The sequence below is a fragment of the Pandoraea anapnoica genome, assembly GCF_902459765.1.
Lineage (GTDB): Bacteria > Pseudomonadota > Gammaproteobacteria > Burkholderiales > Burkholderiaceae > Pandoraea > Pandoraea anapnoica.
Map to the genome: position 1 here is coordinate 228,772 of NZ_CABPSP010000006.1, position 52,223 is coordinate 280,994.

General features: G+C 63.9%; 46 protein-coding genes and 1 pseudogene (1 of these 47 running past the window's edge). 18 read left to right on the forward strand and 29 right to left on the reverse strand.

Annotation, left to right across the window (positions count from 1 at the left end; translation table 11 throughout):
• On the forward strand, positions 1-602 hold the 3' portion of the coding sequence (locus tag PAN31117_RS12435) for a LysR family transcriptional regulator (RefSeq protein ID WP_150738457.1). The gene continues 325 nt to the left of window position 1, outside the view; only the last 602 of its 927 coding nucleotides appear in the window; the start codon falls outside the window, past its left edge; it ends in the stop codon at positions 600-602.
• A 128-nt stretch (positions 603-730) separates the two neighbouring features.
• Complete coding sequence (locus PAN31117_RS12440) at positions 731-1,456, forward strand: hypothetical protein (RefSeq protein ID WP_150738458.1); 726 nt, start codon at positions 731-733, stop codon at positions 1,454-1,456.
• 5 nt (positions 1,457-1,461) lie between these two features.
• Here the strand turns inward: PAN31117_RS12440 and PAN31117_RS12445 are convergent, their stop codons facing one another.
• The 3 genes from PAN31117_RS12445 to hpnC form a co-directional block, all read right to left on the reverse strand.
• Positions 1,462-2,640, reverse strand: a complete 1,179-nt coding sequence (locus PAN31117_RS12445; RefSeq protein ID WP_150738459.1) for an NAD(P)H-dependent flavin oxidoreductase — start codon at positions 2,638-2,640, stop codon at positions 1,462-1,464.
• Positions 2,641-2,754: 114 nt separating this feature from the next.
• Positions 2,755-3,705: a DMT family transporter gene (locus PAN31117_RS12450; protein ID WP_246189048.1), complete on the reverse strand. Its 951-nt coding sequence runs from the start codon at positions 3,703-3,705 to the stop codon at positions 2,755-2,757.
• A 178-nt stretch (positions 3,706-3,883) separates the two neighbouring features.
• Positions 3,884-4,738: a squalene synthase HpnC gene (hpnC, locus tag PAN31117_RS12455; protein WP_150738460.1), complete on the reverse strand. Its 855-nt coding sequence runs from the start codon at positions 4,736-4,738 to the stop codon at positions 3,884-3,886.
• 229 nt (positions 4,739-4,967) lie between these two features.
• On the opposite strand from hpnC, the gene hpnD reads away from it, so the two are divergent.
• The 6 genes from hpnD to PAN31117_RS12485 all read left to right on the forward strand — a co-directional run bounded on the left by hpnD (position 4,968) and on the right by PAN31117_RS12485 (position 10,798).
• Entirely contained in the window at positions 4,968-5,816 is an 849-nt protein-coding gene (gene hpnD, locus PAN31117_RS12460) for a presqualene diphosphate synthase HpnD (RefSeq protein ID WP_150738461.1), read from the forward strand.
• Positions 5,816-7,069, forward strand: a complete 1,254-nt coding sequence (gene hpnE / locus PAN31117_RS12465; protein ID WP_150738462.1) for a hydroxysqualene dehydroxylase HpnE — start codon at positions 5,816-5,818, stop codon at positions 7,067-7,069. The genes hpnD and hpnE overlap by 1 nt, the downstream gene beginning before the upstream one ends.
• A gap of 218 nt (positions 7,070-7,287) precedes the next feature.
• Positions 7,288-9,252 carry a squalene--hopene cyclase gene (gene shc, locus PAN31117_RS12470; protein ID WP_150738515.1) on the forward strand — a complete coding sequence of 655 codons (1,965 nt, stop codon included), beginning with the start codon at positions 7,288-7,290 and terminating at the stop codon, positions 9,250-9,252.
• Positions 9,253-9,370: 118 nt separating this feature from the next.
• Positions 9,371-10,066, forward strand: coding sequence for a phosphorylase (locus PAN31117_RS12475; protein ID WP_150738463.1), 696 nt, complete (start codon positions 9,371-9,373; stop codon positions 10,064-10,066).
• 122 nt (positions 10,067-10,188) lie between these two features.
• The gene (locus tag PAN31117_RS27810) at positions 10,189-10,515 is read left to right on the forward strand and encodes an RICIN domain-containing protein (RefSeq protein WP_150738464.1); all 327 of its coding nucleotides are present in this window, start codon (positions 10,189-10,191) and stop codon (positions 10,513-10,515) included.
• Positions 10,508-10,798 carry a hypothetical protein gene (locus tag PAN31117_RS12485; RefSeq protein WP_150738465.1) on the forward strand — a complete coding sequence of 97 codons (291 nt, stop codon included), beginning with the start codon at positions 10,508-10,510 and terminating at the stop codon, positions 10,796-10,798. Before PAN31117_RS27810 ends, PAN31117_RS12485 begins: the two co-directional genes overlap by 8 nt.
• A gap of 135 nt (positions 10,799-10,933) precedes the next feature.
• Here the strand turns inward: PAN31117_RS12485 and PAN31117_RS12490 are convergent, their stop codons facing one another.
• The 5 genes from PAN31117_RS12490 to PAN31117_RS12510 form a co-directional block, all read right to left on the reverse strand.
• Positions 10,934-12,136, reverse strand: coding sequence for a glycosyltransferase (locus PAN31117_RS12490; protein WP_150738466.1), 1,203 nt, complete (start codon positions 12,134-12,136; stop codon positions 10,934-10,936).
• Entirely contained in the window at positions 12,133-13,128 is a 996-nt protein-coding gene (gene hpnA, locus PAN31117_RS12495; RefSeq protein WP_150738467.1) for a hopanoid-associated sugar epimerase, read from the reverse strand. The genes PAN31117_RS12490 and hpnA overlap by 4 nt, the downstream gene beginning before the upstream one ends.
• Positions 13,129-14,250: an adenosyl-hopene transferase HpnH gene (gene hpnH, locus PAN31117_RS12500; protein ID WP_150738468.1), complete on the reverse strand. Its 1,122-nt coding sequence runs from the start codon at positions 14,248-14,250 to the stop codon at positions 13,129-13,131.
• 23 nt (positions 14,251-14,273) lie between these two features.
• Positions 14,274-15,233, reverse strand: coding sequence for a 4-hydroxy-3-methylbut-2-enyl diphosphate reductase (gene ispH, locus PAN31117_RS12505; protein ID WP_150665728.1), 960 nt, complete (start codon positions 15,231-15,233; stop codon positions 14,274-14,276).
• 360 nt (positions 15,234-15,593) lie between these two features.
• The gene (locus tag PAN31117_RS12510) at positions 15,594-16,244 is read right to left on the reverse strand and encodes an MlaC/ttg2D family ABC transporter substrate-binding protein (protein WP_150738469.1); all 651 of its coding nucleotides are present in this window, start codon (positions 16,242-16,244) and stop codon (positions 15,594-15,596) included.
• A 257-nt stretch (positions 16,245-16,501) separates the two neighbouring features.
• On the opposite strand from PAN31117_RS12510, the gene hpnN reads away from it, so the two are divergent.
• On the forward strand, positions 16,502-19,138 hold the full coding sequence (hpnN, locus tag PAN31117_RS12515; protein WP_150738470.1) for a hopanoid transporter HpnN: 2,637 nt from the start codon (positions 16,502-16,504) through the stop codon (positions 19,136-19,138).
• Between the two features lie 100 nt (positions 19,139-19,238).
• Here the strand turns inward: hpnN and dxs are convergent, their stop codons facing one another.
• The 8 genes and pseudogenes from dxs to PAN31117_RS27920 all read right to left on the reverse strand — a co-directional run.
• On the reverse strand, positions 19,239-21,143 hold the full coding sequence (dxs, locus tag PAN31117_RS12520) for a 1-deoxy-D-xylulose-5-phosphate synthase (protein WP_150738471.1): 1,905 nt from the start codon (positions 21,141-21,143) through the stop codon (positions 19,239-19,241).
• Positions 21,144-21,164: 21 nt separating this feature from the next.
• On the reverse strand, positions 21,165-22,238 hold the full coding sequence (locus PAN31117_RS12525) for a 2-aminoethylphosphonate aminotransferase (protein ID WP_150738472.1): 1,074 nt from the start codon (positions 22,236-22,238) through the stop codon (positions 21,165-21,167).
• Positions 22,239-22,276: 38 nt separating this feature from the next.
• On the reverse strand, positions 22,277-23,464 hold the full coding sequence (gene aepY, locus PAN31117_RS12530) for a phosphonopyruvate decarboxylase (RefSeq protein ID WP_150738473.1): 1,188 nt from the start codon (positions 23,462-23,464) through the stop codon (positions 22,277-22,279).
• Positions 23,457-25,166, reverse strand: coding sequence for a phosphoenolpyruvate mutase (gene aepX / locus PAN31117_RS12535; RefSeq protein WP_150738474.1), 1,710 nt, complete (start codon positions 25,164-25,166; stop codon positions 23,457-23,459). Before aepX ends, aepY begins: the two co-directional genes overlap by 8 nt.
• The gene (locus tag PAN31117_RS12540) at positions 25,163-25,927 is read right to left on the reverse strand and encodes a phosphocholine cytidylyltransferase family protein (protein ID WP_039399729.1); all 765 of its coding nucleotides are present in this window, start codon (positions 25,925-25,927) and stop codon (positions 25,163-25,165) included. The genes aepX and PAN31117_RS12540 overlap by 4 nt, the downstream gene beginning before the upstream one ends.
• A gap of 15 nt (positions 25,928-25,942) precedes the next feature.
• A complete protein-coding gene (locus PAN31117_RS12545) occupies positions 25,943-26,965 on the reverse strand; it encodes a flippase-like domain-containing protein (protein WP_039399728.1) in 1,023 nt (340 codons plus the stop codon).
• The gene (locus PAN31117_RS27490) at positions 26,966-27,715 is read right to left on the reverse strand and encodes a HalD/BesD family halogenase (protein ID WP_442417692.1); all 750 of its coding nucleotides are present in this window, start codon (positions 27,713-27,715) and stop codon (positions 26,966-26,968) included.
• 39 nt (positions 27,716-27,754) lie between these two features.
• Positions 27,755-28,471: pseudogene (locus PAN31117_RS27920) on the reverse strand (CDP-alcohol phosphatidyltransferase family protein); the annotation flags it as partial.
• Positions 28,472-28,861: 390 nt separating this feature from the next.
• Between PAN31117_RS27920 and PAN31117_RS12555 the strand changes: the two are divergent.
• Positions 28,862-29,617: an SDR family oxidoreductase gene (locus PAN31117_RS12555; RefSeq protein ID WP_150738476.1), complete on the forward strand. Its 756-nt coding sequence runs from the start codon at positions 28,862-28,864 to the stop codon at positions 29,615-29,617.
• A 132-nt stretch (positions 29,618-29,749) separates the two neighbouring features.
• Here PAN31117_RS12555 and PAN31117_RS12560 read toward each other — a convergent pair whose 3' ends face one another.
• The 6 genes from PAN31117_RS12560 to PAN31117_RS12585 all read right to left on the reverse strand — a co-directional run bounded on the left by PAN31117_RS12560 (position 29,750) and on the right by PAN31117_RS12585 (position 35,229).
• A complete protein-coding gene (locus PAN31117_RS12560) occupies positions 29,750-30,097 on the reverse strand; it encodes a hypothetical protein (protein WP_150738477.1) in 348 nt (115 codons plus the stop codon).
• A 191-nt stretch (positions 30,098-30,288) separates the two neighbouring features.
• Positions 30,289-31,128: a siderophore-interacting protein gene (locus tag PAN31117_RS12565; protein ID WP_150738478.1), complete on the reverse strand. Its 840-nt coding sequence runs from the start codon at positions 31,126-31,128 to the stop codon at positions 30,289-30,291.
• Positions 31,128-31,733, reverse strand: a complete 606-nt coding sequence (locus PAN31117_RS12570) for a PadR family transcriptional regulator (RefSeq protein ID WP_246189049.1) — start codon at positions 31,731-31,733, stop codon at positions 31,128-31,130. The genes PAN31117_RS12565 and PAN31117_RS12570 overlap by 1 nt, the downstream gene beginning before the upstream one ends.
• A gap of 327 nt (positions 31,734-32,060) precedes the next feature.
• The gene (locus tag PAN31117_RS12575) at positions 32,061-32,858 is read right to left on the reverse strand and encodes a transporter substrate-binding domain-containing protein (protein ID WP_150738516.1); all 798 of its coding nucleotides are present in this window, start codon (positions 32,856-32,858) and stop codon (positions 32,061-32,063) included.
• 492 nt (positions 32,859-33,350) lie between these two features.
• Positions 33,351-33,806 (reverse strand): HU family DNA-binding protein, encoded by a 456-nt coding sequence (locus PAN31117_RS12580; protein WP_039403847.1) that lies wholly within the window; start codon positions 33,804-33,806, stop codon positions 33,351-33,353.
• A gap of 346 nt (positions 33,807-34,152) precedes the next feature.
• Complete coding sequence (locus PAN31117_RS12585; protein WP_150738480.1) at positions 34,153-35,229, reverse strand: hypothetical protein; 1,077 nt, start codon at positions 35,227-35,229, stop codon at positions 34,153-34,155.
• A gap of 391 nt (positions 35,230-35,620) precedes the next feature.
• On the opposite strand from PAN31117_RS12585, the gene PAN31117_RS12590 reads away from it, so the two are divergent.
• Positions 35,621-36,877 (forward strand): sugar MFS transporter, encoded by a 1,257-nt coding sequence (locus tag PAN31117_RS12590; RefSeq protein ID WP_150738481.1) that lies wholly within the window; start codon positions 35,621-35,623, stop codon positions 36,875-36,877.
• On the opposite strand, the gene pagP is transcribed toward PAN31117_RS12590, so the two are convergent.
• The gene (gene pagP / locus PAN31117_RS12595; protein WP_150738482.1) at positions 36,853-37,605 is read right to left on the reverse strand and encodes a lipid IV(A) palmitoyltransferase PagP; all 753 of its coding nucleotides are present in this window, start codon (positions 37,603-37,605) and stop codon (positions 36,853-36,855) included. The two genes, PAN31117_RS12590 and pagP, sit on opposite strands and share 25 nt — an antisense overlap.
• A 693-nt stretch (positions 37,606-38,298) precedes the next feature.
• On the opposite strand from pagP, the gene PAN31117_RS12600 reads away from it, so the two are divergent.
• Both PAN31117_RS12600 and dmpG read left to right on the forward strand, forming a co-directional pair.
• On the forward strand, positions 38,299-39,285 hold the full coding sequence (locus PAN31117_RS12600; RefSeq protein ID WP_170836280.1) for an acetaldehyde dehydrogenase (acetylating): 987 nt from the start codon (positions 38,299-38,301) through the stop codon (positions 39,283-39,285).
• A 34-nt stretch (positions 39,286-39,319) separates the two neighbouring features.
• Positions 39,320-40,339, forward strand: coding sequence for a 4-hydroxy-2-oxovalerate aldolase (dmpG, locus tag PAN31117_RS12605; protein WP_150577325.1), 1,020 nt, complete (start codon positions 39,320-39,322; stop codon positions 40,337-40,339).
• A gap of 81 nt (positions 40,340-40,420) precedes the next feature.
• Here dmpG and PAN31117_RS12610 read toward each other — a convergent pair whose 3' ends face one another.
• The gene (locus PAN31117_RS12610) at positions 40,421-41,215 is read right to left on the reverse strand and encodes an IclR family transcriptional regulator (RefSeq protein WP_150738483.1); all 795 of its coding nucleotides are present in this window, start codon (positions 41,213-41,215) and stop codon (positions 40,421-40,423) included.
• Entirely contained in the window at positions 41,215-42,201 is a 987-nt protein-coding gene (locus tag PAN31117_RS12615; RefSeq protein WP_150738484.1) for a flagellar brake protein, read from the reverse strand. The genes PAN31117_RS12610 and PAN31117_RS12615 overlap by 1 nt, the downstream gene beginning before the upstream one ends.
• Before the next feature lie 312 nt (positions 42,202-42,513).
• On the opposite strand from PAN31117_RS12615, the gene PAN31117_RS12620 reads away from it, so the two are divergent.
• Complete coding sequence (locus PAN31117_RS12620) at positions 42,514-44,118, forward strand: hypothetical protein (protein ID WP_150738485.1); 1,605 nt, start codon at positions 42,514-42,516, stop codon at positions 44,116-44,118.
• 57 nt (positions 44,119-44,175) lie between these two features.
• On the opposite strand, the gene PAN31117_RS12625 is transcribed toward PAN31117_RS12620, so the two are convergent.
• From PAN31117_RS12625 to PAN31117_RS12640, 4 genes are all read right to left on the reverse strand, one after another.
• Complete coding sequence (locus PAN31117_RS12625) at positions 44,176-45,138, reverse strand: Csu type fimbrial protein (protein WP_174990937.1); 963 nt, start codon at positions 45,136-45,138, stop codon at positions 44,176-44,178.
• A complete protein-coding gene (locus PAN31117_RS12630; protein ID WP_174990938.1) occupies positions 45,135-47,441 on the reverse strand; it encodes a fimbria/pilus outer membrane usher protein in 2,307 nt (768 codons plus the stop codon). The genes PAN31117_RS12625 and PAN31117_RS12630 overlap by 4 nt, the downstream gene beginning before the upstream one ends.
• 127 nt (positions 47,442-47,568) lie before the next feature.
• Positions 47,569-48,363, reverse strand: coding sequence for a fimbrial biogenesis chaperone (locus PAN31117_RS12635; protein WP_150738488.1), 795 nt, complete (start codon positions 48,361-48,363; stop codon positions 47,569-47,571).
• A gap of 13 nt (positions 48,364-48,376) precedes the next feature.
• Positions 48,377-48,904, reverse strand: coding sequence for a Csu type fimbrial protein (locus PAN31117_RS12640; protein WP_150738489.1), 528 nt, complete (start codon positions 48,902-48,904; stop codon positions 48,377-48,379).
• Between the two features lie 366 nt (positions 48,905-49,270).
• Here PAN31117_RS12640 and PAN31117_RS12645 point away from each other — a divergent pair, with 366 nt between their 5' ends.
• The 4 genes from PAN31117_RS12645 to PAN31117_RS12660 form a co-directional block, all read left to right on the forward strand.
• Positions 49,271-49,972 carry an energy transducer TonB gene (locus tag PAN31117_RS12645; RefSeq protein WP_150738490.1) on the forward strand — a complete coding sequence of 234 codons (702 nt, stop codon included), beginning with the start codon at positions 49,271-49,273 and terminating at the stop codon, positions 49,970-49,972.
• A 2-nt stretch (positions 49,973-49,974) separates the two neighbouring features.
• Positions 49,975-50,550, forward strand: a complete 576-nt coding sequence (locus PAN31117_RS12650) for an RNA polymerase sigma factor (protein ID WP_150738491.1) — start codon at positions 49,975-49,977, stop codon at positions 50,548-50,550.
• Positions 50,551-50,748: 198 nt separating this feature from the next.
• Entirely contained in the window at positions 50,749-51,756 is a 1,008-nt protein-coding gene (locus PAN31117_RS12655) for a FecR family protein (RefSeq protein ID WP_150738492.1), read from the forward strand.
• Between the two features lie 258 nt (positions 51,757-52,014).
• On the forward strand, positions 52,015-52,223 hold a 209-nt coding region (locus PAN31117_RS12660; protein ID WP_150738493.1), incomplete at its 3' end, for a hypothetical protein.

Sequence of the window (52,223 nt, forward strand, 5' to 3'; positions counted from 1 at the left end):
CAACCGTCGGCTCGCATCTGCTCATGCCGATTTTCGCGGAGTACTTGCAGACGCATCCGGACGTGGCGCTCGACCTCGCGCTCAAGGACCGGGCCGTCGATCTGGAGGAAGAGGGCATTCACGCCGCATTTCAGGCGGGCGGCAATCCCGAACCGGGGCTGGTCGCGCACACGTTGCGCGGCGTGACGCGCGTGGCGTGCGCGTCGCCCGGCTATCTCGCGCGACGCGGCGTACCCCGTCAGCCCGCCGACCTGGCTGGACACGACTGTCTTGGCTTTCGTTACGACGAAGTGCTGGGGCGATGGGCGTTTGCTCCGGCGGGGGCGGTGGGCGATGCCCGTCTCATCGCGCACAATCCGCTCGCGCAGCTTCAGGCGGCGGTGCATGGCATGGGCATCGCGCTGCTGCCCGAGTATTTGCTCGCGCCTGAGGTGGAGGCGGGGCGTCTGGTGCGTGTGCTCGAAGCGCAGGCGCAATTGAGCGAACCAATGCATCTCGTTCATCTGGCGGGGCGCTACGTGTCGTCCAAGCTCGACGATTTCGTGCGCTACATGGTGGCCAAGCTGGGGCCGGACGCTTGTCCGGTGGCATCATCGGTTTGACGGCGGCCTGAGCGGTCTGATTCGGCGGTCACAAACTTCGGCTAAGATGCAGCCATCGACGTCGTGGCCGATGCGATATCTCAAAGAGCGGGGCCTTCCGAGCCCGCCATCCCTTTGATCCGGCAATCATGCTATCTGGCAAAGCATTGCGACGCCTGTTCGCCTGCACCTTTGCGGGCACGGCGCTTGTCTGGACGACGGCGGCGCTAGCGCAACCGCCGCAATACACGAACGACGCGGAGTTGATGGGCGCGGCGATCGCGTCGCCCGAGGGCGTTGGTCAGGTGCTGGACCGACTTGTGCAGAAGTGCGGGCTGTATAGCGAGACGACCAAGGCGCACGGGAATGCCGTGCTGCGTGCATGGCAGGCGCGGCATCGCGACTATCTCACTGAGGGCCAGCGCGTGCGCGACGAACTGCGCGCCGTCTACACCGACCCTGAGGCGCGTCAGCGCTTCGACGATCTCCTGACTAACCAGTTTCCGAAGCTCGTCGAACGCCAGTTCGTCGTGTACTCGAACACCATCGACGATCAGCCGACGCAATCCGCCAAGGCGGAGATGTGCGACGGCTATTTCAATGCGGTGGACGAACGTCAGTTCGATCTCAAAGTGAACGACCCGGCACTCGCGGCGTTTTTCGACAAGCGGATTGCCGAGCGGACGACGGTGCGTGCCCCGGTGCCCGCCGAACCGACCGGGCGCATCGATGCCGTGCGGGACGCAGCGGGCGTGCCTGCGTCCGGTGTGCTGTCTGCACCACTTACCTCACCTCCTACTACGCCTTCGACTCAGCCTTCAACTCAGCCCCCGGCGTCAGCACCGGTCTCGACACCTTCAGCCCCCGCCAAGTAGGCCTGTCAGGCGGCGGGTGCGACGTCTGCGTCTGTGGGGCGCTCCCCCGTGAGCAAGTAACGCATCAGGTCCGCCACGGGACGAATGCGCTCGCCGAACGGCAGCGGATCGCGGCCACGGAAGAAGAGGCCGCGGGCGACATCGCCACGCACGGCTTGTGCGAGCTTGAGGTCGATGCAGAACTGACCGATGCGCGCAACGCCGTCACGCAGGCCGCACGCCTGCAAGCAATCGAACCCCTCCAGGCACTGACGCACTTTCGCCTTCGCCTGCAAGGCCGTCTCGCGGGAGAGATACTTTTTCAGCCACGGCGTGAGCACAGCCCGCGCGGGTAAGCCTGCAACGCTGGTGAATTCGGCGATGTCTTCCGGGCGCGCACTCGCCAGCACTTGCTTGAAGTCGGGATGCGCATCGGACTCTTCGGTGACGGCGAAGGCCGTCCCCAACTGAACGCCTGCCGCACCCTGCGCGAGCCAATGCTTCACCTGCTCGTGACGATAGATGCCGCCCGCAACGATCAGCGGCACCTGCGTCCACTCGATGCCCAGCGAAGCGTAGATCTCACGGCACTCTGTGAGTACGCGATCGAACGAAAAGCGCGCATCGCCCAGATCCTCGATGCGCGACGCGCCGAGGTGGCCGCCCGCGTGCGCCGGGTGCTCGATGACAATGGCGTCCGGCAGTCGGCCCTTCTTCATCCACTTGCGCAGCACGAGACTGACGCCACGCGAGTCTGACAGAATCGGGATCAGGGCGATGTGCGGATGCGCGGCGGTGAGTTCCGGCAGGTCGAGCGGGAGACCGGCGCCCATGACGATGGCGTCCGCGCCGCTCTCGCACGCCTGACGCACGAGCGACGCATGCGCGCTCACCGCCTTCATGACGTTGACCGCCACGAGACCGTTGCCGTCGGCAATCGCTTTGGCTGCGCGGATTTCGCGGTCGAGGGCGATCAGGTTGACGGCTTCGATGGCGGCTTTGCAGTTGGACTTACCCGGTGTGCCGTCCACCTGGGCGAGCAGATCGGGGTGATGGTGGCGCAGGTCGATGCTCGCAATCGTCCCCATGCCGTTATGCTTCGCCACCGTGCCCGCCAGCCGGTGCGCGGAGATGCCGATACCCATGCCGCCTTGTACCACCGGCACCAGCCGGCGGCCGGCCAGCGTCAGCCATTGCTCGTTCATGTCAGATCCGTTCGTCGAAAAGTGCTGGCGCGCGAAAGCATGCGGCTCAGCCGTTCCGGCAGTCTGGCATTCGCTTCGCGAACGGTTCTTGCGATGGGTCAAGCGCGGGCGCGCTCAGGCGGGGTCTTCGGTGCGGCATGGCGTCGCAGCGCGCGGCACGGTGCCGAGTGCAATGCCGCCGACGATCAGGGCGAGCGCGATCCAGACGTCCAGCCCGAGCGACTCGCGCAGGATCAGCGCGGACGCCAGCGTGCCGACCACGGGCACGCCGAGCAGGCCGAGCGACGTGACGCCCGCTGGCAACTGACGCGTGACCACACCCGCCAGCCAGTACGCGATGCCGCCGCCGACCACGCCGCCATACGTCAGCAAGGCCGAGAAACCGGCCCAGCCGGTCACGCGCGGTGCGCCGTCGACGACGAACGCCAGTGTGCACAGCATGACGCTTGCCAGCAGCAGTTGCCACGGGCTCAGTTCGAACGGGCCGTTGACCCACCGGTGCGCGCGCATATGCACGATGGCGATTGCCCACACGAACGCGGACAGCAGCACGAGGGCATTGCCGAGGATGGCGTTGTGGTCGTGCCAGTCGAACGCGATGGGGTTGAACATCACCAGCAGGCCGAGCAGGCCGCACGCCAGCCCGAGCAGGCGTCGCGGGGTGAGCGCCTCGCCCAGCCACAGGCGAGCGGCGGGCATCACCCAGAGCGGCGTGGTGTAGGCGAGCACGGCGGAGCGTCCGGCGCTGACGTATTGCAGGCTGAGCGCGACGAGTAGTGAGAACGCCGTCATGTGCAACAGGCCGACGCTCAGGATCACCGGCAAATCGCCCCGGCGCGGCAGCACGAGACGACGACTCAGCGCGCAGATGACAAACAGTGTCGCCATGCCGATGGCCGAGCGAAGCGCAGTGCTCCACCACGGCGAGACGTGAGCGAGGAGTGCCTTGCTGACCGGCCAGTTCACGCCCCAGGTCACGATGACGATGGCGAACAACACCCCGGCGTGCGAGCGCACTGGCGAACGGTTCGAGGCGAGACGTTGCAGACTGGCTGGCAGGTTCACGTGCCCGGACTCCGTGAGGGATGGACGGGGCGTTCTGCGGCCGGGGACCCGAACGAGACTTTGGAGCCGTCCGGCAGGTAGAACGCGCTATCCCATCACGTTAGGGTAGGCGTGGAGGGTAGAGAAGCGCCAACGCTGAGGTATTCGTTGGTGCCACGGCGCCGAAATGCCCGAGCGCTCAGGCCTTCGGCGGTCTGCCGCTCAGCTTCATGCCAAGGCCGCGTAGGAAAACGCGGATGCCGTCGCTCTTGCCCAGTTGAGGGCGATGACGGAAGACGTCGTAATCGACGGCTTCGATCATGTCGAGAATGCGCAGGCCGCCGTGCACCACGCAGCACAGTTCCAGCCCGAAGCGGCCCGGCACGCGGTTCGCCAGCGGTGCGCCACGCAACATCATCTTGCGGGCGAAGTCGACTTCGTAGCGCATGAGCGCGCGGAACTTGTCGTCGTACTTGTGCGCGCCGATGTCGGCGTCCGTCACGCCGAAGCGGGCCATGTCGTCCTGCGGCAGATACACGCGCGCCTTGCGCCAGTCGACCTCCACGTCCTGCCAGAAGTTGATCAGTTGCAGCGCCGAGCAGATGTCGTCGGAGCAGGCGATGTTTTCCGGCGTGTCGAGCTTGAACAGGCCGAGCATGATGCGACCGACCGGATCGGCCGAGCGGCGCGTGTAGTCGCGCAGGTCGGCAAACGTGGCGTAGCGCTTGGTCTCGATGTCCTGATCGAAGGCGGAGAGCAGGTCGGAGAACGGTTGCACCGAGAGGCGGTGTTCGGCGATCACCCGGGCGAGGGCGGCGAAAAGCGGCATGTCGGGTGACGTCGGCTGCCCGGCGGCGATCTTGTCGAGTTCGGCCTGATAGGCGGCCAGCCCGGCGTGGCGCTCGGCGTTGGTGGCATCGCCCTCGTCGGCAATGTCGTCGGCCGTGCGGGCGAAGTTGTAGATCACGCCTACCGGCGCGCGCATTTCGCGCGGCAGCAGGACACTGGCGACCGGGAAGTTCTCGTAATGCTCGATCTTGGCGTCGGAAGTCATCGGGTGATGCGTGTGAGGCGAACGTGAAGCGAATGAGGGCCATGCCGCTTCGAAATTTGGTTTCGAAGGTCGAAACCCCGGAGCGGCGCGCGATGCCCCGAGATTCTATGTCATCGCCCCTCATCCTGTCGGGAAAGTCGTGCCAAACCCCGGTATACTTCACCCTTTGCCAGATTTCTCTGGGCCTTATAGCAGTGTCACCCTGTTCCCCTGTACGACGAGGAGCCTCGTGAGCGTCGCCGAACCGATCGAAATTTCGCCTGAGCAAAGCAGTGCACGCGTGGCGTCGGGCAGCAGTTTTTACGCTGCCATGCGCATTTTGCCGCCCGCGCAACGCGAAGGCATGTTCGAGATCTACGCCTTTTGTCGTGCCGTGGACGATATCGCCGACGACGGCGACGACACGTCGGCGAACCGCATGGCGCGTCTGGCCGTGTGGCGGCGCGATCTGGCCGATCTTTACGACGGCCGTCCGACGCCTTCGCTGGCCAATCTCGCCCGCGCCGTCAAGCAATTCGGCCTGAAGCACGAAGACTTCCTCGCGGTCATCGACGGCATGGAAATGGATGCCTGCGGTCCCATCGTCGCCCCCGACCTGCCCACGCTCGACCTGTATTGCGATCGTGTGGCTAGCGCCGTCGGCCGTCTGTCGGTCAAGGTGTTCGGCATGCCCGAGCAGGACGGCATCGATCTCTCGTATCACCTCGGCCGTGCGCTCCAGTTGACGAACATTCTGCGCGATATCGACGAAGATGCGGGCATTGGTCGCGTCTATCTTCCGCGTGAAACGCTGGCGGACGCCGGTATCGTCGGTGCGACACCCGACATGGTCGTCGCGGCCCGTCTCGATAAGGCGTGTGCGCCGCTCGTGGCGCAGGCGCGTGAGCATTACGCCCGCGCCCGCACGATCATGGCGCGCCATCCGCGACGTGTCGTGGTGGCACCGGCCGTGATGGCGAAGGCATACGGCGCGATTCTCGACAAACTCATTGCGCGCGGCTTCGCTGTGCCCCGCGAGCGCGTGCGTGTGCCGCGCTGGCGCCTCATTCTGATGCTCGTGCGGCAGATGGTTTTCTGATGGCGGGTACCGTTCACGTCATTGGCGCTGGCCTGGCTGGGCTGGCCGCCGCCGTCAGACTCGCCACGCGCGGCGTTGCCGTGGTGCTGCACGAAGCCGCACCGCAGGCCGGTGGACGTTGCCGTTCGTACTTCGACAAGCAACTGGGTGCCGTGATCGACAACGGCAACCATCTGGTGCTTGCGGGCAACACGACGATGCGCGAGTTCACGCGCACCATCGGTTCCGAGCACACGCTGACCGGCCCGGATCGCGCCGAGTTCGCGTTCGTCGATCTTGAAAGCGACGAACGCTGGACGGTGCGGCTCTCGGAAGGGCGTCTGCCGTGGTGGATCTTCGACAAGCACGCCCGCGTGCCCGGCACGAAGTGGTCGGACTATCTGTCGCTCGCGCCGCTGCTGCGCGCCGGGCCGGACGCCACTATGACCGACGCCATGAATTGCCCGCCGATGCTGTACAAGCGGCTGATTCATCCCCTGTTCCTCGCGGTGCTCAACGCCGATCCGGCGGAGGGATCGGCGCAGATGGCCGGGGCGGTGCTGCGCGAGACGCTGGTGCCGGGCGGCAAGTCCTGCCATCCGCTGATTGCCACGCAAGGGCTGGACGTCTCGTTCGTGACGCCCGCGCTGGCGTATCTGAAAGCGAAGGGCGCGCGCGTGATGATGCAGCACCGTGTGCGCGAATTGCATTTTGCCGCCGACGGCAGCCGCGTCGAAGCGATTGATTTCGGCGACGGGCCTGAGCCGCTGGCCGCCGACGATGCCGTGGTGCTGGCGGTGCCGCCGAATGTGGCGGCGTCGCTGGTGCCGTCGCTCACGGCACCGGACGAGTACCGTGCCATCGTCAATGCGCACTACCAGGTGCCGCCGCCGCCGGGCTGCCCGCCGATGATCGGCGTGGTGAACGGTGTGAGCGACTGGATTTTCGCGTTCGACGGCCGTCTCTCGGTCACGATCAGCGGGGCCGACCATCTGCTCGACGAGTCGCGTGAAGCGCTCGCGCTTCGCATCTGGGAAGAGGTTGCCAAGGCTTGCAAGATTCCGTCCACGCCGATGCCGGTGTGGCAACTGGTGCGCGAGAAGCGCGCCACGTTTGCGGCGACGCCCGCGCAGGACAAGCGTCGCCCCGGTGCGAAGACGCGCTGGCGCAATCTGCTGCTGGCTGGCGACTGGACGGCTACCGGCCTGCCCGCGACCATCGAGGGCGCACTGCGCAGCGGGAATCTGGCAGCCGATCTGCTGCACCGGGCCTGACCGGTTGCGGCTGTCATTGCGGCTGTCATTGCGCGTGTCACTGCGACTATAAATGTTTAACCGGCGCTTAACGCGCGCCGCTCTATCGCCTTTGAATAGGCAAGAACGCCATGGATACGATACGCGATGCTTCCGAAAAGGAAGCGCGACGCACGGCCGCTGCCACGGCTGTGGACCTCAAACTGCACACCGAACTCGCTCAAAAGGTGAGTACGGCGATGGCGACGCAGACGCTGGAAACCGGTATCGACCGCTCGATCACGGCGCTGCTCGATCTGCAACAGGACGACGGTCACTGGCTGTTCGAACTGGAAGCCGATGCGACGATTCCGGCCGAGTACGTACTGCTGCGTCACCATCTGGGCGAGAAGGTCGACGCCGAGCTCGAAGCGAAGATCGCTGTGTATCTGCGTCGCATTCAGGGCGAGCACGGCGGCTGGCCGCTGTTCCACAACGGCAAGTTCGACATGAGCGCGAGCGTGAAGGCGTACTTCGCGCTCAAGATGATCGGCGAGCCGATCGATGCGCCGCACATGGTGCGCGCGCGCGAAGCCATCATTTCGCGTGGCGGGGCGCAGAATTCGAACGTTTTCACGCGCATTTTGCTGGCGCTCTACGGCGTGCTCGAATGGAAGGCGGTGCCGATGATGCCCGTCGAAATCATGCTGCTGCCGCAGTGGTTCCCGTTCCATCTGTCGAAGGTCTCGTACTGGGCGCGCACGGTGATTGTGCCGTTGCTCGTGTTGCAGGCCAAGCGCCCGCTCGCGCGCAATCCGAAGGGCGTGACCATCGACGAACTGTTCATCGGCAGCCCTAAGGATGTTGGTCCGCCCAGGCGCGCCCCGCATCAGAGCCGCTTCTGGTTCACGTTCTTCTCGGGTGTCGATCACGTGCTGCGTGCGCTCGATCCGTTCTTCCCGAAGAAGCTGCGCGAGAAGTCGGTCAAGCGCGCGGTCGAGTTCGTGGAAGAGCGTCTGAACGGTGAAGACGGCCTCGGCGCGATTTATCCGGCGATGGCCAACGCCGTCATGATGTACGACGTGCTCGGTTACCCGGAAGATCATCCGAGTCGGGCGATTGCCCGCAAGTCGGTCGAGAAGCTGGTGACGCCGGCCGATCACGAGACGTACGTGCAGCCGTGTCTGTCGCCGGTGTGGGACACCGCGCTTTCGGCCCATGCGTTGCTGGAAACCGGCGACAAGCGCGCTATCGAACTGGCGGGCAAGGGGCTGGAATGGCTCATCCCGTTGCAGATTCTCGATGTGCGTGGCGACTGGATCTCGCGCCGTCCGAACGTGCGTCCGGGGGGCTGGGCCTTCCAATTCGCGAATCCGCACTATCCGGACGTGGACGACACGGCCGTGGTCGCCATGGCCATGGACCGCTACGAGAAGCTCGCTGGCACCTTCGAGAACGACAAGGTCGATGCGAGCGCGCGTCCGATGCGTCATGCGATCGATCGCGGCACGGAGTGGGTCATCGGCATGCAGAGCAGCAACGGTGGCTGGGGCGCATTCGAGCCGGAAAACACGCATCTGTACCTGAACAACATTCCGTTCTCGGACCACGGTGCGCTGCTCGATCCGCCGACGGTGGACGTCTCTGCGCGCTGTCTGTCGATGCTCGCGCAATTGCCGCAGTCGCCTGAGCGCCGTGCGTCGGCCGATCTGGCGCTGAAATACATCCTCGACGATCAGGAAGCCGACGGTAGCTGGTACGGCCGCTGGGGCATGAATTTTGTGTACGGTACGTGGTCGGCGATGTGCGGTCTGGCTGCGGCGGGTATTTTGCCGGAACACCCGGCGATGGCCCGTGCTGCGCAGTGGCTACTCTCGATCCAGAACGCCGACGGCGGCTGGGGCGAGGACGGCGACAGCTACAAGCTCGAATACAAGGGCTATGAAGCCGCACCAAGCACGTCGTCGCAAACGGCCTGGGCCCTGCTCGGGCTGATGGCGGCGGGCAAGGCCGATCATCCGGCGGTCAAGCGCGGTGTCGATTACCTTCTGAACACGCAGAACGACGAAGGGCTGTGGGACGAGGAACTGTACACCGCGACGGGCTTCCCGCGCGTGTTCTATCTCCGCTACCACGGCTATCGCAAGTTCTTCCCGCTGTGGGCGCTCGCGCGTTTCCGTAATCTGACGGTGCGCAACGACTGCCCGGTGCCTTGCGGGATGTAAGCACGTCACATCGACGCACATCGCCTGCTTCAGGTATCGTCGCCCCGGCATCGACCGTTTTCGCGTTGATCGTCGGGGCGATTCGTTTTGTTGTCATCCCCATCCCATAAGGAAGTGCATGAGCCAGCCCATCATCGTCGTGACCGGTATGCCGTTCGAGGCCCGCATCGCCAAGGGGGAAGGCGTGCGTGTGGTCTGCGCGCAGAACGCCACGCTGGCGGCGGAGCTGGAGGCTGTCATCGCCTCAGAGGGCGCGCGCGGGCTGGTGAGCTTCGGCACTGCGGGCGGGCTGATTCCCGGCGTGAAGCCGGGGCAGTGGATCATTGCGCACAAGGTGCTCGACATGCCACAGCAGGCCCGTGAGTCCGTCACGTCGATCCCGTGGGCCGAAGCGCTGCTTCGTGCGTTGCCGGCCGCACTACGGGCCGATCTGGCCGGGGTGACGGCACCGGTGGTGATGGCGGAGGACAAGGCGGCGCTGTTTCGCGAGAGCGGGGCGGCGGCGGCCGACATGGAGTCGCATATCGTCGCGCGCGTGGCACAGAGGCATGGGTTGCCGTTCGTGGTGGCGCGCGTGGTGATCGATCCCGCAGAGCGCTCGTTGCCCCCGGCGGCGCTCGCCGGTATGCGGCCCGATGGCTCGGTGAATTTGCTTGGCGTGCTGGGATCGCTTGCGAAAAACCCGCTGCAACTACCGGCATTGCTTCGCGTGGGGAAGGACGCGGGACACGCGAAGGATGCGATGCGCCACGGACGTCAGGTTATTGCGCTGCGACTCGGGGAAGGGTTTGGTGCGGTGGCGGCAGGGATTTGACGTCTGTTCTCGCGCGCCTGATGACAGTCGCCGTAGGTAAATCGGAAAAAACTGTCAACGTTGACAGGTGCCCGAACGCCATTTATTGCCTAGATTGAAGTTAGCTTCCTCTCTCGGATGTCTTGACGCTCTACCGGTGTTTGAAGCAAGCCAGCGAGGTCTTCAGTCATGACGCGGAATACAAGATGCGTCTTGTGAGCAATCCAGAGCAGTGCCTGACGGTGAAAAGTGATGATCGGGTCGGTATGGAAGCATGCGCAAATACAGGCCGACAACAGTGGTTGAGGGTGCGTAGAACGAGCGCCTACTTCAATCCGGGAACGGGCCGACGCCTCGACCTCCAGATCAATGCCGTCGTGGATGCACCGATTCGGGTGTTCAAGTGCACGGGCAATGAGTTCCGGCAGTGGACATTACTTTGTCAAATGTCAGGGGGCGATCATGTTTAAAGTTACTGAAGTAACAGCGATGAAGCAAGTGTCTGACGAAGATGTCTGCATCTCGATTACAGGCGAGGGATTCGCAACGGTTACGGCCGTCTACTTCGTGCATTTGCCAACGTCGAAGATGGTGTACGCGAGCAGCTTCAAGATAGTCGATGACAAACAGGTTGATGCGGTGGTTCCAAAATTCACCACAGCCCCGATGAGAGCGTACGTCCACGCCGACGTCCCTTTTGACGGGCAAGTCTTGCAGGCAGTTGGGTTCGCTCAGTTCCTCTACATCGTCTGACAGCCAGGCAAGACTTCAATGCCTTCTCGTTCGCTGCTGGGCACGCAGGTCGATCGATGCGAAACGCTCATGACTTCTGTGAGATGAGTGGCGACGTCGGCGTTGGCCGCCATCGCCTCTCGGATTCGTCCGAATTCAAACGTCCGACGATTGCTGGCCGCGCGCCTGCGCACGGCCCTTCCACATGCCGCCGCGACCGCGCCAGTGTTGCAGCGCCGAGTCGAACGTGAAGACGGTATAGAGCGCGGCCACAAGCGGCAGCATCGGACCGAAGCTCGACGGCTGACGGTAGAAGCGCAGCATCGGCAGGTACGAAATCGTCATCGCGATCCACGCAAAGAGGCCCAGCCACTGGCCGATGCCCGAACCGAAGATCGTCATGACCGGCGGCACGATGAAGGTCAGCAGCAACGAGAGGATCGTGCCTGCCAGCAGCACCGGCGAGTATTGCAACTGCGCGTAAGCCGTGCGCGACACCATCTTGCGAATCTCGCCGAGGTTGTCGTACGGACGCACGCTCACGGCACGCTCCGTCAGTCCCAGCCAGATCGGACCTTGCTTCTTGAGCATGCGTCCCATAGCGCAGTCGTCGATGATCTCGTCGCGAATCGCTTCGATGCCGCCACCGGCTTCGAGCGACGGCCGATGAATCAGCATGCAGCCACCGGCGGCGGCGGCCATCTTCTTCTTCGGATCGTTGACCCAGGCGAACGGGTACAGCATCTGGAAGAACAGCACGAATGCCGGAATCAGCGTGCGCTCGAACCATGCCGTGCAACGCAGCTTCGCCATGAGTGAGACGAGCACGCGGTTATCGCCCGTCGCTCGCGTCACCAGACGGCGCACGTTGTCGGGCGAATGCGCGATGTCGGCGTCTGTGTGCAGCAGGTATTCGGGGCGGATGCCGTCGTCGTTGGTCGCTACATCGCTCGCGAACGCTACGCCCTGACGCACAGCCCACATCTTGCCGGTCCAGCCACCGGGCAGCGGTTGGCCCGAGAGGACATCCACGCGACGCGTCAGGCCGTCGGCGGCGGCCCGGGCTGCGGCTTCACGGGCGAGGTCCGCCGTGCCGTCGCTGCTCTGATCGTCGACGACGACGATGCGCAGGCGTCCCGCGTAATCCTGACGGCAAAGCGACTCGACCACCTGACCGATCGATTCGGCCTCGTTGCGCGCCGGAATGACGACGGCAACGGCAGGCCACACGGCCGGGGCGGGCAGACGGTCTTCGTTCAGATCGTCGCGCTCACGCGCACGCCAGAAATCGCCTTGCGAGATCAGCAGGTAGATCCAGATGGCCAGCGATAACGCGGCGATCCAGGCCAAAACAGTCATGAGAGATATCCGGCAGAACCAAACCAGGCGAGCGCGTCGCGCAGACCTTCGGGATAGGCGCGGGCGGTGTAGCCCAGCTCGCGTTTGGCCTTCTCCGAGGAGAAGAACATGTGATAACGCGACATCTTCAGGCCGTCGACCGTGACAAACGGCTCGCGGCCGGTGAAGCGCGCCACGCCCTGTGCGGCCATCGCGAGCGGATACAGCGGCCAGCGCGGCAGGGCGATCTTCGGCGCTTTGCGTCCGACCATGCCAGCGATGCTGGCGAGCATGTCGCGCAGCAGCACGTCGTCGCCGCCGAGAATGTAGCGCTCGCCGATGCGCCCACGTTCAAGCGCCAGCAAGTGGCCTTCGGCGCAGTCGTCGACGTGCACGAGATTGAGGCCCGTATCGACGAACGCTGGAATCTTGCCTTGCGCGGCTTCGACGATGATGCGCCCGGTGGGCGTGGGCTTGATGTCGCGTGGCCCGATGGGCGTGGACGGATTGACGATCACGGCGGGCAGGCCATCGTTCGCAATCATGCGCTCGACCAGACGTTCGGCCGCGACCTTGCTGCGCTTGTACACGCCGATGGTCGTGGCTTCTTCGTTCGGGGAGGTTTCGTCGACAGGGCCGGTGGCGTCGTGCACTCGCAGCGTAGCAACGCTGCTGGTGTACACCACACGTTCGACGCCTGCACGCAGCGCGGCTTCCATGACCGTGCGCGTGCCGTCGATATTGGCCCGCATGATGTCGTTGGGATCTTTCGCCCAGAGGCGGTAGTCGGCGGCCACGTGGAGCAGGGCGTCCACACCGGTGAGCGCGCGCTGCATCGATGCCGCGTCGCGCATGTCGCCTTCCACGACCTCGACAGGCAGGTCGGCGAGGTTCGCCCGGGGGCTGGTGCCGCGCACCAGCAGGCGAACCTCATGACCGCGCGCGAGCGCCGTACGTGCTACCGCAGAACCGACGAACCCGGAGGCGCCGGTGACCAGCACTCGCGACGGCATTTACGCCTTGGCCCGGCGCAGTTCGTCGAGCTTGATCTCGACGTGCTTCGAGAACACGAACTCGGCCGGACGCTGCTTGGCGAACGAGATGTCGTCCGCCATCTTGCCTTCGGTACGCACACCCTTGAGGGCCACGCCGAGCGCACGCAGTGGGTGCGAGATGGTTTCGTTCACGGCCGTCGCTTCGAAGCCGCTGTGAACCATGCAGTCGGCGCACTTCTCGTAGTTGCCCACACCGTACTTGTCCCAGTCGGTGGTGTCCATCAGCTCCGTGTACGTCTTGGCATAGCCTTCGCCGAGCAGGTAGCACGGACGCTGCCAGCCGAACACCGTACGCGTCGGGTTACCCCACGGCGTGCAGTGGTACGAACGGTTACCAGCGAGGAAGTCCAGGAACAGGCTCGACTGGCTGAACGTCCAGTTCTTGCCGCCGTTGCCGCGCTTGAGAATGTCGCGGAACAGTTGCTTGGTCTTCGAACGGTTCAGGAAGTGCTGCTGGTCCGGAGCGCGCTCGTAGGCGTAGCCCGGCGACACGGTGATACCGTCGAGGCCCAGGTCCTTCGTCGAATCGAAGAACTTGGCGACCTTTTCCGGATCGGCGTTGTTGAACAGCGTGCAGTTGATGTTCACACGGAAGCCGCGCGACTTCGCCAGCTTGATGGCGGCCACGGCGCGGTCGTAAACGCCTTCCTGCGACACGGCGGCGTCGTGCATTTCACGGTCGCCGTCGAGGTGGATCGACCACACGAAGAACGGGCTCGGCTCGTAATCGTCGATCTTCTTTTCGAGCAGCAGGGCATTCGTGCACAGATACACGAACTTCTTGCGCGCGATGATGCCCTTGACGATCTCCGGCATTTCTTTGTGCAGCAACGGCTCGCCGCCGGCGATCGAGACGACCGGTGCGCCGCACTCGTCCACGGCGTCGAGCGAGTCTTTGAGCGAGACGCGCTGGTTCAGGATGGGATCCGGATAGTCGATCTTGCCGCAGCCCGAGCATGCCAGGTTGCAGCGGAAGAGCGGTTCGAGCATCAGCACCAGCGGGTAGCGCTTGTTGCCCTTGAAGCGTTGCTTCATCAGATAGGCGCCAACATACGCCTGTTGCAGGAAGGGGATGGCCAAGTTCGGCTCCTGTTCGTATAGCGTTAGCCAGCGACCGCGTGGCGTGCGGCGACCGGCTCGTCTTTGGTCAATTCCGACGGCAAGCGGAACTGGATGGTTTCCTCGATGCCGTCCATGAGAGTCACTTCGACCGTGTCGATGCGACGCAGCGCATCGATCACGTCTTCGACCATGCGCTCGGGCGCGGACGCCCCTGCGGTAATGCCGATGCGGGCTTTGCCGCGCACCCATTCCGGATTTACCTCGGAGCCGTCGGCCACGAGATAGCTCGGCAGCCCCATTTCGGAGCCGATTTCGCGCAGGCGGTTCGAGTTCGAGCTATTCGTCGCCCCGACCACGAGCAGTACGTCCACACGCTCGCACAGCTCGCGCACGGCGGTCTGGCGATTCTGCGTGGCGTAGCAGATGTCTTTGGTGTTCGGGCCGACGATATTGGTAAAGCGACGTTGCAGCGCAGCAATGATACCGCGAGTCTCGTCGACCGACAGCGTGGTCTGCGTGACGTACGAGACCGGCGTGTCGATGGCGAGCGGCAGGGCGTCGACATCGGCCTCGGTCTGCACGAGGTGAACCGGACCGTCGATCTGGCCCATCGTCCCCTCGACTTCCGGGTGTCCGGCGTGACCGATCAGAATGACTTCGCGGCCAGCTGACACGTAGTTCTTGCCTTGAATGTGCACCTTGGTGACGAGCGGGCAGGTGGCATTGAGCACCTTCAGACCGCGAATCTCCGCTTCCTGCTCGACGACGCGTGCGACGCCATGCGCGCTGAAAATGGTGACAGCGCCCGCAGGGGCTTCGGACAACTCGGCGATGAAGCGCGCACCCTTCGCCTTGAGCGAATCGACCACGTGTTTGTTATGGACGATCTCATGGCGAACGTAGACCGGCGCACCGTATTTTTCCAGCGCACGCTCTACGATCTCGATGGCACGTATGACACCCGCACAAAACCCGCGGGGTTGGGCAAGTAAGACTTGCATTCAGCTCTCCGGCTCAGGTCGGCCGGGATGGCGGTTTCTATCGGGTTTCCATGCGCCTGGGATCAAGGCGCGGTAGAGGGTACGAGGCCAGTTTCGATGGCAAATCGTACGCACCCGCGGGGGGACCGCCGTCCGGTCGTTTGACAAGCGACGATTGTAACCGCCGCCGCCAAATATTGCTGACGACCCCCGGTAGGAGAGCGTCGGCAAGTGTTGCATAAATGTTGACGAATCGGCGCTTATCTGGATAAGTTCTGCGCCGATTCTGCCGCCATTCCCCGGAAACATCGGAGAACGGTATTTCAATGCGCCCGGCTGGAAGCTGAAGGCCTCCGAGTAGTCCTGCTTAAGTTGTTGATTTTATTTGCCGAAACGCTCGTTCTTCTCGCGCAGGTAGGCGATCAGGCTGTCGATGCCCCCCTGAGCGATGCGCGCCTTGAACTGCGGCTGATACAACTGGATGAGCCAGGCGTTGGCCACGTTCTCGCCCATCATGTTGATGTCGTAGATCTTCCAGCCCTTGTCGGTCTTCGTAAGACGGTAAGCGACCGACAGGTTGTCGCCCGTGCCGCTGACGGTCGCGCCGACTACGACGTCGCTGCTATTCGCCGTGAGTTTCGCGGGATCGAACTTGAACGTCAGGTCGTTGCCGCGCACTTGCGAGAGTTGCAGCGCAAAGGTGTTCACGAGCAGTTGCTGGAACTGTTCGAAGACCTGCTGTTGCTGGGTGGACGTGGCGGCATCGAAGGCCTTGGGGCCGACCGCAAAGCGCGTGGTGCGCAGGAAGTCGGCATACGGCAGGAAGTCGCGGGCGACGACGCGCGCCGTGGCGGTGACATCACCGGTCTTGGCCGCCGGATCGGCCTTCACGCCCTTGACGACCGTCTCGACGGCCGTCTTCACCATGTCGTTCGGATTGGCGCTTGCCTGGGCCCAGGCACTGGATACGGTCGCTACGCTGCCGATACCGCTCAATGCAACGGCAGCCACCGTCATCAGGAATTTATTCATGCCAGCTTGTCTGAATAGGTTGGATTCGGGGGTAGGCCGTAGTGTAGTGCACGTGACGCACACCCGGCCCCTGTATACTGCTGCGATTTTGTAAATTCACTGTTCACTGCGCATTCTCCGGGCTGATCGACGCACTTTCTCCGCGATTGGTTCCTGATTGCCGCCAATGTTTAACCTTTCGTTACGTGTTGATGGGGGGCGGCGGGCTATGCGTCGGACGTCACAGTGAGACTCCCACTTTCTTCCGGAACCGCTTCATGCTGACTTCGCTCGTCGTGCGCATCGTCCGTTTTTCGGCGAAGCACGCGTACCCGGTCATCTTCGCTTCGCTGCTGCTCGTGGTGGCCAGTTGTGTGTACGTCGCCAAGCATTTCGCGATCAACACCGACGTCTCCAGCCTGATCGATCTGAATACCCCGGCCGCCGAACGCGGTCGTGAAATCGACCGTGCGTTCCCGCAGAAGACCGATCTGACGCTGGCCGTCGTGCAGGCACCCGCCGCCGAGTTCGCCGACAAGGCTGCGGCTGAGCTGGCGGCTAAGCTGGAAAGCGAGACGGATGTGTTCCGCGCGGTGAGCCGCCCCGGCGCGGGCGAATTCTTCGTGCATAACGCATTGCTGTTCGCGTCGACGGACGACGTTAAGTCGCTCACCGGCAAGCTCGAAGACGCCAAACCGTTGCTCAACCGTCTCGCGCAGGATCCGAGCCTCGCGGGTCTGTCGAACCTGCTGTCGGTGACGTTGCAGACGCCGTTGCTGACCGGTCAGGTGAAGCTCTCCGATATGTCGCGCCTGCTGGGCAACGCGGCCGACGCCTCGGAGGCCGTGCTCGCTAATCGTCCGGCCGCGATGTCGTGGCGCGCGCTGGTCGCGCCCGATACCGTCGCGCGCAGCTACGTTCAGGTGCAGCCGGTGCTGGATTACGGCGCGCTCGAAGCGGGCGCCAACGCGGCCATGCGTATTCGTGATGCCGTCGCCGACCTGAAGCTCGCAGAGCGCTACGGCGCGACGGTGCGCCTCACCGGCCCGCGTCCGCTGTCGGATGAGGAGTTCGCGTCGGTGCGTCAGGACGCTGGGCCGAACGCCGTCATCACGCTGCTGGCCGTGCTCGTGGTGCTGTGGCTGGCCGTGCGCTCGGGCAAGATGATTCTCGCGGTCTTCATCACCTTGCTCGCGGGGCTTGCCGTCACGTTTGCGCTCGGTCTGATGATGGTCGGCGCGCTCAACATGATTTCCGTGGCGTTCGCCGTGCTCTTCGTCGGTATTGGTGTGGACTTCGGCATTCAGTTCGGCGTGCGTTATCGGGAAGAACGTTATCGTCTGGAACACGACGAAGGCAAATCGGGCGACGAAGTGTTGCGCGGCGCATTGGGTGGAGCAGGCAAGCAGATTGCCATGCCGCTTACGCTTGCCGCAGCGGCCACGGCGGCAAGCTTCTTCTCGTTCCTGCCGACGGACTATCGCGGCGTATCCGAACTGGGCCTGATCGCGGGTGTCGGCATTCTGTGCGTGGCGTTCCCGTCGGCCATTACCTTGCTGCCTGCGCTCATCAGCGTGTTCAAACCGAAGGGCGAGCCGAGCCCGCCAGGCTTCCGCAGCCTTGGGCCGGTCGACGATTTCACCGAAAAGCACCGCAAGCCGTTGCTATACGGCACGCTCGCGCTGGTCATCGCCGGGCTGCCGTTGCTCGCGCATTTGCACTTCGATTTCAATCCGCTGCATCTGAAAGATCCTCATACGGAGTCGATGGCGACGCTCATCGATCTGTCGAATTCGCCGGAAGCGGGTGTCAACGATGTGCAGTGGCTCGCGCCGAACCTCGCGGATGCCGACGCCGAAGCCGCAAAGCTGCGTGCCGTGCCGGAGATCGGCCGCGTGGTGACGCTCACCACGTTCCTGCCGTCCGACCAGCCCGCCAAGCTGGCGATGATCGACACGGCGGCGAAGTCGCTGCTGCCGGTGCTCACGCAAACGCCGCTGGCCGCTGTGCCGGATGCAACGCGCATCTCGGCGCTCAAGACGGCCGCAGGCCAGTTGGAAGACGCCGCACTCGATTACCCGGGCGAGGGCGCAAAGCAAGCGCAGCGTCTGGCGGCGGCGATGCGCAAGCTCGCAGCGGCCGATCCGGCCACGCGCGACCGTGCGGACCGCGCGATTGCCGACCCGCTGAAGCTGGCGCTCGGTCAACTGCGAGACGCGTTGCAGCCGAAGTCGGTGACGCGCGAATCGTTGCCGAAGGACATCGCGTCGCAGTGGGTGGCCGCTGACGGGCGTGCCCTCGTCAACATCTCGCCGCGCGTGGAGAAGGGCGCGGACCCGAGCGACGACGCGATGCTGCGCAAATTCACCGAGGCCGTGCTGCGTACGACGCCGGACGCGGTAGGCGGTCCGATCTCGATTCTGCGCTCGGCCAACACGATCATTCGCGCGTTCATCGAGGCGGGGGCGTGGGCCTTGCTGTCGATCACGATTTTGCTGTGGCTGGCGCTGCGCAACTTCGGCGACGTGTTGCGCACGCTGGTCCCGCTGCTGGTCTCGGCGGCCGTCACCCTTGAAGTGTCCGTGCTGATCGGTTTGCCGCTGAACTTCGCGAACATCATCGCGCTGCCATTGCTGCTGGGTGTGGGGGTAGCGTTCAAGATCTACTACGTGATCGCGTGGCGTCACGGGCAGTACCGCTTGCTGGCGTCCGGTCTCACGCAGGCGATCGTGCTGTCTGCGGCGACCACGGGTATCGCGTTCGGCAGTCTCTGGCTGTCGCATCACCCGGGCACGTCGAGCATGGGCAAGCTGCTGGCGCTGTCGCTGGTGTGTACGCTCATCGGCGCTGTGTTCTTCCAACCGGTGCTGATGGGTAAGCCGCGAGAGAAAGCGGGGACGCCGAAGCAGTCCTGAGCACACGGAAGCTGAAAGGCAATAAAAAACGGCACCTAGAGGTGCCGTTTTTCTTGGGTGCGACCACTCAGCCGTCGCTGTCCGTGTATGCCGTCAAATGCTACACAGCCTCGACCGCCCCACCGAGACGCTCAGCCATCGCCCGGCGAATCGAGGCCGTGATGCCCGGCACATCGAGGCCGACGGACGCCAGTTGTTGCGCGGGCGTGCCCTGATCGATGTACGTGTCGGGCAGACCCAGTTGAAGCACAGGGACCAGCACACCGTTGGCATTGAGTGCTTCCACGCAGGCGGTGCCTGCACCGCCCATCACCGAAGCTTCTTCGAGCGTCACCAGGAGGTCGTGCGTGCGCGCCATCTCCAGTACCGTCGCTTCGTCCAGCGGTTTGACGAAGCGCATGTTGACCACGCTCGCGTCGAAGGCTTCCGCCACTTGTTCGGCCAGCGCGACCATCGACCCGAAGGCCAGAATCGCGACGCGTTTGCCAGCGGGGGCGGCGCTCTGACGGCGCACTTGCGCACGGCCGACCGGCAGCGTCGACAGACCTGCTTCGGTCTTCACGCCGGGGCCGGTGCCGCGCGGATAGCGCACTGCGCTCGGTCCATCGATGCCCAGCGCCGTCTGCAACATCTGACGGCATTCGTTCTCGTCGGCCGGGGCCATCACGACCATATTCGGGATACAGCGCAGATAGGCGATGTCGTACGCGCCCGCATGGGTCGCACCGTCCGCGCCGACCAGACCGCCGCGGTCGATCGCGAAGAGGACCGGCAGATTCTGCAGGGCGACATCGTGGATCAACTGGTCGTAGCCTCGCTGCAGGAACGTCGAGTAGATCGCGACGACCGGCCGCAGACCTTCCGTCGCCAGTCCGCCCGCGAACGTGACCGCGTGCTGCTCGGCAATGCCGACATCGTAGTACCGGTCCGGAAAGCGCTTCTCGAATTGGACAAGGCCGGAGCCTTCGCGCATGGCTGGCGTCACGCCGACAACGCGCTTGTCTGCCGCGGCCGCATCGCACAGCCATTCCCCGAACACCTGCGTGTAGGTCTTGGCCGAAACGGTGCCCGGTGCGGCCGGACGAATGCCTTCGCTCGGATTGAACTTGCCCGGCCCGTGGTACAGCACGGGGTCGGCTTCGGCCAGCTTGTAGCCACGGCCCTTGCGCGTGACCACATGCAGGAACTGCGGCCCCTTGAGCGCCTTGATGTTCTCGAGCGCAGGGATCAGCGCGTCGAGATCGTGGCCGTCAATGGGACCGAGATAGTTGAAGCCGAATTCCTCGAACATCGTCCCCGTGGGCGAGACGATGGCTTTGGCATGTTCTTCGAGCTTGTGCGCGAGTTCGCGCATCGGTGCGGGCGCGTTGCGCAGCAGATTGCGCACGCTCTCCTTGCCAGCCGAATAGAACTGACCGGACATCAGGCGCGTGAGGTACTGATTGAGCGCGCCGACCGGTGGCGAGATCGACATATCGTTGTCGTTGAGCACGACGAGAAACGGCAGATCGTCGTAGACACCGGCATTGTTCAGCGCTTCGAAGGCTTCGCCCGCCGTCATCGCGCCGTCGCCGATCACGGCAATGGCGTGACGCTTTTCACCCTTGACCTTGCTGGCCAGCGCCATGCCCAGTGCTGCCGAAATCGACGTGCTCGAATGCGCCGTGCCGAACGTGTCGTACGGCGATTCGTCGCGCTTCGGAAAGCCCGACAACCCTTGCCACTGACGCAGCGTCGGCATGGCTTCGCGTCGGCCCGTCAGAATCTTGTGCGGGTAGGTCTGATGACCGACGTCCCACACGATCCGGTCGTTCGGCGTGTCGAAGACGTAGTGCAGGGCGATCGTCAGCTCGACGGTGCCCAGATTCGACGACAGGTGCCCGCCGGTGCGCGAGACGTTCTCGAGCACGCAGGCGCGCAGTTCGTCGGCGACGCGGCGCAATTCAGGACGCGAGAGCGCGCGCAGTTCGGCAGGGGAGTGGAGGCTGGCTAGCAAATCTGTCATGGCTGAACGTCCGTCCCCGGCTTACTTCACCAGCCGGGCAAAGGAAGCCAGCAGGCGATCGATGTCGGCCGCCGTGAGGTTGCCCATCGTCGAGATACGGAACAGTTCCTTCGACAGACCGCCCTGACCGGCGTAAATAACGAAGCCGTCGGCCTTGAGCCAGTCGTGCAGACGCGGATAGTCGACGCCAGCAGGCAACTTGTAGGCACGCAGCACCACCGACGATTTTCCCGGAGGCAGCACGCTGTCGATGCCCAGTGCGGCCAGACCGGCGCGCGCTTGCTCGGCGAGCGCGCCGTAATGCGCGTGACGCTTTTCCCAGCCACCCGCATCTTCCAGTTCGCGCAGGGCTTCGACGAGCGCGTAGTACGCCTGCACGGACGGTGTGAACGGCGTGTTGCGCTCGGCTTGCAGCTTGGCGAGGCGCGCGATGTCCAGATAGTAGGTACGGGCGAACGCCTTTGCGAGGGCTGCCTTGCGTACGAGCACGAACGACACGCCCGGTACGCCGTGCACGCACTTGTTCGCGGTTGCGGCCACGGCAACGATAGCCGAGTCGTTGAAATCGATGGCTTCGGCAGCGAAGCTGCTCACGCCGTCGACCAGCAGGTCGATACCGCGCTCACGGCACACGCGCGAGATGCCCGTCAGATCGTTCAGACGGCCGGTAGTCGTCTCGTGGTGAATGATCGCTACGTTCGTGTACTTACGGTCACCGGCGGCGTCCAGCTTGGCGACGATCTGCGCCAGATCCGGCGCTTGCATCCATTCGAAATGGATGACATCGTGATCGATGCGATATTGCTTCGCGATCTGCGAGATGCGCTCGCCGTACACGCCGTTCTCGACGATTAGCAGGCGGCCGCCTTCCGGCACGAGGCCAGCCGTCATGCTCTCGACGGCCGCCGTGCCCGAACCGGTCATCAGCACCGGCGTCCACACCGCGGGGTCGAGTCCATAGACAGCCGTCAGACGCGCGCGGGCTTCATCCTGCAAGTCGAAGAATTCAGGCTCGCGGTGGCACAGATCGGGTTGCAACAGGCTTTTGCGAACACGCTCGGTCAGGGTAACGGGGCCCGGATTCAGTAACAGCATGGCGAAGCTTCCTCGGCAGATATCGTAAGGGGGATCGCTCAGGCCGAAGCCTGTGCGCGTTGTGCAATATGGTCCATCAGTCGCGACTTCACGGCTTCCGGCGTCACCTTCGGACGCGGCAGGCCGTCCGGCGTGCCGGGGCGCGTCGTCAGACACGCGAAGCGCGGGCCGTCGTTCAGGCTATGGCTGCGGCCGTCGAACAACTGCTCGATGACGTCGAGCGTATCGCCTTCGAGCGCCAGGGCATAACCGCTGGCAGCGGCCACACCGGCGAACGACACCGTCGGCGAGACCGTCGCCTGTGCGCCGGTCGAGTCGTGCGAGGCGTTATCGAGCAGCAAATGAACGAGGTTCGACGGACCGTAAGCGCCCAGCGTCGCAAATGCGCCCATGCGCATGAGCGCCGCGCCGTCGCCGTCGAGCGCAACCACACGCAGGTCCGGACGCGCAAGCGCGAGGCCCAGTGCCAGTGTCGTCACGCATCCCATCGAGCCGACCATGTAGAGTTGGTTGGCGCGGTCGTCGAGGGCGTAGAGTTCGCGTCCGCAGAAGCCGGTCGACGCCAGCACCACGGTGCCTTCGAGCGGCGTATGCGCGATGACGCGGGCGAGGGCGTCGCGACGCGTTGGCATGTCCGACGGCGCAACACCGCGCATGACCGACACCGGTGCCGGTTGTGCGGGACGCACCGGGCGCTCCGACGGTTGCAGCGGGAACGGTGCCACGCTGCCCTTTTGCATCACGAGCGCGTAGGGGCGGCCGGTCTCGTCCATATGACGCACCGCGCGCTCCAGCGCCGGGGCAATCGCGTCGGGCTCGGTCGGGAACAGCTCCCAGGGCACTTCCATCAGGTCGAGCATGGCGGGCGTGATCGGACCCATGAGCGCGTGTTGCGGCTCGTCGGTAATGCCCGGCTGGCCGCGCCACGTCACGATCAGCAACTGTGGCAGACGGAACGTCCAGGTGAGCGACGTGAGCGGGCTGACAGCGTTGCCGAGGCCCGAGTTCTGCATCATCGTGACTGAGCGCGCACCACGGCCTTCGCCGAGCGTCGCGCCTGCTGCGATGGCGACTGCGTCGCCCTCGTTGGCCGCCGACAGGTAGTGCAGCGTCGGGTCTTGCAGCACGTAGTTGATGAACGGCGTGAGGAACGAACACGGCACGCCGGTGTACCAGGTGAAGCCGTGCTTGCGCGCGGCTTCGACGAACTGACCTGCCTCAATCACCTTGCGTCTCCGGAGCGGTGCCGCTGAACGGCGTCTGACCATGGGCGAAATCGGCCGCGCGGCGGAATTCTTCCATGTCGTTCACGCCGCGCCAGTGGCCGTGCACGTATTGCACTTCGATCTTTGCGCCATCGGCTGCCAGCGCGTTGATCAGTTCGGGCATGCCGAGCTGGTCGAAGTCGGCGCGCGCCTGAAGTGCGGCGAAAACGCGTTGGAGTTGCGCGCGGCCTTCGTCGCCACGCACACCGAGCAGACCGATCCAGCGGCCGTTGGGCGTGCGGCCCGCGTCCGAGGCGTCGCCGCTGATCTTTTCGAGCAGCACTTGCTGGCCGAACAGGCCGCGGTCGTCACCGGCCGAGCAATATGCGAAGTCGCGCACGCTGGCGTTCGCCGCGTTGGCGGTGACCGCCGCCGTGGAGTCGACCACGACGGTGAAGTCGGCGGCGTTCTCGACCAGATCGCGCACAATGTAGCTGCGGAACAGCAGGTCACCGTACGACACCACGGTGTCTTGCGTGAAGGCGTTGGCAACGCGTGCGAGCGAGGCCAGTTCGCCCGTCTCGGCGTGACGTTCATTGACAGCGAGCGTGATCCCGGCGGTGTCGATCGCGTCGGCACGATAGCCGCCCACGACCGTAATGTCGTTCACGTTCTGCTTCTTGAAGCCGTCGACCAGCCAGCGCAGCAGCGGCTTGCCCGCCACCGGCAGCATGACCTTCGGACGGTCGGTCGTCACGCTTTCCAGGTTCTTGCCACGGCTGGCGGCCAGCACGATGGCCGAGCGCGGTGCATTGGCGGCGGACAGGTAGCGGTCTTCGGCCTGCGTATACTCGTCGGCGTCTTGCAGACGGAAGATCTCGTCCACGGTGGCTACGCGGTCTTCGACGTTGATGAGCGTTTCGTTACGGTAAATCTCGGCGGCCACCGACTGCATGGCCGAGGTCGCGGCGCGCAACAGATGATTCGCCCAGATCACGAGGCTGATCCCGGCTTCGCGGAACACGTCGGTCGGCGTGCTGTAGTACTTCGTCGGCACGATCACCAGCGGGCAGCGGTTGCCCCACTCGCGTGCGAATTGCACGATTTCATCAGCGCGCTTGAGCTTGCTGTGGATCAGGATGGCGTCCGCCCCGGCCTGATGATAGGCCTCGGCACGACGCAAGGCTTCTTCCATGCCCCAGCCAGCGATCAGCGCTTCGACACGGGCGACGATGGAGAAATCGTCGTCGGCCTGCGAATCCTTGCCAGCCTTGATCTTGCCGCAGAACTCGTCGATGTCGGCCAGCGGCTGACGTTCGCCACCGATGAAGCTGTTGGTCTTCGGGAAGACCTTGTCTTCGATGCACACACCAGCAATGCCACGTTGTTCGAGCTTGCGCACGAGACGTCGCATGTTGTTGAAGTTGCCGTAGCCGGTGTCGCCATCGAGCAGGATCGGCAGATCGCTGGCGTCGGCCATGAATTCGAGGTTGTCGACGACCTGCGTCCAGCTGGCTTCGTTGTTGTCGCGAACGCCGAACTGCGCCGAAATGGTCAAACCGGACGCCCAGATGCCCTTGAAACCGGCTTCGCGCACGATACGCGCGGAAATGCCGTTGTGGGCTTCCATCAGGAATTCGAGCTGATTGCTGAGCAGCATGGCGCGCAGTTGTGCTGCGCGCGTGGCCGTCGGCGGAAGGGTAAATGCGTCGGGAGCGTTCATTCGGACACCATCGTGAGCGGTTCGAGTTGCGGCAGCACCTGATCGGCGGCGCGCTTCACATCTTCAGGGTAGTCGATTTCGATCCACGGGAAGCCTGTGACGTCGGCGGTTTCGAATTGCGCACCGCGCTCCAGCAGCAGATCGCGCACCGCTTCTTCGTGCGGCATCTTGGCGCGGCCCGATTCGACATAGTCGCGCGTGATTTCCGCCAGACGCGTTGCCGTCGCTTCGTTGAAACGGAAGAATCCGACGGACTCGCCGACGGTGTCGTATTCGAGGCCGACCATAACCTGTTTGCGCAGCTCGACCGGCACGCCGTCGCGCAGGCACAGCTTGACCGGCTCGTCGCCGACTTCGAAGTCGCGGTCGATGAGCAGACGGTTGGCGGTCTTGCCCGCCACGAGGGCGTTGAAAATGCGCTGGTCGTAGAGCACGTCCGCATCCATGACGAGCACGTCGCCACCGGCGGTCATGGCTTCGGCCGTGGTATGCAGCGTCAGCACGCTTCCCAGATTGAATTCCGGGTTGAGGTAAATCTTGGGACGCGGCGTCCAGTTCAGACGCTCCAGTTCCTCGCTCACTTGCTCGTGATGGAACCCGAGCGCGAGCACGACGTCCGTGATGCCGGCCGCTGCCAGCATGCGAAGGTGACGCTCCAGCAGCGACATGCCGTCGAACTTCAGCAGGCACTTGGGCGACTGCTTGTCTTCGGGCTGGAGCAAACGCAGGCCCATGCCTGCTGCGAGAATGATGGCCCGCATGGTCAATATCCTTCTTTAGAGCGGTGCAGTATCCGTGGCGGTGGGCAGCGGCACGCTTTGTTGCGCAGCGCGCTGACGACGCCAGCCACGTTCGGAGAAATGCAGATAGACGAGGCCCGGCACGCCGAGCAGTAGCTCGCGCGTACGTTTGGCCAGCGACAGGGCCAGCGCGGCGTCGGCCGGCAGACCCACGAGCGGGGCGAGCAGCAGGTAACCGCCTTCCTGCACGCCGAGCGAACCCGGCACGAAGAAGGCCGCACCGCGAATCGCCTGCCCGAGACTTTCAAGCAGCAGCGCGTCGACCCAGCTCACCGGATGCCCGATGAATTGCAGGATCAGCCAGACTTCGACGGTGCCGACGATCCAGCCCACGAGGCTGAGCAGAAAACTGGCGAGCACCTGACGGCGATGACCGTACATGCGCTGCACGATTTCGTCGACGGCATCCGCACGGTCGAGCAACGACGACCAGTCGCGCTTGGACGACATCTTCGAGAGCATGCGGAACGCCCAGCCGAAGATGCCACGACGCTGCGCGACATAGAACGCGTAGAGCAGGGCGGAGACGAGTGCCGTTGCGAGCAACATCGGCAGCCACAGGCTGTCGCTGGTGCTCTGCGTCGCGCTGATGCCGAACACGGCCAGGCCCAGCAGAGCGAAGACGATTTGTGCGACGGCTTGCAGCGTGGTGCTGACGGTAATGGCGGCGGCCGCTTCGCGACCGGCCATGCCGCGTTGTTTCATTTGACGCACCATCGCGATCGGGCCGCCGATCTGCCCGGCGGGCAGCAGGCTGTTGACCGATTCGCCGACCCAGCGCGTGAGCGTGGCGCGGCCGAGCGTGCACGACTTCGACACCAGCACCTGAATGGCGGCGGCGTCGAGCACCAGCGGCACGAGGTGGAAGGCGGCGATGGGCAGCAGGCCCCAGCCAGCGGCCGCCAGCGTGGACATCACCGATCCCGTGCCCTGCCAGATCAGCAGGGCGACGAAAAGGGCGAAACCGAGGGTAAGTGAGACGATGGCGGTCCGGTTCATTTAGCGTTTCGTCCGTCCAAAAATCTGACGAAACACTTGCCGGAAACCGAAGTAGGCAACCGCGTCCTTCATATTGGAGATGAAGCGCTGCCAGGTGCCCATGCGCGGGTCGGTCACATACTCGAACGTGAGCGAAATACGCTCCTCGTTATCGCCGAGCGGCGTGATCCGGTGATGCAGCTTGTCCCCGTCGAAGAACACCAGCGCGCCCGGCGGATACGCCACAGCGCCGTCGACTTGCGTCACGCCGGGGTTGCGCGTGTGCAGCCGGTATTCGAGCTTGCAGCTCGATTGGTCCACCACGCCGAGCAGCAGCGTGTAGCGGCGACCCTTGTAGTACGACGTGTCATAGTGCCAGCCGATGTGGTCACCCGGACGCGTGTAGTAATACAGCGCATACGCGTGCGGATCTTCCTGAGGCGACGGCAGGAGCTTCTCGCCTGCCAGACGTTCAAGGAACCCGATCAGGGCAGGCGAGCGGTACAGCTCGGCCACGAACGGAGCCAGCTCGTCGAGCGTATGACGGCTCACGCTGCCGCCCTGCTTGTGGCCGGGCAGATAGTTGCGGTTCACGTTCGGCGTGACGGCGCGCGCGGAGGCGATCAGTTGTTCGGTGACCGACTGCGGCAGGAACTTCTCCATATAGACGAAGGCGTCCTGCGACTTGAACTCACGCGTGACGCCGTCGAAGTCCACGGCGTCGAGGGCGCGTTCGATCTCGGCGTCTGCGGCAAACGCGGCGGGCGCCATCGGGGCGATCGGTGCGGCGGCCTGACTCGTCTCAGTCGTCTCAGCGTCAGCCTTCACCGGCAGCGGACGGCGCATCACGCGCACGTAATCGGCAACGACCAGCAGTGCGAAGAGCGGCGCGCCGATGGCGGCGGCGATCAGGAAACCGCGCGTGCCGTCGAACAGTGTGACGAGCGGCATCAGATACAGTACATCTTCCGTTTCGAAGCCGCCCACAGAGGCTTGCTGAGTCCCGGCCTTGCCCACACGCTCCTCAATGCGCATGCGCAGGAAGAAGATCAGGGCGACGGCGAAGCCGGCGATCCAGCCAAGCGCCGAGGCCGACAGCGGGACGGGCAGCGGGAAGTGACCGGGAGCCATCGCATCGACACCCATGCCGATGCCGCCAAACAACAGCACCGTGACGAAAGCGTCCGACGCGAGGTCGTAAAAGTGACCGATCCGGCTCGTCTTGCCGCTGATACGGGCAAGCTCGCCATCGGTGTGGTCGATGAAGTTCGAGAGCACAAGCAGCAGCGCGCCGAGATTGGCCATCGCATAGCCGCCCTTGGCGAATGCCCAGGCGCAAGCAAGCCCCACGATCAGACGAACGGTCGTGAGGTGATTCGGTGTCACCGCTGTACTCGCGAGCGGCGTGACCAGCCAGCGCGCGAGGCGGGCGTCGTATTGACGCGGGCGCGGCGGCACGGGACGTGCGGTTTTGCTTGTGGTCGGCGCAGCAGCAGGCGCCGAAATGATTTTCGGTATCGTTTCCATGAGGGGGGAATATATACCCATAAAGCGGTAATGTGCAGTGCACTTAAAACACCTGTACTTACCGCGACAACCTTGGCGATTCAGGGCATTGACGCGCGATAAACCTTGCGCTGCACTGCGGGCTGAGTGTTCCGAAGGGTCTGCAAATACCCCTAATTACTACGTTAGGCGATAGGCGTTCCGAGTTCGCGATTATATTCCGCAATACTCTATTTCGCTTTAGAGCCATCCGGCGTCCTTTTGACGCACCGAGTTGTGCCGGATAGACATAATCCCGGCCGTTTTGCCGTAAAAAACGACTTTTGGTCGGTATAGCGGCATTCAGGCGATGCGCGGATAATGGCGATCCCGTCGCTTTTTTTGCGGTGTCTTCCGACCGCACTTCTCCCAATGTCCCAAACGATTGCCATTCTTACCGGTGCTTCCCGTGGTCTTGGCGCGTCGCTCGCGCGCGGTTTGCTCGCGCCCGGCACCCAACTTGTGACGCTGGCACGTCGCACGGACGACGAACTCGCCGCGCTGGCCAGTGAAAAGGGCGCCAAGCTCGAACAGATCGCCATTGACCTCGCCGACACCGCTGCTACCGCCCGGACGGCCGAGCGCATCTTCGCCTCCCTGCCGTGCGACGCCGCCCGGTACCTGCTAATTAACAACGCCGGTACGGTGCACCCGGTGGCCAACTCGGCGGCACTCAACGATCCGGCGGCCATCGGCGCGGCGTTCGCGCTGAACGTGACGTCGGTCATGTTGCTGACGTCGCGCTTTCTCGCCGCCACGCAAGGGCTGACGGCCAAGCGCCAGATCGTGAACATCTCGTCGGGCGCTGGCCGCAACCCGAATGCCGGTTGGGCCGTCTACTGTTCGACGAAGGCGGCGCTGGATATGTATACGCGCGTGGTCAACGCCGAGCATCGCGAGCATGGCGTCCAGGCGATTTCGCTGGCGCCGGGCGTGGTCGACACCGGTATGCAGGAGACAATCCGCAGCAGCAGCGTCGAAAGCTTCCCGGCGTTGGCACGTTTTCAGGATCTCAAGGCGAGCGGCAAGCTGTCGTCGCCGGAAGACGTCGCCCGTCGCATTCTGACGCTGACCGAGCGCGACGACTTCGGTCAGACCGAAATCGACGACATCCGCAACTACGCGTAAAAGAACACCGGTCAGCGATTCGGCTGACCGGTGTCGTTTCAGCGCAGTACGGGTTGACCTAGCGTAATGGGAGTTCTGAGAGTTCAGCGCATGACGCGCATGACGCGCATGACGCATTACGCCGGGGACAGCCTATTGCTCCGTGCTGGTGACGAAGACGCTGCCGTTGCGCTCCGGCGCATAGAGAATCAGCGTGGGCGCGTGAATGTCGAAGGCGCGTTCGCAGGCTTCGTTGAACGAATCGAACTGCACGGCCCACGCGCCATTGCGCACATAGCAGTGCGTGATGGTGTCGGTGCGTCGGTCGAACTCCTGCCCGAGAAACACGCCCTGTGTGTAGCACCAGACGACGAACCCGTGAAAGTCCGCCTGTTCCGGCGCGCGAAAGACACGCCAGCGGGCGTCGTCCCGTCCGGCCTGACGCGCCGTCGCGCCCGCCGCCCAACGTTCGAAACCGTCGTGTCGTTTGCGTTGCTCCATGTCGTCGTACCCCCTATGGGTGAACCGCCCTCCGGGTGCCGAAATTCGACATCCCCGGGCGCGTTTTCATAGTCGGAATTTGTTCCTGGCATTTCTATCAGGCAATTCCGAAAGAAGGCAGGGAATTTCTCCAAAGGGACGAACGGGACTCCGCAGCTAACGTTGGGTGGGGGCGCGCAACCGGCGTGATCTCAGTCGTCCAGATTTTCGTGGACGGCCGCGTCGCCGCGCCGCCAGTAGGCCGCGGCCTTCACCCATTTCGGATTGAGTCCGCGCGCTTCGACCAGATGACGGCGTACTGCTTTCGCGACGCCTGCTTCGGCCGCCACCCACACATGCAGATCGCCCGCGGGCAGGCTGGCGACCTCAAGGGCGTCGATCAATGCGGTGCTCTGACCGGCAGGGGCGCCCTCGCGATAGATCCATTCCACGACCACGTCAGCTTCGCTCGTGAAGCGCAGGCGGTCGGCCGGGCTGTCGATTTCCGCGAAGACGAAGACCATTGCGCCAGCAGGCAACTCGGCCAGACGCCGCGAAATCGCGGGCAGCGCCGTGTCGTCGCCAATCAGCACGTAACCGTCGAAGTTCATCGGAATGACGAACGAGCCACGCGGGCCGCCGACACCGAGCTTGTCACCCGGTTTGGCCGAGCGTGCCCATTGCGTCGCCGGGCCCGATTCGTGCATCGCGAAATCGATCACGAGCGTTTTCGACACAGCGTCGTACTGACGCGGCGTGTAATCGCGCATGAGACGCGGCGCGTCGCCCGGCGCGGGCTTCGCCATGCCTTCGGGGCCGATCTGCGGCACGGCCAGTTCGCCGGTTTCCGGGGTCGGGAAGAACAGTTTGACGTGATCGTCGAAGCCGGGGCTATTGAAGCCTTCCAGATCGTCGCCACCGAGCGTCACGCGCAACATGTGCGGCGTGAGTGCTTCGACGCTGCGCACTTCCAGCAGACGGAATCGGAGTTCATGACGCACGCGCTGCGGCGTGCGATCAAGGGTGACGTTCGGTGCAGCGTTGTCTTGCATCAGAGTCGCTCCAGTTGTTGTGCTGCCGCGTCGAGAATCGCGGCAAACGCGTTGGCCTGCTCGGTCGTGAGCGGCTCGGCACCCAGACGCAAATGCACGGCATATTTGAAGTTGTGCAGCGCGCGCATGACTTGCGGAGGCATGTCCTCCGAGCGCTCGCGACGGGTGGCCAGCCGTGCCAGCAGTTCGGTGACGGAGTCCTCGTTCTCGGCCAGATATTCCCGGCCGGTGTCGGTGATCTCATACGACTTGCGCTGACTGTCGCCGGTGTTTTCCTGCACCCGGATGTAGCCCATTTCTTCAAGCAGTGTGAGCGTCGGGTAGACCACACCGGCGCTGGGGCTGTAGGTGCCGTTCACGCTTTCTTCAATGGCTTTGATCAGCTCGTAGCCGTGACGCGGTTGCTGCGAAATCAGGTGTAGCAGCACGAGACGCAGACCACCGTGGCTGAAGAGACGGCCGCCCCCACGTCCGCCACGACCGCCGCGCTCAGAGCGCTCGCCTCGGCCTTCGCCCTCGCGTGCGCCAAATCCGTCACCACCGCCGCGCCGTCCATGACGTGCACCGCGTCGTTCGTCGCCAAAATCCATTCTGTCCAGGTCCATAGGGCCTCGGCCCATGAAATCGCCACGTGATCCACGCATGATGCGACTCCTTATCGATGTATTTAAGACGTGTTTAAGATATATCTAAATTGCATCGAAAGCAAAATTATTTTTGCGGCGATGTGCCGGAGAATGCGCGAAAGCCACGTGGGATAAGGATTCAGGTGGGTTTTCGTCCGTGCGTTGCACAGCGGCACTGTCCGAAAACTATATCGAAATACCTATTTCGATAGTGGGGCGGGCGGCGCAGGCCCATCGCCCTTCGCCGGGGGATGTCCCGGACGATGGGCGATGAAAGCGGAGGCCGTGGAGTACGCGAGGGGAGACTTACTGCAAAGACGGCAGATCTGTCTGAAGCCACTTCCGATAGAGCTTGTTCAGTTCGCCGTTGGCGGTATTGCGCGTGACGAAGTCGTTGACGCTGGTGAGCAGTTCCGGCTGATTCGGACGCAGTGCGATGCCCATCGCCTGTTGCAGCAAATTGAACTTCGGCTCGAACTGATCCGGCGCACGCGTATTGATGACGTTCGCGACCGTCACCGAGCAACCGATGGCATCGACCTGACCGGAGAGCAGCGCTTGCATGGCCGCGGCGTCATCGTCGAAGCGGCGGATTTCGGTGCCCGGCGGCGCTGTCTTCGTGACGGCTGTGTCTTGCGTACTCGCGCGCGCCACGCTCACACGCAGCCCTTTCAGATCGGCGGCGGACTTGATCGACGTGCCTTTCTTGCCGAGCAGCAGGATCGTCGCGGCTGCGTAGGGTTTCGAGAACTGCACCTGTTTGGCGCGCTCGGGCGTGATCGCGAGCGATGCGACGAGCACGTCCACTTTTCCCGAGAGCAAATACGGAATCCGGTTTGGCCCTGTCACTGGCACGATGTTCAGCTTCACGCCGAGATCGTGCGCGAGCAACTTGGCGACGTCCGCGTCGTAGCCATCGGGCTGCGCCTGCGCGTTGGTCGTGCCATACGGCGGAAAGTCGATCAGCATGCCGACGTTGATCGTGCCCTTCTTCTTGATGTCGGCCACGGTTTGCGCGTGCGCGGGTGTCACGAAAAACGAAGCGGTGCCCGTGAGCAGACTGCCGAGTGTGCCGCCCAGCGAGCCGACAAAACCGGCAGGCATTGCAGCAACGCCCAGTGTGGTGAGGAAATTACGGCGCGACTTAACGTTGGGAGCGTCGAGAGAATTCGGGGGATCGGCCGGATGAGATGAACGCGATAGCGATGGCCGGGGACTTGCCGGGTGACGCGAAAACTTGCGGGTCATGAACGGATCTCCTGAGTTCGCGAGGACGTCGTCGGCGAGCGAGGGGGACGTGCGTTGCCGTGTCTTGTCGCGACGCGTCGTGTCCCGAGCGATGTTAGCGGTCGGTTCCGGATGCGTCCACTCAGCAAAAACCCCAGAGAAAACCCTTCCTGCAAGAGGGCCGATGCATGCCGCGCGCATTGTTGAGGACGACGAAGTCAGTCGTCGGGGTGCAGTGAATGTCCGACGAACGTCCGACGTCAGGGCGAAAAAAAACGGTGCCGAAGTGTCGGCACCGTCTTCCGGGACTACTGTCAGATCCTGTCGATTCGCGCCGCCGTGAGGCTCACGACAACGCGATGGCAAGACTTACTGAGCGGCGTCCTTGACCTTCTTCAGCGGGCGAACCTTCACGCGCACCGAAGCCGGCTTTGCCGGGAACCAACGCTCTTCACCCGTGAACGGGTCCTTGCCGAAACGCTTCGCCTTGGCAGCGATTTGTTGCGACGTGACCTTGAACAGGCCGTGCAGCGTGAATTCGCCTGCGCCCTTCTTGTGCAGGGCGCTGACGATCGTGGTTTCGAGAGCGGCGAGCACAGCCTTGACGTCCTTGACGGCGACAGCCGAGGTTTCGGCGATGTGTGCTGCGAGCTGGGTCTTGTTGAGTGCTTCCTTGATCGGCGAAACCTTAGCGGCTGCCTTCGGAGCAGCCTTCGGGGCTGCCTTCGGTGCTGCTGCCTTTTTCGCTGCCGGAGCCTTCTTTGCTACCGGAGCCTTCTTCGCCGCAGGGGCCTTCTTTGCTGCTGCTTTCTTTGCCGTTGCCATATCGATCCAATCGATGAGAATAAGAAAGTGCCGTCGGAGAACGGCCACCCGAATGATACGTCTTGCTGCGCCGACGATTCTACCTAAGAAATCGCTTTGTGCGAGTAGTGCGCGCATTATGTTGCGCGCTTGCCGCACAAGGCTGAGCGGCGAAAATCGCGACATTTCGATTCGCTGCTTTCACGTGCCGGGAATTTCTTCTCGCGACGGCGAATCGGTTGTCCGGTTTTTACCCGTCTTTCAGCGCATTTTTCGACGCGAATTTTTACGCGATTTTTGCGCGGCGTCTGCCGGATGATCCGATGCAAACGCCGCTTCGCGCGAAGGCTCAATCGTCCCGAAACCCTCAGAAACGCTGCATTTCGCAGGTTTCGCAGCGTCCGTCGTCGTTGCACCAGGCGTCGGTGAGTGTGGTGCCGTCGGGGCCGAAAGTGATGTCGTGCTTCGCACCATAACTGCCCGCGAGTTGCAAACGATCGCCTGCGAGCGTGCCCTGCACGGTAGTGTGAACATTGGGTTCGACGTCGTCGACGCTGCCCGTCACTTGTGAACCGTTAAGTGCGAGCGCCATCAGACGCGTCATCGGCTTGCCGAAAAGTCCCCACCACGGCGGTGCGTTCGTGCACAGACCGCGCCAGCGTCCCGACGGATTTACCAGGCGCAACGGCGTCGGTGCGCTGGTCTGCACGGCAACGGTGCCCGGAGGAATCGGTGGCGTCACGAGCGTCGTACCTGCAGGTGCCGGTGCGTTGATGGCCGCCACATCGCGGGCGACTTCCGGAGATTCGAGCGTGCCTGCAGCGTTGACGGCGGTCAGCCCTGCTGTGTCGCCGATGGTGCTGGGCAGCGGCGTGTCCTGCGGTGCCGTCGCCGCGATGTTCGCGTTTTGCGCGGCGGTCGCAGGCGGCGCATAGGTGCTTACTCCCGGTGCAGCGGGGGCCGAAGTCGCCGGGGCGGCCGGTGCGGGCGCAACGCTGAAGGTGCCCGATGCGCCGTCGACGCGAGCCATGTCGGCGCTCAGACCGTCGTTCGGTACGGGCGCTGCGGCGGCCGCACACACGTGGCAAGACATGTGCGAAAGACTGTTGCGCGTCAGCGGGCGCGTGCCGTACAGACGCTGACTGCCTTGCGTGCCGTCACGCAGGATCGTGACGTAGGGCGTGTCGTCGAGCTGGTAATCGACCTTGGCGCAGGAGGGCGCGTCCGTCATCAGCGTGACGTCAGCGGAAAACACGCCGTTGAGAGCACGCGTCGGAAGGACCGACACCGACGCCGAACAATCGGCGATGATCTGCGCGCAATTACACGCGGCGACCGGCGCGCGCGAGGTGCCCGCGGTCTGTGCCTGCGCGTGACTGATCGCGCCGAGTGCGCCCGCGACGAGCCAACCCGTCGCCAATCCCAAAAACTTGAAACCCCGCATGTTGTTTCCCCAATGTCGCGGCATGTCCTATGCTGCGGATAGTCAATCAAAAGACGTCGGCTGACAATAGCCGAAAGCGGCGAAAAACAAGGAAGAAAGGGCGCTGTTCGACGGATGACGAGGGGCCGCGCAACATCGTGGCGTCACGCAAAATTCGGATTCCTCTCGTATCCCAGCATCGATAGTGCGGTCTACACTGCGCAGACCGGCCCCCTTCATGGCGTTTTCAACGTGCTCTGCCGTTGTCCACTGGAGACCCTGCATGCCTGTCGACCGCACGCGCGACCCCGGCGATTCCGCTCACGCTTCCGAGTCCGCTTCTGCTCCCGCTTCCCGCACGTCTTCACCTGCTTCCGGTTCTGCTTTCTCTGTTTTTTCCTCTGCTTCCCCTATGCCTTCCGCGAATCGCGTGCTCGCGATGCTCGCGGCGCTCTTCTTCGCAATGGGGCTCATTACGTCGCTGAACGATATTCTGGTGCCGCACTTCAAGGCGGCCTTCGATCTGACTTACCGCGATGCGGCGCTCATCCAATCGAGCTTCTTTGCTGCGTACTTCGTTGTGTCTTACCCTGCGGGTCAATACACCGCCCGCGTGGGCTACCGGCGCGCGCTCGCCACTTCGCTCTGGCTGGCGGGCCTCGGCTGTGCGCTGTTTTTTCCGGCGTCGGCGCTCGTCTCCTACCCGTGCTTTCTCGCGGCGCTCTTCGTGCTCGCGAGCGGCATCACGTTGCTTCAGGTCGCCGTGAACGCTTACGTCGAGACACTCGGCTCGCGTGGCGAAGCGGCGAGCCGCCTCACGCTGGTGCAGGCGTTCAACTCACTGGGCACCACCGTCGGACCCCCGCTCGCGGCGCTCTGGATACTCGCGCCGCAGGCTTCGGGGATGACCGGTCATGCCGTGGACAGTGTGCGTGGCCCGTATGGCTTGCTCGCGGCAGTGCTGGCGCTCGGCGGTGTTGTGCTGTGGCGTCTGACGTTGCCGGAGCAACGCGCGGAGACCGCCGCATCGCCCGGTTTGCTCGGTAACGTTCACAGCTTGTTGTCGCATCGTCCCTTGCGTTACGGCATCGTGGCGCTATTTCTTTATGTCGGCGCGGAAGTGAGTATCGGAAGTTTTCTGATCGTCTATCTGACGCACACGGGGACGGGCATCGTCGATCACGCGCATGCGAGCCGCTATCTGGCGTTCTATTGGGGTGGGGCGATGGTGGGCCGTTTCGCAGGCGCGTGGCTGCTGCGCAAGGTGTCGCCGGGCAAGTTGCTCGGTCTGTGCGCGCTCTACAACCTGATGCTGATCCTCGCGTCGCTGATGTTGCCGGGTGCGATTGCCATGTGGTTGCTGCTGGCGTGCGGTCTGGGCAACGCGATCATGTTCCCGACGATCTTCTCGTTATCGGTTGGCGGGCTTGGCGCGCGTGTGAGCGAGGGCGGTGGGCTGATTTGCATGGCCATCGTGGGCGGCGCGATCCTGCCTTATTTGCAGGGGGCGTTGGCCGATGGCCTTGGGATCGTGCTGTCGTTTCTGGTGCCCGCGCTGGCGTACTGCTACATCGCAGGCTTCGGGGCATGGTGCGCGCGCACCATGCCGGAGAGGGACATATCGGGAGATGGGGCTGCCGACAATCAGCCCTGCTTGCCGAACGTGTAGCGTCCGAAGATGAACAGCACGTTGCCGTTGCGCTTGCCGCCGGGAACGTAGGCGGTGGCGACGGCGGCGCGTCCGAGACCCACTTCGGCCAACGGCAGCGCGGCCGGGAAGGGCACGCCGCCAAGCGTGTCGGAGCGCGACATCAGGAAGACGGTATAGCCCAGACCGAATCGCACCGGCCCCGCGTTCGCGACGTTCCAGATGCGTCCATAGCCCGCCATCGGCGACCAGTCGTTGTGCGAGTCCTTGAAGGCCATCGCATACAGCATGCGCGAACCGTTCTTGCCGTCGGAGAGTACACGTCCGTAGCCCAGACCCCATGGGTTTTCGTTGTATTGCGCGATCTTCTCGCTTGTATACGCGAACCGTAGATGATGGGTATGCAGCGGCACGTAAAGCTCGCTAGCCCCTTCGCTGGCGATCTCCCGAAACTCATCGGCAATGGCGCCCGTCCACGTCGAGATTACGCCGAGGGAGTCGTCGGCATGCGCGGCGAGTGGCGTGAGCAATGCGGCGACGCAAGCGACGGCGACGCGCAGCGACGTCATCGAAATGACGAGGGCAAAGCGCGAAGCATGCGACGGCAGCGAGACGAACGCACCAAGCGGTGAATGAAGTCGCGAACTCAGGCTGAACGCGCGGCAGTGAGAAGTCCGGGGAAATGGGGCAAGCGGTGCGAGTGAAATCGATGGCGCGAGCCGCCCGGTGAATTGGGGGTTCGTAGTCATGGTTGCGTGAGTTATTGCGAGGTGACGTTCCGGTCGCGAGGCCGGCGGACCGAACCTGCGAACGTAACCGCAGTGCGACGGAGGGTTAATCAAGTGCCCTCCATACGCTCATGACTAGACCGCGCCCGCAGCGCGAAAGTTCTTTCGCTTGCGCTCCTTGGGTTGATGTGACGTGAATGCCCGTTGCGAGAGCCGCCATTGACCGAACCTGCTGCGCGACAAAGAAGTCCTTTTACGTCAAAGAGATACTGCGGATATCGACGCGTTATTCACCGGGTTGTGAACATTTTCTGTGGATAACGTGACGATGCACCTGTGTGACCCGAAGACATCGCCCGCGACGTGGGAGATGTCCTGGCGTGCTCACGCCATGGCGCAGCAAATGCGCGCGACATTTTTTCCCCTTCCGATCAAGTACTTGAGCGAGCTATCCGCGAGTTGTCCACTGGCTTGCAAACAGATTCTGTGGATAACGAAGTGCGCCTGAAACCCGCACCACGCCTCGTTTTGCAGCAAGTGGCACAACTTTCGCGCGCGGGAAATCTTCCCTGTCGGATCAGTCACTTGCGATGCTTTTCCGCAAGTTATCAACGGGCTTGTGAACAAAAAATGTGGATAAGCCACTGATTTTAAAAATCTCAAAATATGAGATCAATGTTTACATATTGACATTTAAGTTCGAGCGGAATTACGATGCGCCTCATACCGGTGGACGGACACGTTCAGGAGACGACAGTGACAGAACGACGCAAACAGAAAGTAGCGATCATTGGCTCGGGCAATATCGGCACCGACCTGATGATCAAGGTGATGCGCAACAGTGAGCATCTGGAAATGGGCGCGATGGTCGGTATCGACCCGGCCTCGGACGGCCTGGCGCGTGCTGAGCGCCTTGGCGTACCCGTGACCGCAGGCGGCATCGATGGGCTGCTGGCAATGCCTGGCTTCGAGGACATTCGCATCGCATTCGACGCGACGTCGGCGAAGGCGCACGCGCATCACAACGAGTTGTTGCAGGCGCGCGGCGTGCAGGTGATCGATCTGACACCGGCAGCGATTGGCCCGTACGTGATTCCGTCGATCAACCTCGACGCACATCTCGACGCCCGCAACATCAACATGGTGACGTGCGGTGGTCAGGCCACGATCCCGATGGTCGCGGCGATCTCGCAGGTTGCCAAGGTCCACTACGCGGAAATCGTTGCCTCGATCTCCAGCAAGTCGGCCGGGCCGGGCACGCGTGCCAACATCGACGAGTTCACGGAAACGACGTCCAAGGCGATTGAAGTGCTGGGCGGCGCGTCGCGCGGCAAGGCGATCATCGTGCTGAATCCGGCCGAGCCGCCGCTCATCATGCGCGACACGGTGTTCGTGCTGTCGGAGCCGGGCGATCAGGCTGCCATCGAAGCCAGCATTCAGGCGATGGTCGATAAGGTGCACGCCTACGTGCCGGGCTACCGTCTTAAACAAAAAGTGCAGTTCGAGCTGTTCGACGCGTCGCGTCCGCTCAACGTGCCGGGCCTGGGCAAGCTCACGGGTCTGAAGACCTCGGTATTCCTCGAAGTGGAAGGCGCTGCGCACTATCTGCCGGCCTACGCGGGCAACCTCGACATCATGACCAGTGCCGCGCTGGCCTGTGCCGATCGCATCGCCGCCACCCGCCTGGCGCTCGCGGCCTGAACGTCGTACGCGCTATCAGGAGACACACCTCATCATGACCCAGAAAAAGCTCTATATCTCCGACGTGACGCTGCGCGACGGCAGCCACGCGATTCGTCACCAGTACAGTATTGCCAACGTCAAGGCGATTGCCGCAGCGCTTGATAAAGCCAAGGTCGATTCCATCGAAGTGGCCCACGGCGACGGCCTCGCCGGGTCGAGCTTCAACTACGGCTTCGGCGCGCACACCGATCTCGAATGGATTGCTGCCGTGGCCGAGACCGTCACGCACGCTAAGGTCGCGACGCTGTTGTTGCCGGGCGTGGGCACCGTGCACGACCTGCGCGAAGCCTATGACGCCGGTGCGCGCGTGGTGCGTATCGCCACGCACTGCACGGAGGCGGACGTCTCCCGTCAGCATATTGCCTACGCGCGCGAGCTGGGCATGGACACTGTCGGCTTCCTGATGATGAGCCACATGACCACGCCGCAGCATCTGGCCGAGCAGGCCAAGCTGATGGAGTCTTATGGCGCGGAGTGCATCTACGTGGTGGACTCGGGCGGCGCGCTCGGCATGAACGACGTGCGCGATCGTTTCCGCGCATTCAAGGACGTGCTCAAGCCCGAAACGCTGACCGGCATGCACGCGCACCACAACCTGAGCCTCGGTGTGGCGAACTCCATCGTCGCTGTGGAAGAGGGTTGCGACCGTATCGACGCGAGTCTGGCGGGCATGGGGGCGGGGGCAGGCAATGCCCCGCTGGAAGTGTTTATCGCGGCGGCGTCGCGTCTGGGCTGGAACCACGGCTGCGATCTGTACACGCTGATGGATGCGGCCGACGACATCGTGCGTCCGTTACAGGACCGCGCAGTGCGCGTGGATCGCGAGACGCTGGCACTCGGTTACGCTGGCGTGTATTCGAGCTTCCTGCGTCATGCGGAAGCCGCAGCATCGCGTTATGACCTGAAGACCGTCGACATTCTGGTGGAACTGGGTCAGCGTCGTATGGTGGGCGGACAGGAGGACATGATCGTCGACGTCGCGCTGGACTTGATCAAGCGTCGCGCCGCGTAATTAGTTCGTGGCATCTCCGTGCCAATGCCGGCCCCTCGTCAGACGGGGCCGGTTTTTTTATGCCCGCGCATATCCTCGCGCTTATGCCCGCGTATTTCCCGACCAGCCCAACTGACGGCTGATCTGCGCCGCAGCGTTCTTCACGCTGGGCACGAGTTCCTGCATGCGCTCGCGGCTCATATATTTGGTCGTGCTCGACACGCTGATGGCCGCGACGATGCGCTGGCTCGCGTCGTAGACGGGGGCGGCGACACAACGGATCTGCGGCGTGTCGTCTTCGAGATCGAAGGCGTAGCCCAGACGTGCATAGTCGTGCATACGCGCGAGCCATGCCGCCGTATCGACCGGATGCGACGGCACCTTCGATTGATAGTGCTCAAGTTGTGCCTGCCACTCGGCCTCGTCCTGATCGAGCAACAACGCCTTACCGACACCCGTGACGCAAATCGGCTTGCGTCCGCCGATGCGCGAGCTGATTTCTACTGCGCGCTGGCCAGGCAGCTTGTCGAGGTACATGACTTCCCAGCCGTCGGCGACCGCGAGATGCACGGTGTCCTGCGTCTCGCTCGCGAGTCCTTCGAGCGTCGGACGCGCAACACGCGGCAGGTCGATCTGCCGATAGGCGAGAAAGCCCAGTTCGATGAGCTTGTTGCCGAGCCGATAACCGCGTCGCGGCTCGAAACGCAAATACCCCGCGTGCACCAGCGCCGACGCAATGCGATGCGTGGTCGACGGCGTGATGCCGGTGTGCGCCGAGAGCGCGGGCACGGTGTCGATGCCTGCGGCGACTGCTTCCACGATATCGAGACCGCGAAAGAGTGTCTGACTGGCGAGGGTGCGGGGGCGCTCGGCCTCCGGTGCCTTCGGCTTGGCCATCAGGCACCTCCGAGCGCCAGCAGGCGCTCGTACACGTAGCACTTGAGCGCCACGTAATGCGACGGTTCCAGCACCGGCAGTTCGATGCCGTGCAGATGACCGTCGTCGCCCTGTTGCACGCCGCGAATCGTGCCGGTCGCTTCGATGGGCATATCGATGTCACCCACACGCACGCGGAATGCCAGTTGCACGCTGTCGCCGGGCGCACCCAGCGGCGTGTCGGCGAGCAGCGAAACGCCTTCGGCGCTCACGTCCTGAAGCAGTGCCAGATGTCGGTCCTCGCCTGCGCTCACGGAAACGACCAGTTTGGTGGGCACGCGTTGCGAGCGGCGCAGCACCTTGCGACGGATTTGCGCCGGTGCCGACAACACCACGTAATCGAACGGCGTGCGCTCGACGCGCTCGACCGTGCAAACGAAGTGATAGATGTCTTCGCCGGAGAATGTCCACAGTTCGAGGCGCTCACTGGCTTGCAGCGTCGGCGGCGCGGCGCGGCCCGTGGGGGCCGTGACGAACAGCATCTGATTCGGCGCATGGCCAATCACACGCGTACGCACCCGCTGCGATCCGGCACCGGGCGGCAACTGAATTTGCAGCCAGTCGCCAGGGCGCAGATTGAGGTCGGCGAGCCCATACTGCGGCGACGCCGCACCGCTGGCCGTGGCCGCCTGGTCAGTGGGTACTTGCGTCGCCGGTACCGCATGGGTGGGCGCGACGGCCGCCGCGTCGTCTTCCCCGAGCGTGGCCACGCGATGCGGCGCGAACGACGAGAACAGCCAGTCGCGGCCCGCTTGCGTCGGCACGATATCGCCTTCGGCCAGCAGCGGCTCGCCGTTGCGGTCGACGATGGCCCAGGGAAGGGCTTCGCCCAGCGGGATCTCGTCGGGGGTCAGCGCAACAAGCGGGAGCCCCTGCGCCACGGAAGTGGGCGAGGCGGGCACCGAAGTCGAAGCGACGGACGGTTGAGCAGGTGTGTTGTTAGACATATCGATTCAGCGAAGTGGGCGCTCGCCGGAGTGCCCGGGACGACCGCAGACGTCAGTGTGGCGAAAGTCTACCGCGACGCATTGGCACTTGGCGAGAGGGGACACGATCGGCTTGTCCCGCCCAACATGCACAAACTGCGTAAGTGGGTGCTCGCTGGGGTGTCGATGGAGGGCATCGTACGACGCGTGACATCGTCGGTATTCCGGGGCTTTCCCGCGTATCCGCCCGACAGGACGCCGCGCGTTCGTTGTCGTCTGCCTATAGTCGGCGGTTTGCCGGGGTGACCGGCGACTTTCTGGCAGGGGGATGAAATGTGGCACCAGCAGTGTTCCGGGGCTAGCGGCCGGGGGGCGGATTGGGGACTGAGAGCGCGCACCGATGTAGTGATCGGGCCGCCGGGCACGCGCGAGGACGCGGCGTACCGTCGTGCCGAACGGGCCGACTTCGGAACGCGGCTTACGCAGGCGTCGAATGCGAACCGCAATGCCCGGCTCAATGCACAACTGGATGGACAAGTCGGCAGCCATGTCGTGTCGTGTCGCGTCGATGCGCAACTGTCGGGGGCATTTGCGCGCGCGTGGGCCGGACTCTGGCTGACGACCGGACCGTGTCAGCACTTCTATCGCAAGGAGTTCGAGCTGGCGCACGCACGTGACGCACGTCTCGCACAGAGCTCGCAGCAGGTGAACGAGATGTTGGCACCCACTCACGACGACATCTCCGGCGTAGCGGACGCGGGCATCGAACGTATCTGTGCCGACATTACCGCGTGGCTGGACACCGCCGCCGCGACCGGCCGCAGAGGATGGCACTTTCGCGTAGCACGCGACGCCATGTCGCTGGTCGGCAATCTGTCGTTGCTCGCCGTGATTGCGGCCTGCCTGTATCGAGACGGAAATGCAGAAGACGAGGCGTCGCAGCCCACCGCTCGCGGCATGACGACCGCCAACACGCCCTTCGGCGTGCCGTGGGCCGACTGGTCGCTTCTGACTTTCGAAGGGGTGAAGGGGGTACTCACTCAGTCGCTCGGCTCCCCGACCTTGATCCGTCATCACGCGGTGGACGAAATTCTCAAACGCATGGACGCCGGTTGTCGCTTGCTCGAAGCATGCGTGCTGCTACCGGAGAGGCGACAGACATCGTGGCGCGGCACGCTGAGCAACCTGACGCGTGCGCGCGACGTCGCAACACTCTTTACGTTCGCCAACTCGGCCGTACCTCCCGCGCGTCTCGGGCTGTGGATGCCATCGTGGTTCTCGGAGTCGTCATCCACGACCGACGAGTATCGCGGCATCCTGCGTGTGGCCGGGCTGATGCTTGACTCCTGCCGCGCGGTGACGAGTCTGCTCGGCACGTGGGCGCGTAACGAAGCGTTCTCGCTCGACGCCCGGACGCTTACGCAACGGTGGGAGGCGCTGTCCACACGATTGGCAGACGTCGCCGAGGAGGACATCGCAACAGTACAGCGCCGCGCCATGCGTGTCTCACAACTGGCCCGGTACTGCGACACGCCTTTGCTGGCGAAGATCGCGTCGCATGGCATCTTACGCGAGTGCTTACTCGCCTCGCCAAGAGACTTGGCGGCCAGCCAGATCTCGGTGGCGTGTGGCGAGTTAGACGTGCCGTGTCATGCGTCGTGTGTCGACGGCCTGAACTACCTAAGCCTGAGTCCCGCCGAGAATCCGTGGGGCCAACGCTGGACAGGCGACGGTTGGGAGAGCGGCGGTGCGACACCGGCACGCGCTGCGTATCGCTTGTTGCTGCAGTATCAGCATTGGAGCGCGGCGCTGCTGGAGCGGGTCGTGGGGGCGGCGTCGTGTCATGGCGACAGGGAGACGGCCGTCACGGAGCGGAGGTCCACCGCGTCGCCTCACGCTGGCGCGACACGCGTCGACATGGAGTCGACATGGCTCTGAGCATTTGAAGTGATGGCGGTGATGTCGATGCGCGCAATGCCTTCGGCGTCATCGCCTTCAGAACTGAATCGTTGCCGTGATGGAGTCCTTATAGGTGTCCGGCGCCGGGGTGGACGGTTGCGGCAGAATGCGGCCGTAGATCGTGATCGGTACCACGAGCCCCGTGCCGGTGCCGAGATAGGTCGATGTGCCGCCCGTGCCATCGCCCCACGCGGTGGCATAGCTCGAATTGGTATAGAGCTGATACGGAATCGTCGCGCCAAAGTTCTGGCCTTTCAGCGTACGCGCGCCCACTTGCCCGCTTACACCGCCGCTCAGGAGAATCTGATACGCGTCGTTGTTCGTGCATTGCACGGAAAGCGAGCCTTGTGCCGTCAGCGTATTGCTGAGCGTGGTCGACGGTCCGAACGTGAGGCCCGTCGCGTTGATCGTGCATCTGTTGATGACCGTTACGTTTACGGTAAACCCGTTCGTGGTGCCGTTCGAAAAGCCCGATGTGCCGCATGCGGGGGCGGCCAGCAAATAGAACTGATAGGACAGCGTGACGGTGCTTCCCGCGTACGTCGCGGAGTAGACGGTGTCGCCGTTGTTGGTACTCGGTACGGTGGTCTGGTTCGCTGCGATCTGGGTGTAAATGTCGATGTTCTTGCTATCCGTGCCGCCAAGAATCGAGTTGCTGAACGTGGTCGACAGGGAGGTGGCCGCCGTGGACCCCCACGGCGTAGCGTATCCGCTGTCGGTGTACATGTTGTACGCAATCGTGTTGCTGCCATTCGCCAGCGTGCGCGGCGACGTCCCCGAAAAGGCCACACAGATCTTCACGTTCGGCACCAGATTGATGGCCGCCCAGGTGCAGGTGACCTTGACCGTGCCGGTGGTCGTCACGGCGGTGCCCGTGATCGGACTGAAGGCGGGCAGGGCGATCGTCGGCGCTCCCAGCGAGCAGGTCTGCGCCTGAGCCGTGGGTGCGGCGAACAAGCCCATCACAAAAAGGATCGAGAGCAAGACGAAGCGTTTCATCGATCTCTCCCCGACGGTCTTGTTGAGGCGGGCTTGCCCTGCGGCGTGCAGACCAGCGGCCCGATACGCGCCATCGCGCCCTGCACGGCCGGATCGTAGGCAAACGTCACGACGCATGTGCCGTTGTCCTGCGAAATCACAAGCGAATTGTCGGGTTGCAAGGCGTCCACGAACGTTTGGCCGTCGTAGCCGACAATCGTTTGTGCACCTGTCTCCCGATGGGTGACGCGTGCACCGACTTGCAACGGTTCGCCGTCCGGCGTGACCAGCGTAATGAGCGCGGCGCGGTAGCGATGCACGGGGAACGCGACGAGCACCCCGGCCCCGGACTCAGGAATGACCGTGCGCGCGGCAGGCGAGATGCGCATGTCGGCGGGCAGGTCTGTCGGGTCGACGCTGAGACGGTTGATCTGATACCCGTTGAGATCGGGGATGACAAGATTGCCCATGCCGTTGGTGCGTCCGACCGGGAGTTGTTCACGCAGCACGGGCACGCTGGCGTCGTCGTCCGTCTTGACCAGCGCGAAGCTGTCGTAGATGCGTCGCGCCGGATAGAGGCCGCCATCCATAGCGACGACCGCCCCCGACAGTCCGAGACCGACACGTGTCTGCCCGTCGTACGTCTGCGCTTGTGCCGACGCCTGTCCGTAGCGCCCCAGATACTGCGCTTGCGCCTGACCGATGCGCACGCTGTCGTTCACGCCGCCCAGCACATTCCATCCCCATCCACCGCCATAGTCGGGCGTGCGCGTGGCCCCGGCGAGGGCCTGCGTCGAGCCTTGTTGTCGGGCCAGCGACATCGACCCGACGGTATTCGGGCCGAGGGTAAAACTGAGCATCGCGAACACACCGTAGCTGCGCCGATTCGCCAAATCCTGAAACGCACCGAGGTTGAGCGAGCCTAAGACCCGCACCGGCCAGGAAACGTTGGCGGACAGCACCCGCGACGTCGGGAAGTCGGGGCCACGCATGCCGATGTAGCTCAACGACAGCGTCCGGTTTTCCCAGAACGGCGTGGAGATGGTGACACGGTCCATGGCCGTCGGCACGCCCGAGCCGCCGAGCGTGGCGAGATCGCGGAAGTCGCCGATGGTGCGCTGAAACAGCGAATCGAACGAGAAGCCGCGTGACAGGTATTGGTAGCCCACGCCGATCTGCGCGCCGTTGCGCTTGCCGGTGGATCCGGACAGCGAACCGCTCACCACCCCATAGCCGGACATCGACACCAGCGCACCCACGCCCGCATTCATCAGTCCTGACGAGCCCTCTGCGTGATATTCGGTCGTCAGCCGGTCGGACACGCCGTAGCGGTACGCCGCCGAGGCGGCCAGGCGATGCTCATAGCCCCACGAACGGAAACCATAGTCGGTGCGTGGCACGCCCGCTTCGAACGAATAGCTCGACAGTCCCGCCGCCAGCATGCGGGTGTCGATATACAACGGCACGTTGAGGACGCTCTCACGCCCGAGCGCATCGCGTGTGACGACCGTTGCCTGGAGATTGCCGATCAGCCCCGGCGTTTCGCGAATCACGAACGGACCGGCGGGCACGCTGCCGCCAAAGCGCCGGATGCCGTCGAGATAGACGTCAACCGACGACGGGACCGCCGCCGATCCGCCGAGTGTGGGCACGGGGAACGTGACGAGGTCGGGCCGCAGGGCGAAGTTTTTGCGCCACTGTACGCCCGCCATGCGAATCGAGCGCGACCACGCCAGCGAGCCGGAGATCGTGTCGCCCAGTTGCAGACTCGTCATCTCCACAGGATTGTCGTGACGCCAGGACGTGTCGTAGCGCAGATAGGCCTGACTTACCGAGTACGTGTCGAACACGCCCGTCTGACTGAACACCCCGCCCGGATGAAAGTATCGGAACTCGGTCCAGCTGGAGGCGCGTGTAGTCCGGTCGCGCTCGATCAGCGCGTCGTAATTGAATACGAAGCCGCGCGACGTCATGGCGTTCGCCGCGCGCGGTGCGACACGGCCGATCTGGAACGGTACGCGCAGCGCATCGGGCACGTCGATGTCGATGCTCTGCCGCGCGGCGTCGTAGCGGTATTGCACGCCGCCGATTCTGTCGAGCGGGACTTGCGCGTCGCCGGAGACGCTGAGCTGGCTGACGTCGATGCCCAGCGACTGCAGGTCGTCGGCTGCGGCGCTGAAACGCCCGTCGCGCAGGATGAAGTGGGCGATGGCACCGGTCGCTGCACCGTTGACGGATACGTCGAGATAGTAATCCGCGGGCGTGGCTTCGGCGGCCGTTGCGTCCGGCACAGGCGCGAGCGCACCGGCGAACACGCTCGCCATCCTCGCCAACCATATGACCACCTGTCGTTGCCGAGGCGGGCGTATTTTTCGCGCGCCGCACGGGATAGGCGGCGCAACGGATAAGGCGAGAGCAGTGGTGAGGGCGTTCGCACGCAGACGCGCGAGCTCACCCGCCGCCATCGATATTGACGACGAAGCGCGTGGGCACCGTGTTGATCGCGGCGTCGAGGGCGAGCGGCGACACGGGCGGTTTGCCGACCGGCCACGACACCTTGAACGCACGCCGTTGCCCTGCGAGCGCATAGCCGAGCAGACCGCTGGTCAGCGGGTGCGACTTCCCGGCAGCGTCGACAAGACTGCTGGCCCCGATCTGTGCGCGCGTGCCGCCGTGGTTTTCGGCTTCGAGGTGCCACGCGCCGTCGATGGTCTTAAGCGTGAATCGCAGATCCGGCTTCGCGGGCACGGTCGGCGGCGCGACGAACACGGGAATCGAATAACGCATATGAATGGTGATGCCGCTCTGCACGGGTTGGCCGGGTTCGGGCAGTTCGTCGACGAGCAGGCGGAAACTTTGTTCGGTGGCCGGCGGCGTGTTAGCCACCCGCACGAGCCGGATGATCTGAGAACTACCGGGTTCAATGCGCAGGATCGGCGGGCTGGCTGCAATGGCGTCGGTCGGCGTGAGCTTGTCCTCGCCATCCGCCTGCGTCCACGTGTAGATCCGGACCTGTCCGTAGACGGTCGTGTCTCCCGGATTGCTCAACGTCATGCCGATGGCGTTCTGTTTCGCGGCGAATTCGGCATTGACGGGGGAAATCTGAAGCGTGGCGGCCGCGGCGAGCGGACTGCCGAGCGTCGTTGCAAGAACAAAGAGAAGAGGGGAGCGTAACGCAGTGTGGCGAACAAATCCTGCCGCGCCGGTCACGGCGCGTCGCTCCGCCCCGAGGCGGAAAACGGTCATCGTTGGCGCCCCGCTAGAAGTAAACGGTCGCGGTGATCGACGTCGAATACGTATCCGGCCGGGGAATCGCGCCAGCCGATGTCGGCACCTGGCCGTAGACGGTCACGGACTGCGCGGTGCCGTTACCGGTGCCGCTGACTGTATCGGTGCCCTGCGACGTGCCCCAGTTGGTGGTGTGCTGTGAGTCCTGAAAGAGCCCGAACCCGACCGTTGCCGTATTCCCGCTGGTGCCGCCCGCCAGCAAACGTGCGGTGATCGTCGAGCCAGTGGTGGTGCCCGCACTCAGACCGACGTTGTAGGGCGTGGTGTTCGTGCACGTCACCGACAGGGTCGTCGTCGCCGTGAGCGCTGTCGTCAGACTGGAGACCGTCCCGAAGTTCATCGGTGTGGACGTGATCGAACAACCGGCCTGAATGACCAGCGTGACAGTGAAGGTGCTGGTGGCGGTGCCGTTGCTGTAGACCGCAGCGACCGCAGGCAGCGGCGGAACAAGCAAGAGGCTTGCCAGGAGGACGGTAATGCGCGCAGCTGGTTTATTCATCGTCGGTTTCTCGAAAAAACGTCGGAAGGACCTAGCGGGATCAAGGCGATGCAACTGCCGTTGCCGCATACCACGTTGATACGTAAAGTACGTCGCACTACTTAAGACATAGTGTATATCGCGGGCTTGCCTTTGTGTCATGCGAGTGACGGGCGGCCACGGCTTAGCTCTTTTATTTCAAATGACCGTTTAATTTCGGATGAGCGGACAGCACGTGCTACCCACAGCACTGCTAACTGTCATGCGTCTGTCATGAGCGAACGGTAACTTTCAAGCCGGTCCAGGTTCTGTGCTCACCCGAGGGCGACGCGCGCCTACTCAGGCCCCGCACGTCCAGCCTTCCCAGCCAACGCCACTCTCGACGACATGACAGGCAGCTTCGCGCCGCTGCGCGCGTTCGCGCTTGCCGGCTTCGTGTTTTGCGGCGGCACGCTCGCCATCGCACAGCCTGCGCTACGCAGTGGCGACGCCTTTCTGTCCTTCGATATCCCTGCACAACCCCTGTCCGACGCCTTGCGCGAGTTCGCTCGCGTCACCCGGTTGCCCACGTTATATAGAAGCGAACTGGTCGACGGGCTGGAGTCGTCTCCCGTTCATGGGTTTCTGACGGCGCAAACGGCGCTCGCACAATTGCTGGAAAGCACGGGGCTCGTGGCGCAACGCATTGCCAGCGATACGGGACCGGCGTTCGTGTTGCGCGCAGCCGAGGGTGCAACTTCGGGTGCGGCCGAGCGCGGTGGGCTTGGCAACCTTGCCGGTTACCCGGCGTTCGTTCAGGCGCGCGTGATGTCGGCCCTGTGCGCGAGTGCCGACAGCGCGCCCGGCGAGTATCGGGCGCTGCTGCGCTTTAGTGTCAGGCCGGGCGGTGCGCTTGAAAACGTCGAGCTGTTGAGCAGCACGGGCGACGCACGGCGTGACCGTGCCATCCTCTCCAGCTTGGAGCGTGTCGTGCTGGACGTCGCACCGCCCGCCGACCTGCATCAACCGCTCACGCTGCTGATCGTGCCGGGCACGGCGCGCGCGACCGGCGCGACGACCCCATGCGTGACTGAGCGCGGGGAACGCTAGGCATGGCGCACGATTCCCAACCGGCCCTCTCCGAATATCTGATCCGCCACTACGGTGCGCTCAAGCGCCGGGTGACGCATCTGCTCGGCAGCAGCGATCTGGCCAGCGATGCCTTGCATGACGCATGGCTGCGGGTGAACGCCGAACCGGTACCGCCGTCGGACGACGCGAGCCATCCCGGGGAACCCGGTGAAGCCAGCGAAGCGGCCCATGCCTTGCCCGCGTCGGTGCGCAGCCCCGGTAGCTATCTGGTGCGCATGGCGATCAACATTGCGGTGGACGCGCTGCGTCGCAACAGCCGCGCCTTGCCACTCGACGAGGTGGACGCGCTCATCGAACTGGCCGACCCCGCACCCGGTCCGGCACAGACGGTGCAGGCGCGCATCGAGATGCAGACGATGATGCAGTGGTTGGAGCGCATGCCCGAGCGTCGACGTGAGATCTTCGTGCTCGTGCACTTTGAGAACCTGCTTCAGTCGGACGTCGCGCAACGACTGGGGTGTTCCAAACGTACCGTGGAGTATGAGCTCAAGCACGCGCACGACTACCTGGCGCGCAAACTGGAGCGCGACGCGTAATGGCTCAAGCGATAGCGCACGCAGCGGCTTACGTAATGCCGCGTAAGAATTCGATCTGCGAAAAGTTTGCGGATTTCGTGCTCGCCATCCGTCTACCTACTGGTGGACGTGGCAAAACCGCGTGCGGGCCTCGTCGGCGGGGCTTCGGCATGACGGTGAGTGCCCCGGCGCTGCGCACCATCGAATAACAAGACAGACATGACATCCATTCCTGACGACCACGCCAACACCCCGGACGAGCTGCATCGGCAAGCCTGGGTCTGGTTGCGCTTGCTCAAGTCGGACACCGTCAGGCAATGGGACGCCGAGCGATTCAGACATTGGCTCGACGCCAGTCCGGCGCACAAGGCGGCGTTCAATGCCGCCCGCGCGCAGTGGGACAGTTACACCCCCGCTGCGGCGGTGCTCGATCAGACGCTCGGGCGACGCACGCCGCCTGTGCGGGCCGCCGTTCGCACTGGCCGCCGCGCCTTTCTCGGGACGATGGTCGCGGGCGGCGCTGCGTTGGCGGTGGCTGCTATCGTTCATCCGCCCGCCGGGCTGTGGCCGTCGCCCGACCAATGGGGCGCGGACTACAGCACCGCGACCGGCGAACAGCGTGCCATCCGGTTGGCTGGCCTGGCCGGACAGGTCGACGTCACGCTCAACACGCAGACCCGTATTCGTACGGATGTGTCCGCCAGTGTGCCGGGCATCGAACTGCTGAGCGGGGAAGCGGCCGTGGATCTGCCCGGCGGCCGTGGGCGCGGTACGGGCACGGCGTTTGTGGTGGCGGCCGCAGGTGGCACGAGTTCGTCCACCTCGGGACGATTCGAGGTGCGGTATCTCGACGGTCGCGTGTGTGTGACTTGCCTGTCAGGTGCGGTGCGTGTCGATCATCCGATGGGGCAGCGCGTGCTGCACGCGGCGCAGCAGACGGCGTACGACCGCCACCAACTCGCCGGTGTGACGCTGGCCGACGCCGCCAACGTGTCCGCGTGGCGAAATGGCGAACTGGTGTTTCGTCAGACGCGTCTGGCGGTCGTGCTCGACGAGATCAACCGGTATCGTCCGGGCCGCATTCTGCTGATGAACGACAAGGTGCGCAACCAGCCCGTAAGCGGCAGCTTCTACATCGCATCACTCGATCGCGCTATCGCCCAGCTGCAATACAGCTTCGATCTGCACGCCCGCCAGTTGCCGGGTGGCTTGCTCGTTCTCACCTGATTCGGTTGTCTCCCTTGATGTGAAGCGCGCGTCGGCTGTGTAGCCGGTGCGCTTCGCATGCCTTCGAAAACGCACTGCCGAAGTGGTTTGCAAAAAATTTTGCGGACTCCATTCGCCGGGTTCGTCTTAGCTCGTCACGACGTTTCTGCGACGCCTTCACTCGGGTCGTAGTGCGCACAAATCTACGGGAAAAGCCGATTCGCACGCACGGGGAATGTCGCGTTGCGGGGGCGGCGCAGAATGAGGCGAGAGTTCCAGATGGTCACACGCGGACAGACGGGCAAGACGGTTCAGTCACGACATTCGACGCCAGGCGCACGACGTTTGCGCCTCTCGCCAATGACGCACGCCGTCGCACTGGTGCTCGCCACCGGCAGCTTCTGGAGTGAGGCCCACGCGCAACAGGCGTTCAGCAGTGCGTGGTTCGCCGCGCGCGGCGCTGCGCAGACCACGGCGGCGCAAACGGG

Bases quoted from the DNA above. Each gene is read 5' to 3' on its own strand.
- ispH (WP_150665728.1), bottom strand. From the start codon at position 15,233: ATGCAAGTCTTACTTGCCCAACCCCGCGGGTTTTGTGCGGGTGTCATA.
- dmpG (WP_150577325.1), top strand. From the start codon at position 39,320: ATGACCCAGAAAAAGCTCTATATCTCCGACGTGACGCTGCGCGACGGC.
- PAN31117_RS12645 (WP_150738490.1), top strand. From the start codon at position 49,271: ATGACAGGCAGCTTCGCGCCGCTGCGCGCGTTCGCGCTTGCCGGCTTC.
- shc (WP_150738515.1), top strand. From the start codon at position 7,288: ATGGCGACGCAGACGCTGGAAACCGGTATCGACCGCTCGATCACGGCG.
- PAN31117_RS12655 (WP_150738492.1), top strand. From the start codon at position 50,749: ATGACATCCATTCCTGACGACCACGCCAACACCCCGGACGAGCTGCAT.
- PAN31117_RS12615 (WP_150738484.1), bottom strand. From the start codon at position 42,201: ATGTCTAACAACACACCTGCTCAACCGTCCGTCGCTTCGACTTCGGTG.
- PAN31117_RS12580 (WP_039403847.1), bottom strand. From the start codon at position 33,806: ATGGCAACGGCAAAGAAAGCAGCAGCAAAGAAGGCCCCTGCGGCGAAG.
- PAN31117_RS12635 (WP_150738488.1), bottom strand. From the start codon at position 48,363: ATGACCGTTTTCCGCCTCGGGGCGGAGCGACGCGCCGTGACCGGCGCG.
- PAN31117_RS12620 (WP_150738485.1), top strand. From the start codon at position 42,514: ATGTGGCACCAGCAGTGTTCCGGGGCTAGCGGCCGGGGGGCGGATTGG.
- hpnA (WP_150738467.1), bottom strand. From the start codon at position 13,128: ATGCCGTCGCGAGTGCTGGTCACCGGCGCCTCCGGGTTCGTCGGTTCT.
- PAN31117_RS12600 (WP_170836280.1), top strand. From the start codon at position 38,299: ATGCGCCTCATACCGGTGGACGGACACGTTCAGGAGACGACAGTGACA.
- PAN31117_RS12575 (WP_150738516.1), bottom strand. From the start codon at position 32,858: ATGCCTGCCGGTTTTGTCGGCTCGCTGGGCGGCACACTCGGCAGTCTG.
- PAN31117_RS12475 (WP_150738463.1), top strand. From the start codon at position 9,371: ATGAGCCAGCCCATCATCGTCGTGACCGGTATGCCGTTCGAGGCCCGC.
- hpnE (WP_150738462.1), top strand. From the start codon at position 5,816: ATGGCGGGTACCGTTCACGTCATTGGCGCTGGCCTGGCTGGGCTGGCC.
- PAN31117_RS12625 (WP_174990937.1), bottom strand. From the start codon at position 45,138: ATGAAACGCTTCGTCTTGCTCTCGATCCTTTTTGTGATGGGCTTGTTC.
- PAN31117_RS12560 (WP_150738477.1), bottom strand. From the start codon at position 30,097: ATGGAGCAACGCAAACGACACGACGGTTTCGAACGTTGGGCGGCGGGC.
- dxs (WP_150738471.1), bottom strand. From the start codon at position 21,143: ATGACAGATTTGCTAGCCAGCCTCCACTCCCCTGCCGAACTGCGCGCG.
- PAN31117_RS12590 (WP_150738481.1), top strand. From the start codon at position 35,621: ATGCCTTCCGCGAATCGCGTGCTCGCGATGCTCGCGGCGCTCTTCTTC.
- hpnC (WP_150738460.1), bottom strand. From the start codon at position 4,738: ATGACTTCCGACGCCAAGATCGAGCATTACGAGAACTTCCCGGTCGCC.
- aepX (WP_150738474.1), bottom strand. From the start codon at position 25,166: ATGAACGCTCCCGACGCATTTACCCTTCCGCCGACGGCCACGCGCGCA.
- hpnN (WP_150738470.1), top strand. From the start codon at position 16,502: ATGCTGACTTCGCTCGTCGTGCGCATCGTCCGTTTTTCGGCGAAGCAC.
- pagP (WP_150738482.1), bottom strand. From the start codon at position 37,605: ATGACTACGAACCCCCAATTCACCGGGCGGCTCGCGCCATCGATTTCA.
- PAN31117_RS12630 (WP_174990938.1), bottom strand. From the start codon at position 47,441: ATGGCGAGCGTGTTCGCCGGTGCGCTCGCGCCTGTGCCGGACGCAACG.
- PAN31117_RS12640 (WP_150738489.1), bottom strand. From the start codon at position 48,904: ATGAATAAACCAGCTGCGCGCATTACCGTCCTCCTGGCAAGCCTCTTG.
- PAN31117_RS27490 (WP_442417692.1), bottom strand. From the start codon at position 27,715: ATGGCGCCCGCCGCGTTTGCCGCAGACGCCGAGATCGAACGCGCCCTC.
- PAN31117_RS12565 (WP_150738478.1), bottom strand. From the start codon at position 31,128: ATGCAAGACAACGCTGCACCGAACGTCACCCTTGATCGCACGCCGCAG.
- PAN31117_RS12650 (WP_150738491.1), top strand. From the start codon at position 49,975: ATGGCGCACGATTCCCAACCGGCCCTCTCCGAATATCTGATCCGCCAC.
- PAN31117_RS12440 (WP_150738458.1), top strand. From the start codon at position 731: ATGCTATCTGGCAAAGCATTGCGACGCCTGTTCGCCTGCACCTTTGCG.
- PAN31117_RS12490 (WP_150738466.1), bottom strand. From the start codon at position 12,136: ATGACTGTTTTGGCCTGGATCGCCGCGTTATCGCTGGCCATCTGGATC.
- PAN31117_RS12570 (WP_246189049.1), bottom strand. From the start codon at position 31,733: ATGGACCTGGACAGAATGGATTTTGGCGACGAACGACGCGGTGCACGT.
- PAN31117_RS12555 (WP_150738476.1), top strand. From the start codon at position 28,862: ATGTCCCAAACGATTGCCATTCTTACCGGTGCTTCCCGTGGTCTTGGC.
- PAN31117_RS12510 (WP_150738469.1), bottom strand. From the start codon at position 16,244: ATGAATAAATTCCTGATGACGGTGGCTGCCGTTGCATTGAGCGGTATC.
- PAN31117_RS12445 (WP_150738459.1), bottom strand. From the start codon at position 2,640: ATGAACGAGCAATGGCTGACGCTGGCCGGCCGCCGGCTGGTGCCGGTG.
- PAN31117_RS12485 (WP_150738465.1), top strand. From the start codon at position 10,508: ATGTTTAAAGTTACTGAAGTAACAGCGATGAAGCAAGTGTCTGACGAA.
- PAN31117_RS12545 (WP_039399728.1), bottom strand. From the start codon at position 26,965: ATGAACCGGACCGCCATCGTCTCACTTACCCTCGGTTTCGCCCTTTTC.
- PAN31117_RS12525 (WP_150738472.1), bottom strand. From the start codon at position 22,238: ATGCTGTTACTGAATCCGGGCCCCGTTACCCTGACCGAGCGTGTTCGC.
- PAN31117_RS12540 (WP_039399729.1), bottom strand. From the start codon at position 25,927: ATGCGGGCCATCATTCTCGCAGCAGGCATGGGCCTGCGTTTGCTCCAG.
- PAN31117_RS12585 (WP_150738480.1), bottom strand. From the start codon at position 35,229: ATGCGGGGTTTCAAGTTTTTGGGATTGGCGACGGGTTGGCTCGTCGCG.
- PAN31117_RS12610 (WP_150738483.1), bottom strand. From the start codon at position 41,215: ATGGCCAAGCCGAAGGCACCGGAGGCCGAGCGCCCCCGCACCCTCGCC.